Origin of the sequence: Janthinobacterium violaceinigrum, assembly GCF_009208555.1 — a bacterium.
GTDB lineage: Bacteria > Pseudomonadota > Gammaproteobacteria > Burkholderiales > Burkholderiaceae_D > Janthinobacterium > Janthinobacterium violaceinigrum.
Genome location: NZ_WFLI01000029.1, coordinates 1 through 57,671 on the forward strand (window position 1 = coordinate 1; position 57,671 = coordinate 57,671).

General features: G+C 62.9%; 46 protein-coding genes (1 of these 46 running past the window's edge). 20 read left to right on the forward strand and 26 right to left on the reverse strand.

The features are described from left to right. The 6 genes from GCN75_RS20945 to GCN75_RS20970 form a co-directional block, all read left to right on the forward strand. Positions 1–462 (forward strand): HAMP domain-containing protein (locus GCN75_RS20945; RefSeq protein ID WP_152284133.1); only part of this gene is annotated, 462 nt, incomplete at its 5' end. Beyond that, a complete protein-coding gene (locus GCN75_RS20950) occupies positions 463–2,409 on the forward strand; it encodes a putative bifunctional diguanylate cyclase/phosphodiesterase (protein WP_152284134.1) in 1,947 nt (648 codons plus the stop codon). It abuts the gene before it with no gap. Positions 2,410–2,624: 215 nt separating this feature from the next. Beyond that, complete coding sequence (locus tag GCN75_RS20955) at positions 2,625–5,306, forward strand: TonB-dependent receptor (protein WP_152284135.1); 2,682 nt, start codon at positions 2,625–2,627, stop codon at positions 5,304–5,306. Positions 5,307–5,590: 284 nt separating this feature from the next. Beyond that, positions 5,591–5,875, forward strand: a complete 285-nt coding sequence (locus GCN75_RS20960; RefSeq protein ID WP_152258356.1) for a hypothetical protein — start codon at positions 5,591–5,593, stop codon at positions 5,873–5,875. Between the two features lie 44 nt (positions 5,876–5,919). Continuing rightward, positions 5,920–6,807, forward strand: coding sequence for a MurR/RpiR family transcriptional regulator (locus tag GCN75_RS20965; protein WP_152284136.1), 888 nt, complete (start codon positions 5,920–5,922; stop codon positions 6,805–6,807). Positions 6,808–6,888: 81 nt separating this feature from the next. Next, entirely contained in the window at positions 6,889–8,211 is a 1,323-nt protein-coding gene (locus tag GCN75_RS20970) for an aspartate aminotransferase family protein (protein WP_152284137.1), read from the forward strand. Here the strand turns inward: GCN75_RS20970 and GCN75_RS20975 are convergent. From GCN75_RS20975 to tssF, 7 genes are all read right to left on the reverse strand, one after another. Beyond that, the gene (locus GCN75_RS20975) at positions 8,208–8,471 is read right to left on the reverse strand and encodes a PAAR domain-containing protein (RefSeq protein ID WP_152284138.1); all 264 of its coding nucleotides are present in this window, start codon (positions 8,469–8,471) and stop codon (positions 8,208–8,210) included. The two genes, GCN75_RS20970 and GCN75_RS20975, sit on opposite strands and share 4 nt — an antisense overlap. A 28-nt stretch (positions 8,472–8,499) precedes the next feature. Next, the gene (locus GCN75_RS20980) at positions 8,500–9,798 is read right to left on the reverse strand and encodes a hypothetical protein (RefSeq protein WP_226941501.1); all 1,299 of its coding nucleotides are present in this window, start codon (positions 9,796–9,798) and stop codon (positions 8,500–8,502) included. Then, positions 9,795–10,517: a hypothetical protein gene (locus GCN75_RS20985; protein WP_226941502.1), complete on the reverse strand. Its 723-nt coding sequence runs from the start codon at positions 10,515–10,517 to the stop codon at positions 9,795–9,797. Before GCN75_RS20985 ends, GCN75_RS20980 begins: the two co-directional genes overlap by 4 nt. Positions 10,518–11,222: 705 nt before the next feature. Further along, on the reverse strand, positions 11,223–13,469 hold the full coding sequence (locus GCN75_RS20990; RefSeq protein WP_152284139.1) for a T6SS effector phospholipase Tle3 domain-containing protein: 2,247 nt from the start codon (positions 13,467–13,469) through the stop codon (positions 11,223–11,225). A gap of 23 nt (positions 13,470–13,492) precedes the next feature. Beyond that, positions 13,493–16,237: a type VI secretion system Vgr family protein gene (locus GCN75_RS20995; RefSeq protein ID WP_152284140.1), complete on the reverse strand. Its 2,745-nt coding sequence runs from the start codon at positions 16,235–16,237 to the stop codon at positions 13,493–13,495. Between the two features lie 47 nt (positions 16,238–16,284). Continuing rightward, positions 16,285–17,262 (reverse strand): type VI secretion system baseplate subunit TssG, encoded by a 978-nt coding sequence (tssG, locus tag GCN75_RS21000; RefSeq protein ID WP_152284141.1) that lies wholly within the window; start codon positions 17,260–17,262, stop codon positions 16,285–16,287. Between the two features lie 11 nt (positions 17,263–17,273). Further along, positions 17,274–19,106: a type VI secretion system baseplate subunit TssF gene (gene tssF, locus GCN75_RS21005; RefSeq protein ID WP_152284142.1), complete on the reverse strand. Its 1,833-nt coding sequence runs from the start codon at positions 19,104–19,106 to the stop codon at positions 17,274–17,276. Between the two features lie 297 nt (positions 19,107–19,403). On the opposite strand from tssF, the gene GCN75_RS21010 reads away from it, so the two are divergent. From GCN75_RS21010 to GCN75_RS21025, 4 genes are all read left to right on the forward strand, one after another. Next, positions 19,404–21,644 carry a serine/threonine-protein kinase gene (locus GCN75_RS21010; protein WP_152284143.1) on the forward strand — a complete coding sequence of 747 codons (2,241 nt, stop codon included), beginning with the start codon at positions 19,404–19,406 and terminating at the stop codon, positions 21,642–21,644. Continuing rightward, positions 21,641–22,201 carry a hypothetical protein gene (locus GCN75_RS21015; protein WP_152284144.1) on the forward strand — a complete coding sequence of 187 codons (561 nt, stop codon included), beginning with the start codon at positions 21,641–21,643 and terminating at the stop codon, positions 22,199–22,201. The genes GCN75_RS21010 and GCN75_RS21015 overlap by 4 nt, the downstream gene beginning before the upstream one ends. Before the next feature lie 245 nt (positions 22,202–22,446). Then, positions 22,447–25,149, forward strand: coding sequence for a DNA mismatch repair protein MutS (gene mutS, locus GCN75_RS21020; RefSeq protein WP_152284145.1), 2,703 nt, complete (start codon positions 22,447–22,449; stop codon positions 25,147–25,149). After that, positions 25,146–26,183 carry a hypothetical protein gene (locus GCN75_RS21025; protein WP_152284146.1) on the forward strand — a complete coding sequence of 346 codons (1,038 nt, stop codon included), beginning with the start codon at positions 25,146–25,148 and terminating at the stop codon, positions 26,181–26,183. The genes mutS and GCN75_RS21025 overlap by 4 nt, the downstream gene beginning before the upstream one ends. A 190-nt stretch (positions 26,184–26,373) precedes the next feature. Here the strand turns inward: GCN75_RS21025 and GCN75_RS21030 are convergent, their stop codons facing one another. Then, positions 26,374–26,919, reverse strand: coding sequence for an FKBP-type peptidyl-prolyl cis-trans isomerase (locus GCN75_RS21030; RefSeq protein ID WP_152284147.1), 546 nt, complete (start codon positions 26,917–26,919; stop codon positions 26,374–26,376). Between the two features lie 93 nt (positions 26,920–27,012). Between GCN75_RS21030 and GCN75_RS21035 the strand changes: the two genes are divergently transcribed. Both GCN75_RS21035 and GCN75_RS21040 read left to right on the forward strand, forming a co-directional pair. Continuing rightward, entirely contained in the window at positions 27,013–28,134 is a 1,122-nt protein-coding gene (locus tag GCN75_RS21035; RefSeq protein ID WP_152284148.1) for a cupin domain-containing protein, read from the forward strand. 353 nt (positions 28,135–28,487) lie between these two features. Then, a complete protein-coding gene (locus GCN75_RS21040) occupies positions 28,488–28,742 on the forward strand; it encodes a flagellar basal body L-ring protein FlgH (protein WP_043462404.1) in 255 nt (84 codons plus the stop codon). Between the two features lie 171 nt (positions 28,743–28,913). Here GCN75_RS21040 and bamC read toward each other — a convergent pair whose 3' ends face one another. The 8 genes from bamC to GCN75_RS21080 all read right to left on the reverse strand — a co-directional run bounded on the left by bamC (position 28,914) and on the right by GCN75_RS21080 (position 36,180). Further along, positions 28,914–30,107 (reverse strand): outer membrane protein assembly factor BamC, encoded by a 1,194-nt coding sequence (gene bamC, locus GCN75_RS21045; RefSeq protein WP_152284149.1) that lies wholly within the window; start codon positions 30,105–30,107, stop codon positions 28,914–28,916. A gap of 81 nt (positions 30,108–30,188) precedes the next feature. Further along, a complete protein-coding gene (gene dapA, locus GCN75_RS21050) occupies positions 30,189–31,067 on the reverse strand; it encodes a 4-hydroxy-tetrahydrodipicolinate synthase (RefSeq protein WP_152284150.1) in 879 nt (292 codons plus the stop codon). Positions 31,068–31,151: 84 nt separating this feature from the next. Next, positions 31,152–31,724 (reverse strand): class I SAM-dependent methyltransferase, encoded by a 573-nt coding sequence (locus GCN75_RS21055; protein WP_152258340.1) that lies wholly within the window; start codon positions 31,722–31,724, stop codon positions 31,152–31,154. Positions 31,725–31,766: 42 nt separating this feature from the next. Then, on the reverse strand, positions 31,767–32,444 hold the full coding sequence (locus GCN75_RS21060) for a site-2 protease family protein (protein WP_152258339.1): 678 nt from the start codon (positions 32,442–32,444) through the stop codon (positions 31,767–31,769). 196 nt (positions 32,445–32,640) lie between these two features. Then, a complete protein-coding gene (locus GCN75_RS21065) occupies positions 32,641–33,264 on the reverse strand; it encodes an L-threonylcarbamoyladenylate synthase (RefSeq protein ID WP_077407642.1) in 624 nt (207 codons plus the stop codon). 38 nt (positions 33,265–33,302) lie between these two features. Then, the gene (gene htpX / locus GCN75_RS21070) at positions 33,303–34,187 is read right to left on the reverse strand and encodes a protease HtpX (protein ID WP_152284151.1); all 885 of its coding nucleotides are present in this window, start codon (positions 34,185–34,187) and stop codon (positions 33,303–33,305) included. Positions 34,188–34,366: 179 nt separating this feature from the next. Continuing rightward, the gene (locus GCN75_RS21075; protein ID WP_152284152.1) at positions 34,367–35,200 is read right to left on the reverse strand and encodes a 3',5'-nucleoside bisphosphate phosphatase; all 834 of its coding nucleotides are present in this window, start codon (positions 35,198–35,200) and stop codon (positions 34,367–34,369) included. A gap of 101 nt (positions 35,201–35,301) precedes the next feature. Then, positions 35,302–36,180 (reverse strand): alpha/beta fold hydrolase, encoded by an 879-nt coding sequence (locus GCN75_RS21080; protein WP_152284153.1) that lies wholly within the window; start codon positions 36,178–36,180, stop codon positions 35,302–35,304. 218 nt (positions 36,181–36,398) lie between these two features. On the opposite strand from GCN75_RS21080, the gene GCN75_RS21085 reads away from it, so the two are divergent. The 5 genes from GCN75_RS21085 (at position 36,399) to GCN75_RS21105 (ending at position 42,032) form a co-directional block, all read left to right on the forward strand. Next, entirely contained in the window at positions 36,399–36,923 is a 525-nt protein-coding gene (locus GCN75_RS21085; RefSeq protein WP_152284154.1) for a gamma carbonic anhydrase family protein, read from the forward strand. Between the two features lie 4 nt (positions 36,924–36,927). Beyond that, positions 36,928–37,908, forward strand: a complete 981-nt coding sequence (gene hslO, locus GCN75_RS21090) for an Hsp33 family molecular chaperone HslO (protein WP_152284155.1) — start codon at positions 36,928–36,930, stop codon at positions 37,906–37,908. 151 nt (positions 37,909–38,059) lie between these two features. Beyond that, on the forward strand, positions 38,060–40,471 hold the full coding sequence (locus tag GCN75_RS21095) for a TonB-dependent receptor (RefSeq protein ID WP_226941503.1): 2,412 nt from the start codon (positions 38,060–38,062) through the stop codon (positions 40,469–40,471). Beyond that, the gene (locus GCN75_RS21100; RefSeq protein ID WP_152284156.1) at positions 40,471–41,601 is read left to right on the forward strand and encodes a glycerophosphodiester phosphodiesterase; all 1,131 of its coding nucleotides are present in this window, start codon (positions 40,471–40,473) and stop codon (positions 41,599–41,601) included. Before GCN75_RS21095 ends, GCN75_RS21100 begins: the two co-directional genes overlap by 1 nt. 152 nt (positions 41,602–41,753) lie before the next feature. Further along, positions 41,754–42,032: a hypothetical protein gene (locus GCN75_RS21105; protein WP_152258331.1), complete on the forward strand. Its 279-nt coding sequence runs from the start codon at positions 41,754–41,756 to the stop codon at positions 42,030–42,032. Between the two features lie 348 nt (positions 42,033–42,380). Here GCN75_RS21105 and ftsB read toward each other — a convergent pair whose 3' ends face one another. The 3 genes from ftsB to GCN75_RS21120 form a co-directional block, all read right to left on the reverse strand. Continuing rightward, positions 42,381–42,704, reverse strand: coding sequence for a cell division protein FtsB (ftsB, locus tag GCN75_RS21110; RefSeq protein ID WP_035821182.1), 324 nt, complete (start codon positions 42,702–42,704; stop codon positions 42,381–42,383). A 62-nt stretch (positions 42,705–42,766) separates the two neighbouring features. Continuing rightward, positions 42,767–44,050, reverse strand: coding sequence for a phosphopyruvate hydratase (eno, locus tag GCN75_RS21115; RefSeq protein WP_070260371.1), 1,284 nt, complete (start codon positions 44,048–44,050; stop codon positions 42,767–42,769). Positions 44,051–44,191: 141 nt separating this feature from the next. Next, positions 44,192–45,844 carry a CTP synthase gene (locus GCN75_RS21120; protein ID WP_152258329.1) on the reverse strand — a complete coding sequence of 551 codons (1,653 nt, stop codon included), beginning with the start codon at positions 45,842–45,844 and terminating at the stop codon, positions 44,192–44,194. A gap of 247 nt (positions 45,845–46,091) precedes the next feature. Here GCN75_RS21120 and GCN75_RS21125 point away from each other — a divergent pair, with 247 nt between their 5' ends. Next, on the forward strand, positions 46,092–46,493 hold the full coding sequence (locus GCN75_RS21125; RefSeq protein WP_152284157.1) for a PRC-barrel domain-containing protein: 402 nt from the start codon (positions 46,092–46,094) through the stop codon (positions 46,491–46,493). 138 nt (positions 46,494–46,631) lie between these two features. Here the strand turns inward: GCN75_RS21125 and GCN75_RS21130 are convergent, their stop codons facing one another. The 5 genes from GCN75_RS21130 to GCN75_RS21150 all read right to left on the reverse strand — a co-directional run bounded on the left by GCN75_RS21130 (position 46,632) and on the right by GCN75_RS21150 (position 51,990). Next, the gene (locus tag GCN75_RS21130) at positions 46,632–48,893 is read right to left on the reverse strand and encodes a TonB-dependent receptor domain-containing protein (RefSeq protein ID WP_152284158.1); all 2,262 of its coding nucleotides are present in this window, start codon (positions 48,891–48,893) and stop codon (positions 46,632–46,634) included. A gap of 53 nt (positions 48,894–48,946) precedes the next feature. Beyond that, positions 48,947–49,741, reverse strand: a complete 795-nt coding sequence (locus tag GCN75_RS21135; RefSeq protein ID WP_152284159.1) for an energy transducer TonB family protein — start codon at positions 49,739–49,741, stop codon at positions 48,947–48,949. After that, on the reverse strand, positions 49,738–50,163 hold the full coding sequence (exbD, locus tag GCN75_RS21140) for a TonB system transport protein ExbD (protein WP_152284160.1): 426 nt from the start codon (positions 50,161–50,163) through the stop codon (positions 49,738–49,740). Before exbD ends, GCN75_RS21135 begins: the two co-directional genes overlap by 4 nt. Positions 50,164–50,166: 3 nt before the next feature. After that, a complete protein-coding gene (gene exbB / locus GCN75_RS21145; protein WP_152284161.1) occupies positions 50,167–50,928 on the reverse strand; it encodes a tonB-system energizer ExbB in 762 nt (253 codons plus the stop codon). Between the two features lie 141 nt (positions 50,929–51,069). Next, positions 51,070–51,990 carry a ChaN family lipoprotein gene (locus GCN75_RS21150; RefSeq protein ID WP_152284162.1) on the reverse strand — a complete coding sequence of 307 codons (921 nt, stop codon included), beginning with the start codon at positions 51,988–51,990 and terminating at the stop codon, positions 51,070–51,072. 188 nt (positions 51,991–52,178) lie between these two features. Between GCN75_RS21150 and GCN75_RS21155 the strand changes: the two genes are divergently transcribed. Beyond that, on the forward strand, positions 52,179–53,588 hold the full coding sequence (locus tag GCN75_RS21155; RefSeq protein WP_405002832.1) for an FAD-binding oxidoreductase: 1,410 nt from the start codon (positions 52,179–52,181) through the stop codon (positions 53,586–53,588). Between the two features lie 79 nt (positions 53,589–53,667). Here the strand turns inward: GCN75_RS21155 and GCN75_RS21160 are convergent, their stop codons facing one another. Together GCN75_RS21160 and GCN75_RS21165 are read right to left on the reverse strand one after the other, a co-directional pair. After that, a complete protein-coding gene (locus GCN75_RS21160) occupies positions 53,668–54,141 on the reverse strand; it encodes a GNAT family N-acetyltransferase (protein ID WP_226941504.1) in 474 nt (157 codons plus the stop codon). 39 nt (positions 54,142–54,180) lie between these two features. Next, entirely contained in the window at positions 54,181–57,321 is a 3,141-nt protein-coding gene (locus GCN75_RS21165; protein ID WP_152284163.1) for an error-prone DNA polymerase, read from the reverse strand. Between the two features lie 97 nt (positions 57,322–57,418). On the opposite strand from GCN75_RS21165, the gene GCN75_RS21170 reads away from it, so the two are divergent. Further along, positions 57,419–57,671, forward strand: the start of a protein-coding gene (locus GCN75_RS21170) for a PhzF family phenazine biosynthesis protein (protein ID WP_152284164.1). Its footprint extends 533 nt past the window's final position; only the first 253 of its 786 coding nucleotides appear in the window; it begins with the start codon at positions 57,419–57,421; its stop codon lies beyond the right edge, outside the window.

Here is a 57,671-nt window from a genome sequence, read left to right on the forward strand (position 1 = left end):
GACGCCGGCGCGGCGCTGGCCAGGCACGACGCGGCGGCCGTCGCGGCCCTGCAGCGCGCGTGGGGCGCGGCGGAAGGCGAATTGCACCGCCTGATCCAGCTGCGCGTGGACGGCTTTTTCACGCGCATGTGGCTGCACCTGGGCACGGCCGTGCTGCTGCTGGCGATGATACTGGGCCTGGTGTTTTTCGTCGCGCGGCAGATCGCCCTGCCCATCCGCCGCCTGGCGCGCGTGGCACAGGAGGTGCGTGCAACGGGCGACCATAGCCTGCGCGCCATCTGGGACAGCGAGGACGAGACGGGACGCCTGGTCAGCGCCTTCAACACCATGCTGCAGCAGCTCGACTTCCAGCGCATGGCGCAGCAGGAGCTGGTGGCGCGCGCCAGCGCGGCCGACGCGCAGCGCCAGCTGGTCGACGCCATTCCCATCCCGCTGATGGTCACCTCGATCCCCCGCCACTAGGTGCTGCACGCGAACCAGGCCGCGCATGCGTGGCAGGGCAGCCTGGAACGCGACCCGTGGGTGGGCGGCATGAGTCCGCAGGCCCGCTCGCGCTTCTTCCAGCGCTTGAGCGACCTGGGGGCCGTCGACGAATTCGAAGTGTGCTGGAGCGGTGGCGGCACGCCCACCTGGGCCTTGATTTCCGCGCGCCTGATCGACTACCAGGGCCAGCGCGCCGTGCTGTCGACCTTCACGCCGATCAACAAGATGAAGCTGATGGAGTCGCGCCTGGAACTGTGGGCCAAGGTCTTCGAGGCATCGGCCGAAAGCCTGATCGTGATGGATGCCGACATGCGCATCATCACCGTCAACCAGGCTTTCCGCCGCCATTCGCTGTACGACCTGGTGGAGCTGGTCGGCAAGCGCCCGGGCTTCCTGCTGGCGCCGGACAACAGCCCCGAGCAGCTCGACAGCCTGCGCCGGACGCTGGCGCGGCGCGGCTACTGGCAGGGCGAAATCTCGGTGCAGCGCAAGTCGATGGAAAGCTATCCCGCCTGGCTGGTGATGAACGCCGTGCGCGACCTCGATGGCGTGACCACGCATTTCATCGCCAGCTCGCTCGACATCAGCGAACGCAAGGCCAGCGAGCGGCAGATCGAGCACATGGCCCACCACGATGCGCTGACGGGCCTGGCGAACCGCCACGTGTCGAAGCTGCGCCTGGCGGCCGCCATTGCGCAGGCGCGCCGCAGCGGCGAAAAGGTGGGCGTGCTGTTCGTCGACCTGGACCGCTTCAAGCACGTCAACGATGCGCTGGGCCACCATGTGGGCGACGCGCTGCTGCAATCGGTCTCAAAGCGCCTGCTGCAGCTGGTGCGCGAAGGCGATACCGTCAGCCGCCTGGGCGGCGACGAATTCGTCGTCATCCTCAACGGCATCGGCGACGCGCAAGCCATCGCCGCGCTGCTCGACGCGCGCCTGATACCGGCCATGCGCGAGCCGCACCAGGTGGAAGGCAACGAACTGTATGTCTCGTGCAGCGTGGGCGTGGCCGTCTACCCGGACCACGGCGACGACATGGATACCCTGATGCGCCACGCCGATGCGGCCATGTACCAGGCCAAGAGCGGCGGGCGTGATCACGCGCGCATGTTCACGCCGCAGATGCAGGAACAGCAATTGCAGCAGCTGCACCTGGAAAGCGATCTGCGCCACGCCGCCGAGCGGCAGGAACTGGTGCTGTATTACCAGCCGCGCATCGATGCCAGGAGCGGCTGCCTGAATGGCGTGGAAAGCCTGATCCGCTGGCAGCATCCGCAGCACGGCCTGATCGCGCCCGACAGCTTCATACCCGCCGCCGAGGAATCGGGCCTGATCGTCTCCATCGGCGCATGGGTCATCCGCGAAGCGTGCCGCCAGCAGGTGGCCTGGCGCGAGGCGGGCATGGGCGACATCGCCGTGTCGATCAACCTGTCGGCCATTCAGCTGAAAAGCGGCGGCCTTGCGGCCACCTTGCGCGAGGTGCTGCGCGAGTTTGCCGTCACGCCGGGACAGGTCGAATTCGAACTGACCGAATCGATCCTGATGGACAATGTGGACGACACCATCGCCACCCTGCACGCCATCAAGGCGCTGGGCTTTGCGCTGTCGATCGACGATTTCGGCACCGGCTATTCGAGCCTGAACTACCTGTGCCGCTTCCCGCTCGACAAGCTGAAAATCGACATGAGCTTCGTGCAGGACATCCACGGTTCGCCGCAGAATCTGGCCGTGACGAAAACCATCGTCGGCCTGGGCCACACCCTGGGCTTGAGCGTCACCGCCGAGGGCGTGGAAAGCGCGGCCGATGCCGACGTGCTGCGCCACGCCGGCTGCGACGAATTGCAGGGCTACTATTTTGCCCGCCCCATGCCGCAGGCGCAGTTCATCGTATGGCTGGCGCAAAGCGCCGCGCCGCGCGCCGCCTGACACCTCTCCTGCAGCACGCGCGGCCCGCCGAAAACGCGCGGTACGCCGCCAGGGCGCATGGATGCAGCAGGGATACCGGAATTGATATGGACATCGCAAAAGAAGTCATTTGTGGGGCAAAGTCATTCCCCCTACCATGCTTCCTGAGCAAGTTTCAGCTCTGGCGGCGACTGCCGCAGCGTTCTCAACATAACTAAAATACAGGTGGAGACAAGATGAAGCAATTGATGGCAACGGGCACCCGCACGTCCCGGCAAAACACGCGGCCGACCTTGAAGGCCACGGTGGCCGCGCTGGCCGGCGCGGGCTTGCTGAGCAGCGCTTCCGTCTGGGCGCAACAGGCGCCCGTCATGGCGCCCCCGGCGGACGAAACGGCACCGGCAGCGGCAGCGGCAGCAGCGCCGGAAGCCGCCGCCGACAATGCGGGCATCGCCGTGGTGGCCGTCACGGGCGTGCGCCGCGCCGCGCAGAGCGCGCAGACGATCAAGAAAAACAACGACCAGGTGGTCGACTCCATCGTCGCCGATGAAATCGGCAAATTCCCCGACAAGAACGTGGCCGAAATCCTCGGCCGCGTAACGGGCGTGCAGATCCGCCGCGAAGGCGGCGAGGCGGGCTCCGTCATCATCCGCGGCCTGCCCGGCGTGGTGACCCTGCTCAATGGCCGCGAAATGTTCACTTCCGTGGGCCGCAGCCTGTACCTGGCCGACATCCCGACGGCCATGCTGCAGCGCGTGGACGTGTATAAATCGCAGGGCGCCGACATGGTCGAAGGCGGCACGGCCGGCGTGGTCGACGTGCGCACCAACCGCCCGTTCGACTTCAAGGGTTTCACGGCATCGGGCAACGTGCGCGCCGAGCACCGCGACAAGTCCGGCTCGACGGACCCGAACGTCAGCGGCATGGTGTCGAACCGCTGGAAGACGCCGTACGGCGAGTTCGGCGCCCTGCTCGGCCTGTCCTACCAGCGCAGCAAATACTATGACGAGACGATCTGGAACGCCGAACCCGTCAAGCGCCCCGAAGCGGGCAATATCACAGGTCCCGATTCCGTCGGCATGATCCCCACCGTGGGCGACCGCAAGCGCTACGCGGCGAATGCGGCCTTCCAGTGGCGCCCGAACTCGCAGGTGGAAGTATATGCGGAAGGCATGTCGACCCTGATCAAGCACGCGTTCGACAGCCAGTTCTTCGTCGGCTCGCTGCCCTGGGGCCAGAACCCGGACATCACCCTGATCCCCGGCACCAATCAGGCGGCCACGGTGGGCAAGATCGACGGCCCCTGGTCGCCGTTCACGCTCGGTTCGACCCAGGCGCGGCGCGACCGCTCGATCGGTTCGCAGGGCGCCATCGGCGCGCGCTGGGACATCACGCCGCAGCTGCGCGCCACCACGGAACTGGCGCGCACGGTCAGCAACTTCGAGCGTGAATTTCCCATCCTCGACTTCCTCGCCCATCCGACCAGCGTGATCGGCAGCACGAACGTCAACGGCGGCGCGCAGATCAGCTACCCCGGCTACAACATGCTGGACCCGAAGAACTACACCCTGCTGGGCTTCTACGACAACCACAGCCACGACGAAGGCAGCTCCACCGACTGGCGCGGCGACCTCACGTACGACATGGACAGCACGGGCTTCTTCCGCGAATTTTCGGGCGGCGTGCGCATCGCCAAGCGCAAGGCCGAATCGATCCGCGAAAAAAATGGCCAGGGCGGACTGACGTCGATCATGACTGCGGACGCGATTCCCGGCCTGGCATGCGCCTCGCACGGCAACACGGGCAACTTCGGCCTGCAAAGCTGGCTCACGCCCTGCCGCGACTTCATGCTCAACAACACGGCCGTGCTGCGCCAGCTGTTTACGGGCAGCAGCGAACGCAGCGCGGACGATCCTATGACCCACTACAAGGACGTGGAAAAAACCAATGCCGTCTACGGCAAGGCGCGCATCGGCTTCGACGTGGCGCAGGTGCCCGTCGATGGCACTGTCGGCGTGCGTGTCGTGCAGACCAAGCAGGACCTGCAGGGCAACTCCGCGCAAAACGGCATCATCACGCCGGTGCGGGTGCAAACGTCGGATACGGACGTGCTGCCCAGCATGACCCTGAAAGCCATGCTGCGCCAGGACCTGATCGCCCGCATGACGGCCGGCAAGGCCGTGCAGCGCCCCAACTTCGCCGACTTCAACCCCGGCGTGAGCCTGGGCCAGAGCCTGGAGATGGTGCGCCCGACGGGCGGCGGCGGCAATCCCGACCTGAAACCCGTGGAAGGCAAGAATCTCGACGTGGCGCTGGAATGGTATTTCGCGCAGACGGGCTCCGTCACGGCCACCGTGTTCCGCCATAACTTCAAGAATTACATCCTGTCCGGTTCGGCCAAGGAAACGTATGGCGGCATCGAGTACGACATCACGCGTCCCCGCAACACCTCGAAAGGCCATCTGCAAGGCGTGGAAATGGCCTACCAGCAGTTCTACGACAAGCTGCCCGGCTGGATGAGCGGCCTAGGCCTGCAGGCCAACGCCACCTACATGACGGGCGAACTGGAAGAACTCGATGGCGGCGTGCATCCGTTCACAGGCATGTCGAAGTGGTCGGCCAATATCGTCGGCCTGTACGAACAGGGACCGTGGTCGGCGCGCCTGGCCTACAGCTGGCGCGACAAGTACGTCGACGACTACAACTACCGCGGCAAGGGCATCCACCTGACAGTGGCGCCAACCAAGACCCTGGACGCGTCGGTGTCGTACAAGCTCAACCCGAATACGACGGTGACCCTGGACGCGAACAACCTGCTCGACTCGACCTACCGCGACTACCACGACACGCCGGACTATGTGCGCGATGTGCGGCGCTATGACAAGGTTGTCGGCCTGTCGGTACGCTGGAGCTACTAACAACACCCAGGGCGTTATTGCCGCGCCTCGCCCTGGACGTTTTCAGCATTGGCAGTAACACCTGACCAACCCGGCTGCGCGGCAGTGATGCTTTTGCCAGGCGTCGAAACGTCGTTGATATTCATAGTTTTTCTTCCTTCGAGGGTTTTCAGCGCCAGCCGGCAACGGTTGGCGTTTTTTTGCCTTGTGGAATCTATCCGACATCGGAATTGATTTGGCGCAAAGTGCCGCCGCCGGCGCGCTTTTATGCTGTCAGCTTGACTAGCGAACCCGGCGGGGACAGCATGCACAATGCACGGCACGTCGATGCACAGTTATTTCAACCCGATATCCCGGTACGACTCGACATGCGCACGGCGGCGCTGGTCGAGCATGCGCTGGCCTTGCAGGAAATGGCCGGCACGGGCGCCGCCGCCCTGTTCCTGCATTGCCACGACGTGCCGCTGCCCACCGCCTTGCGCGTGCTGACGACGGGCCCGCGCCGCAAACCGGCCGGACCGCACCTGTTTGCCCGCCTGCGCCCGCGCACGGCCGCCCGGACGCAAGGTTTGCCGCTACCGGCGCGCTGACGAATCCTGTACCATCGCCGCAACCCATTAGACGAGGCACGGCGATGCAGGCAGCGACACCCAACGACCCCTATGCGGCCTTGATGGCCCTGATCAAGGCGCGCCATGCGGAACTGAGCCCGCAATTCCAGGCCGGCGCCCGCTACCTGGCCGACCATCCGGACGAGGTGGCCGTGTCGTCGATGCGCAGCATTGCCGCGCGCGCCCAGGTGCAGTCGGCCGCCCTCGTGCGCCTGGCGCAGCAGCTGGGCTTTGCCGGCTGGCCGGAGCTCAAAGCCATCTTCGTGGAACGCCTGCGCGCGGGCCCGGCCGGCTACGCGGCCAAGGCCGATGCGCTCGCCGGCAAGGAGGGGGACCTGGTCACCGAGGTATTCACGGTGCAGCAGCGCAACCTGGCCGCCACGGAAAGCGCCAACCACGCCGCCCTGGACGGGGCCGCCAAGCTGCTGCAGGCGGCGCCCCGCGTGCACGTGGCGGGCTTTCGCGCCGCCCACCCCATCGCCTATACCCTGCACTACCTGTACCGGCTGCTGCGCCCCAGCGTGCAGCTGCTGAGCGGCCAGGGCGGCACCCTGGAAATGGACTTGCGCGCCCTGCAGGCGGGCGAAGCCGTCGTCGTCGTCAGCTTCGCGCCGTATTCGAGCGAAGCGCTGCTGGTGGCGCAGGCGGCGCGCCAGGCCGGCTGCCGACTTATCGCCATCAGCGACAGCGCCATGTCGCCGCTGGCCCTGCAAGCCGACGCCAGCATCGTCATTGCCGTCGACAGCCCCTCGTTCTTCCCCTCCATCGTGGCCGGCGTCGCGGCCGTGGAAAGCCTCGTGGAATTGCTGGTGGCGCGCGCGGGACCGGATGCCGTCACGGCCATCGGCGCGGCGGAAAACCAGCTGCGGGCGCTGGGCGCCTACGCAAAAACACCAAACGATGTAAATTAAAAATAAATACATCAAACGTTGCATAGCGGCGCAACGCATCCTATAATCGGTATTCCCCCTTGCCGATATGAAAGCGATGCCATGAGCCATGTCTTCCACCGCAGCTTGAGTACCAGCTATCCCGTCGCTGCGGGCGGCGACGGTCCCTACCTGATCGATGCCGACGGCAAGCGCTACCTGGACGCCTGCGGCGGCGCGGCCGTCTCCTGCCTGGGCCATGCGGATGCGGCCGTGATCGCCGCCGTGCAGCAGCAGGTGGCCACGATGGCCTACGCGCACAGCTCGTTCTTCACCAGCGAGCCGATGGAGCAGCTGGCCGATTTCCTCGTCGCCCGGGCGCCAGCGGGCATCGACAGCGTGTATTTCGTCTCGGGCGGCTCGGAAGCGGTGGAAAGCGCGCTGAAAATGGCGCGCCAGTATTTCGTGGAACGGGGCCAGCCGCAGCGCCGCCACGTCATCGCGCGCCGCCAGAGCTACCACGGCAACACCCTGGGCGCGCTGGCCACGGGCGGCAATGCCTGGCGCCGGCAGCAGTTCGAGCCCTTGCTGATCGGCGTCACCCATGTGTCGCCCTGCTACGCCTGGCGCGACCAGGCAGCCCATGAAACGGATGGAGACTACGTGACACGCCTGGGCCAGGAGCTGGAAGACCATATCGCCGCACTGGGCGCGGACAAGGTCATGGCCTTCATCGCCGAACCCGTCGTCGGCGCCACGGCCGGCGCCCTGCCCGCCGTCGCCGGCTACTTCCAGCGCATGCGCGAGATCTGCCAGCGCCACGGCATCCTCCTGATTCTCGACGAAGTCATGTGCGGCATGGGGCGCACGGGCAGCCTGTTTGCCTGCGAGCAGGAAGGCGTCACCGCCGACCTCATCTGCATCGCCAAGGGCCTGGGCGCCGGCTACCAGCCCATCGGCGCCGTGATGGTGTCGCAGGACATCCGCGACACGATTCGCGCCGGCACGGGCTTCTTCCAGCACGGCCACACCTACATCGGCCACGCCACGGCCTGCGCCGCCGCCCTGGCCGTGCAGCGGCAGATCGAGGAACGCGATTTATTGGCCAACGTGCGCGCCATGGGCGCCTTGCTGGAACAGCGGCTGCACCAGCGCTTCGACGACCATGCGCACGTGGGCGACATCCGCGGACGCGGCCTGCTCCTGGGTCTGGAACTGGTGCAGGACCGCACCAGCAAGCAGCCGTTCGACCCCGCCCGCCGCCTGCACGCGCGCATCAAGGCGCACGCCATGCAGGGCGGGCTGATGTGCTATCCCATGGGCGGCACCATCGACGGCCTGCACGGCGACCACATCCTGCTGGCGCCGCCCTACATCATCGACGCCAGCCATGTCGACGAGATCGTCGACAAGCTGGGCGCGGCCATCGACGCGAGCCTGGCCTAAGCGCGCCCGCTGTTGCCCACGGTGGACATCAGGCTGGCGCCGCAGCTGGTCTTGTGTCCCTCGAAGGCCACGGGCAGGCCATCGATCAGCACCCGCGGATCGCCCTCGGCGATCACGCAGCGCACATGGCCCTTGATCGGGCAGACGCAAGGATCGCCCTTGCGCGCCACGGCCACACCCAATACCGTGCTGTTCGGCGCCGCCCCCACCACCTTGCCGCCATGGCTGGTGGGGTCGTTCAGGCGGATCACGCCACGCATGCTCTTCTCCCTCGATGTATCAAACGTCTCATTGCGAAAACCCCTGGTAATACTCGGGCGCATCGTGGCGCAAGCCCCACCACGGCAAATAGGCATGGTTGCCGCCGCGCGCGCGGAACCATGGCTTGTCAGGCCGGATCGGTCGCGCGACGGCAGGCGGCGCCACCACCAGCGCCACGGGTGCCGACAGGTCGCTGGTGCCGGCCACCAGCACGGGCTTACCGAAATGATGCGCATAGGCGATGCCCAGCGCCACATTCGTCAGGGCCGTGCCCGCGCCCGTTTCGCCCAGCACGGCAGTCAGATTGAAGCTTTGCTTGAGTAAGTCGAATTCCGGCAATTGCACGGTAAGCGTCTGCGCCAGCGCACCCAGCCGTTCGGAAGAATCCTTGTGCGTATTGCCCGCATCGTGAATCAGATAGCCGATGTCGATATCTTGCCTGTTGGCCTTCGCCGCCGCCTCCTCGATGGCTGCCGTCCACGCCTGCACCAGCCGCGACGGTTCACCTTTTTTGGCATCAAAATCCGCCGCCTGTTTCGTGCTCGGATAGCCAAGCCACGCCAGCGGCGCCCGCTCCGTCTTGTAGTCCGGGCCGGCCAGCACCAGTAGCACCAGGTTCTCGTTGATCTGCCGGTCCAGGGGCCGGCTGGGCGCATCCCAGTTCATGGCCCAGACGGTTTCCTTCGGGTGGCTTTGCAGGTAGTCGAGCGCCGCGGACAAGGAGGTAAAGCCGGCGTTGGGGCCGCCCATGGTAATGCGGACATCGGGCGGGGTGGAGCGGGTCCAAAGGGTGGGAGAATGGACGTTGCCAATGCTAAAAGTATCGGCAACATATTCCCGGACGAAGTTGGCCGCTTCCACTGGATCGAGCTTGCCTTCGGGCAAAGCATATTCAATATGGATGCCGGCCAGCTCGCGCCAGCGTGACTTGTTTTCAGTTGAATGGACGTTGTAGAAATACTCTGGGTCGGAATAATACACATCATGAAAACGGTCGAACATATCTTCAATATATTTATGATGGTATCCAAGGAAGGTTTCAGAACCATTATTTCCTACTGCAATAGAGGCAATACTTTGCAGCTTGGTATATTTCTCGGGTTTTTCCCTGACCATCTCATCGTCCGGATTCGGCCGCACCAGTCCCATAGTCCACAGCAATTGCCACTGTGTCGAGTAATCCCGACGTTGCAGGGGATTCAGCCATTGCAGCCCCACCACCTGCGCCATCAACGGGCCGCTGCGTGCCACCGTCGCCTCCTGCAAGGGTGGCGTCGCGCACGCGCCAAGCAAAAGCGACATGAGAACACCGATCAGCGCCCTCATTGCGAAAACCCCTGGTAATACTCGGGCGCATCGTGGCGCAAGCCCCACCATGGCAAGTAGGCATGGTTGCCGCTGCGTGCGCGGAACCATGGCTTGTCAGGCCGGATCGGCCGCGCGACGGCAGGCGGCGCCACCACCAGCGCCACGGGGGCCGACAGGTCGCTGGTGCCGGCCACCAGCACGGGCTTGCCGAAATGATGTGCGTAGGCGATGCCCAGCGCCACGTTTGTCAGGGCCGTGCCCGCGCCCGTTTCGCCCAGCACAGCAGTCAGATTGAAGCTTTGCTTGAGGAAGTCGAATTCCGGCAATTGCAGGGTGAGCGTCTGCGCCAGTGCACCCAGCCGTGCGGAAGAATCCTTGTGCGTATTGCCCGCATCGTGGATCAGATAGCCGATGTCGGTATCTTGCCTGTTGGCCTTCGCCACCGCCTCCTCGATGGCTGCCGTCCACGCCTGCACCAACCGCGGCGGTTCGCCCTTTTTAGCTTCAAAATCCGCCGTCTGTTTCGTGCTTGGGTAGCCAAGCCACGCCAGCGGCGCCCGCTCCGTTTTAAAGTCGGGACCGGCCAGCACCAGCAGCACCAGATTTTCGTTGATCTGCCGGTCCAGGGGCCGGCTGGGCGCATCCCAGTTCATGGCCCAGACGGTTTCCTTCGGGTGGCTTTGCAGGTAGTCGAGCGCGGCGGCCAAGGAGGTAAAACCGGCGTTAGGGCCGCCCATGGTGACGCGAACGTCGGGTGGGGTGGAGCGGGTCCAAAGGGTGGGAGAGTGGACGTTGCCGATGCTAAAAGTTCTCGCTATGCGCCCACGAACAAATTCTGTCGCCTCAACTGGATCCAGTTTCCCTTCTGGCAAAGCATATTCGATATGGATGCCAGCCAGTTCACGCCAGCGTGATTTATCCTTGGTTGAATGAACGTTATAAAAATAGTCCGGATCTGAGTAATATACATCATGGAGTAAACTCATCAATTTACTGATATATTTTTCATGATAACCATTAATTGATTCTGATCCATCATTTCCCGCCGCGATAGATGCAATACTCTGGAGTCTAGAGTATTTGTCAGGTTTTTCTTTGACCATCTCGTCATTCGAATTCGGTTTAACCAACCCTAGCATCCAAAGCAGTTCCCACTGTGTTGGGTAATCCTTACGCTGCAAAGGATTTAGCCATTGCAAACCAACGACTTGGGCCATGAATGGCCGCGCAATTGGGGTAGGAGCATTTGGAGCTACAGATACCATGTTTGTGCTTGTAGACGTACGCAATCGTACACAGGCTGACAGAATCAAAACAATCAGAAACATACCTAGTCCATAAAAAAATATAGATCTAACCACGGCACAGCCTCCAATAAAATTAGAACGACTTTGACTTTGCAATACACTGAAAATAAAATTTCCCGCCATAAAGAATTGGTTTTAGCCAAATGCTCGTTCACCGGAATTGGGATGCGAATCAAGCGCAGGGTTTTCTCGCACATCAACTATCGATGCAGGAAGGCTCCCATCCCCACCGGTTAGCTGCGTCCATTCCATGATGGTCACCTGATAGAATTTCCCTTCAATAAAATATTCCTCAAATAATTTGGCTGACTCTTCTTTACTCAGCACCTCCAACAACCTCCAATCCGCCGCCACCCGCAACTTGCGCAACTGGTCGGCCTTGATACGGCACACGCCCACCGCCACGTCATACGCGAGCGCCCGCTCCGCGTGCATGGGATTGGTCAGGATGGAGGAATGGTCGGTGGCGTAGGCGCCCGCCTGGCTGGCCATCATTTCGCCGATGCGCGTGCTGCGCCATTGCTGGTAGCCGGCGTCTGGCGTGACGTTGGGCATTTCCTGCTGGACTTTCTGGCCAGCCGGACTTTTCCCTTCCCGCACCGCCTGGGCGCGTATCACCGCGCGCTGTTCGAACCGCAAACGCGCTTCGTCGTCGGCCGTGCCCCTGGCGCTGTCCATGCGCCTGGCCTCGTCTTTTCCCGCCTGCCCCTGCAAACCGCCAGGCGGGATGGCATGATCGGCAAGGTAATCGTCGCCGGCAGCGCGCTGCTTGCCCGCCTGGCGCGATTCGCCGGGCGGATCGTAGCCTTCGTCGAATTCCTCGCTGGTCTGGCCAAAGCGCAAGGACTGCGGCTTGAATGGCGAAACCAGGTCGGGGGCGCGCAGTTCGATTTTCCAATCCTTGTGGGGCGAGGCATTGCAGGGGCTGCGGGCCAGGCCCGTCATCACGATGAGCAGGGGCGCCAATCCCACCGTCAGGATGGTGGAAAAGGCGCCTTCGCTGGCCTCGACGCCCTGCTTGACGGAGTACGACGCATATTTCTGCGCCGGAAACCAGAAGTCCTTGCCGCCCGGCGCAGGCTTGCGCCAGTGATCGGTCCAGTAGTGATAGCTGCCTTGCTTGCCCACCTCGAAACCCTGGGCAAACACGCGCTGCACGCACACGCCTGCCGCCTCGGTGGCGGCCAGCTCGCCGCCGTCCTTGCTGTCCTTGTCCAGCGAGCCCGACAGGCCGCGCCAGCCGATGCCCTCGATGGCCACGGACGACACCACCACGTCGTGCGGATTGCAATAAATGGTCACCCTGCCATACGATGACTTCTTGCCGCCGCGCGCGGCACCCGCAATCCCGTATTGCTCACGGTCTTTGGCAGCGGAAAAACCATGCTGCAGGTTGGCCATGCAGCGGTCGATTTCCTCGTCTGTCTGCAGCTCGCCCAAGGTGGCGCGCTGGCGGATGATGGCAAAGAAGTTTTTCAAGGTGGCTATGCGCGCCTGCACCGTCACCCTTCCCATGCTGCCGTCCGCCGCGCGCAGATTGCTGGCCACCCAGTTCTCGGAGCTATTGCGTTTCGCCAGGCTGTACGGCGAATTGCAGATGACGTAGTTATCGGCCACGCAGGGAACGCCATCCACCTTGGGCAGGCCCGCGCCGAGAAAGGCGGCTGCCATCGCCACCATCGTGCCCTGGCTGTGGCACACGATGGTGACCGGCACGTCGGCCTGCTGCTGGCGGATGGCTTCCACCAGCCTGGCCAGGCGATAGGCGGCCAGCACGAAATACGGGCGCGGCGGGCAGCTGTACACTTGCCGTTCCGGGAAGGGATTCATGTGCTGGATCTTGTTCCACAAAAATAAATCCTCGCTCAGCCCCTCCTTCCACAGGTCGGCCAGCGCGCTGCAGCCATTGGCAAACGGGCCGCCGCCCCAGTAATCCTGTTCATTCAGGTAGATGCCCTTGCCGTATTTCTGCAGTTCTTCGCCGGACGCCTTGTAGCCCCAGCGAAAGCGGATCACGGGAGAAAACGTGCCGGCGTCGCGGATCAGGGTATCGGCCGACATCTCCGGATGGAGAAAGCCTTCGGCCGTGATCTCGGCGCCATAATTGACCGCCTTCAGTTCGCCGCCTTCCACGCCACGGTGCTGCATATGATGGCAGGAACGCTTGAGGCGCTCGTTGAGGCCGTTGCACAAGCCCTCTTCGGCCGCCGCGTACCACTCGCCGTCGGAATTGACGCCGTGCACGAAGATCATGATGCCGGGCAGCGGCAGTTGCTGCAGCGTGTCCCGGTCGCTGCTCTGGAAATTGGCGTTGCAGGAAAACTGGCCGAGGATATCGATTTGAGGGTCGTCGCACAGCGGCGGGTGGGGATCAAACTGCATGGCGCGGTCTCCAAGGTCGGATTTCAGGAACGGCGGCGGAAGAAGAATCCCTTCAGCCGCTGCAGATGGTCGGTTGCCAACTTCGGCCCGCGCCCATCGGCATCGCTGACGCCCGTCAACGGACTGTCGCCTTCGCGCTCGATGTGCACTTCCACGCCTTCGACGGGCAAGCCGTCGGTGGGGCGCAGCAAGCGCGGCACGCGGCCCAGCTCGCCTTCGCCGAAAGTGGGCAGCTCGCCTTTCATGCTGGCCGGACCATTCCAGTGGTGGCCATCGGTTTTGACCGTCAGCGCACCGGGACCGCCCAGTTCGACCGTGCCGCCGGACAGTTTCAGGTAGGCGCCGCCCGCCGTCATGAAGGTGATCTCGTCCTGTGCCACGCCGACCAGGCGCGTGCCTGCCGTCAGGCGGATGTCCTTGGCAGCGTCCGCCTGCAACAAATCATGCTGGCTTTGCAGCAGGAACTTGCCGAAATGGGCCACCTGCACGATGCCATCCTGGTGCGCGAACAGGGAAATACCCTTGCCCGCGTTGACGTTGCAGCGCTGGGCCGCGCTCAGTTGCAGATGCTGCTGGGCTACCAGGTCGATATTCGCACCCGCGTTGCCAGCGATGGTCCTGGGCGTGCTCAGCGCCACGCCCTCGGGCGCCGTGATGCTGATGGCGGGCTGGTCGGCGGTGATGGCGGCCCCCAGCGCCTTGCTGCCGGCCGCGTCCAGCGCCAGCGCCTGATGTTGGGCGGCAAACTCGCCCAAGGAGCTCAACAATTCCAGACATTCCTTCATCACGGCGGCATGCTCGCTGCCGTCAAGCTGCTTGCCGCTGGCGCCCAGCTGTTTCCAGGCCGAAATCAGCAGCGAGCGAGCCGTGCGCACGCTGCCGCTGGCGTCGCTGCGCAATTCAAAGCCGTCGCCGCGCTGCTGCCCTGCCCCATCGCTGCGCGGCTCGGTCAGGTAGCCGAGGTTCAACTGCGTGGCCGCCTGGTCGCTGGCCAACTGCGCGCTGATCTGCGATGGCGTATCGTCAAAGCACAGCTGGTTGCCGCGCCCGCCCCGCACTTCGCGGCTGCGCATGCCGGACAGGTAACGGTTGCCAGGCAAGGCGCCGCGCGCGCTCAGGCCCGGCGGCGCGCCCACGGCGTTGTACAGCTGGCCGACGATGATGGGCCGGTCCGGGTCGCCGCCGAGAAAATCGATCAGCACTTCCGCGCCGATGCGCGGCAAGGTCACGGTGCCGCATTGTGTGCCGCTGCCCGGGCCATTGCCGCTCCAGTTCGATGCCACGCGCACCCAGGCCGAATCGCGCTCCGTATCGGAGGCGCCTGTACCGTTGGCATGTGCGTGGTCCGGCGCGCGCGTGGCGCCAAAACGCACCTTGACCCTTCCCAGCGCATCGCAATGCACCTCTTCGCCGGCAGGCCCCACGACCAGCGCGCTTTGCAGGCGCACGACGGGGAATTCGCTGCGCGGATCAAAGGCAGGGACGATGGCGATGCCGCGCCGCACGCAGGTAAAACGGTTGCGGTAGCGCAAGGCCGCCTGGCCATCGGCGCCTGCCCTTTGCGCCAGATCAATATCCCACTGCCAGCCGCTCTGCGCAAACAGGCGCCCCACTCGCGCCTCTAACCCTGTCGGCAAGTTGTTGCTGGCCGCCACGCTCAAGGCCGTGAGGACGAAACTGCGCTCGGCGGCCGGGTGGCTGTCGATGTCGGCATGCCCTTCCAGGCTGAACCATTGGCCCGCGCAAAAGTCGCGCACGCAGCCTTCGCCCTGGAAGCACTTGCTGTCCATATCGTGGCGCGCCATCGCCAGCTGGCCCAGTTGCCGCAAGTCGTCATTGCTGCCGGCGGCCAGCGGCGGCTCCACGATATAGTCGTCAAGACTCGCTGCCAGGCGGTTGCCATTGCTGCCCTGATCCACGCTGCCGTGTGACTGCGTGGCCATGAACTGCGGGCTGTGCGGGTGGCCATCGTCCCAGCTGTAGCGTTCGGACTTTCCCGGTTGCAACCGGCGCACGGCGCTCCAGGCCGTCACGGCATCCCTTTCTTCGGAGGCATCATCGCGGTGATAACGCACCGTGCCGGCCGCGTTGTGCGCCAGGCGGCTGGCGTCGTCGAACAGCAGCAGGGTATGCACGGGCGTGGCAGCGGCGTTCGGGCCGGCCGGCGCTCCCGCCTGGAAGCACCAGGCGATACCGCGGCGCCGGAGCAAGCGGCGGATAAAGGCGGCATCGGATTCATTGTGCTGCATCGTGAATTCGCGCGCAGGCAGACTGCGTGCCGCCAGCGCCGCATCGATGGCAAGATCCAGGCTGGCGGCGAGCACGCTATTGCCCTGCCGCCATTCGTCAAACAGAAGTTGGACAATCTGCAATTCATGTTTGTTGCGAAACACGCGCGTGTTGATGCGTTTTTCCAGCAATGCCAGGCCATCGCGCAGCACCAGCTGATAGGTGGCCAGGCCGCCATCGCTTTGCCCGGCACACGCTTCGGCGACGATGCCGCAGACCCTGCGCAGCCGTCCCTGATCGGTAACGATCTGCAATTCGGCCGGCACGGCGATGAACTGTTTCAGCGGCAGCTGCGCCTCGGTGGCCACGCACAGGATGCGGTATTCCAGGCCGCCGCAGATGGCCTCGCTGCCGCTGATGCGCTGCGGCAGCAAGACATCGTCGTTAATGCCTTCCGGGTAAGCGAGGCGCAGCCGCAAGGCGCGGTTGCTTGCATTCAAATCCTTGTTCACGGCCAGCCATTGCGCGAAGTCTTCCATGGGTTTCTTCCTTCCAGCATTCATCGGAGTACGGCATACAGGCGGTCTCAGGCGGAACCCTCGAATCGCAGCTCGTAATGCATGTCGTCACGCTCACGGGCCGGCAATTTGTCGGCCAGGAAGGCATCCTCGGCCAGGCAGGCGCCCTTGCCCAGGACACATGTACGAACGTCTTCCCGGCGCAGCACCAGGCGTATTTCAAAGCTCATGCAGGGCAAGCCAAACAGCGCCAGCATCTGGCGCAGGGCCAGCGCACCGGGCCGGCCGGGCAAGAAGTCTTCGTAGGCGCGGCGTGCCAGCGGCCCCAGCACCAGGCGCACGCGCAAGTCGGCGCGCCGGCAGCGCTCGCCCAGCATGGCGCCGTGCCCCAGCCGGGCAGGCGCCGTGGCCAGCACAGCGCGCTCCTGCGGCGCGCGCCGGAACCAGCTGCCAACAAAACGCTGCAAACGCACGGGCACGCCGAAATACTCGGCCAGCACCGCCTGCAGCACGTCGGCCGCCACGGGCCGGTGGCGCAGCAAGGCCGCGTAATGGGCCAGCACATGCGCAGGCAAACCATCCGCCTGCCTGGCCACCTCGGCGGGCCAGGCGCCCGCCAGCGCCAGTTGCAAGGGCAGGAAATCGCCGCCGTCGGCGTCCTGCTGGCATTCGATGCGGTAGCGGGCCCAAGCCTGATAAAACAGGACCAGCGCCCGGTGCGACAAGGTATCGAGCCAGTCACGGGGACCACCATCGCCCGTCTGCCGCTCGTGGCGGGCCAGCGTTTCCGTGTAATGCAGCGGCATACTGCCATGCACGCCCAGGAAGCCGACCATGGCTGCGCGCACATGCACCTGCGTCTCGCCGTCCGCCTGCGATTCCAGCCACAGCTGTTCGATTTCTCCCGGCGCAAACGACAGCGACGCGCTGCCATGCAGGCGCAGGCAATCGCGAAACACTTGCTCCTCTGAAATGCCTTGCTGCATCATCCAGGCACACAACAAGCGCACCGCCTGAAAGAAACCGGTGCCGGACGGATCGGCCATCAGGCGCGCGATTACACCAGCGTCTGGCTTCCATTGCGGGGCAGACAACACAGCAACTCCTTTCCAGTCTTTTGCGACAGGACGATCAGGCGGGTAAACGAACCCAGGTGCACGTACAGCCCGAGAAAGCGCTCGATGACCTGGGCAAACGCATGCAAGCCGCTGCCGACAAAGGCGTCCTCGTCGACGGACAGCAGCACGTCGATGCCGAAGACCAGGCTGCCGCCCGCCTCGTCGTGCAGCCAGGTACTGGCGGTGCGCTGGCGCAATCCGCTCATGCCCGCGATCTGGCGCGCGGCACTGGCCGAACCGGGCAAGTTGTACAACTCGAGTATTTGCTTGAAGAGCGGCAAGCCCTGTTCATTCAGCGACTGATGATTGAGGGACAATTGCGCGATCAGCCGCCAGTGCGACGCCGCGCCCGCAGGGAAACGGCAAGGCGTGCCAGGCTTGCGCAGCAGGCGCACCGGCAAGGCGCTGGCGACGCCGTCATGATGCAGGTCGCCCGCGGCATTGCCGAACACCAGACGGCCCGGCAAGTCGCGGTTGCTGCAGGTCAGCATGATGGATACCGTTTGCGTCGCATCGTGCAGCGGCTGCATGGCGCCGTCGACAAAGGCGATACGCATGTCGTAGCCGGGATTGCTCAACGCCATGTCCTCGTCGCGCCGCGTCACCCAATAGCGCCCCTGGCGTCCGCCCGCCTCGCCATGGCGCATCGAATAAAACGGGTGGAATGCATCGACCGTGCTGCCCTGCGCCGCTTCACCTAGCACATGCACGCTGTCGACGCTGTGGATATCGTAGCAATGCGCCTGCCTGACCGATGGCAGCAGCACATGGTCGGCGCTCGCGTGCGTCAGGCGGATGGGATTGGCCGCCTGGCGGAACAGGTTGACGACAGGCGTGCATCCCGGCACCAGATGCCTTGCGGACAAGGGGCGCAAGATGCGCGCGACATCCGCATCGGCCTGCACGTCGGCCAGCAGCAAGTGCACGGTGCAACGCCGGCAGGCCAACGGCAACAATGGGCGCAGCGCGGCCAGGTCCAGGTCGACGAAATGGAATTTTTCCGGAAAGGCAAACCATTCGCCCAGCAGGCGGTAAGCGGGATGCGAGGCGGCCCGGGCCGGTATCAATGCATCCTCGTCGGCAAAACCAACCGGGTGCAAGGGCACCGCGTCCAGCGCCTGCCAGACGCCATCGGCTTCCACATAAGCGCTACGGGTGCGCAGGAACAGGCTGTCGCGCAGCGTGGCGCAAAACGCAGGCTCGCCGTCGAGGAACAGGCGCAGCATCGGCAGCGGTAACTCCGTCAGCGAGGTTGTGGCGCCCGTCGCTTCAAGCGTGATGCTGATTGCCGCCCCCAGATCCGGCGCCAGGCGCACTGCGGGCGGCGCCCCCACGATGGACTGGAAGCGCACGTCGGACAGGCGCAGCGGCGCCACGACGACATCGTACGCAGTGGTGAATTTGCAGGTGACGCCCTGATGCTCCGCAGCATGCATGACCGTTCCGCGCGCAATGGTGGCCAGTTCGGTCACCGTTCCAAGGTCATTATCGATGCGCGCAATGGCGCAGGCAGGAAACGGGCGCAAATAATGAGGAAAGTTCACCTCCAACAAGGTTTCGCTGAAAGTGCCGAAGCCATCGGCCAGCCGCTTGGCCGTGCGCGCGTTGAACATGGCAAACGCTTGCAGCATGCGCGCCAGGTGCGGGTCGCCCATGTCGCCGCCCAGGAGACCCAGTGCGCCGGCGATGGCAGGATAACGCCGGGCAAACACCTGGTTGTGCGCATGCAAGGTGCCCAGTTCGCGCTCGTAATACTGCAGCAACTCGTCCATGCCCGCTCCCATCGCCTGATCGGCACATGCCGGTACAGCCCCGTCTGCATTATCAAGGAAGCGGGAACGATGAAAATTGAGTTTGAACAAGATTGCGCGCAGACGTCAGCAAGGAATGCCTTCCCGGCGCAGGCAAAGCAACTTTTGTTCACTCCTTGTCAATATTAATTGACTTATTCGAAACAATCGTTTTAAATCAGGAAGTTACTCAAAATCAATCATCTTGAGCATGCCGACATCGAATTGTTCCTTTTCGATGCTGGATGTCCACGTTGATGCACTCTGAAGCCAAGGTATATGGAACTGCTCGACTCCCTGCGTCAGACCCCGCCGCAAGACGACACGATCAGCGGGCACTACGAAGTGCGCCGCTTGCTGGGTGAAGGCGGTTTCGGCCATGTATTCGAAGCCTGGGATGCCAAGCTGTGCCGTAGCGTGGCGCTGAAACGGCTGAAACCGCAAGCCGACGTGCTGCATCCGGAAAAACTCATCAATGAAGCGCGCCTGGCCGCCTCGCTCAAGCATGCGGCCTTCGTGCGCATTTTCGCCATCGAGGGCCAGGGCACGAGCCAGTCCATCGTCATGGAACTGGTCGAAGGCCAGACCCTAGGCCAGTTCATGCACAGCGGCAAGGCTGACTTGCAGGGGGCGCTCGACATCGCCTACCAGATCGCCGACGCCATGGACGAGGCGCACGCCATGGACCTCGTCCATGGCGACCTGAAACCGTCGAACCTGATGCTGGAGGCAAGCGGCAAAGTGCGTATCCTCGACTTTGGCCTGGCCCGCCACATCGACCCGCAAGCGACGCAAACGACCACCCTGTGCGACTTGCAGGGCACCATCGCCTACATGGCGCCCGAGCGCCTGATGGGCCGCCTGCCCGACACGCGCGGCGACGTGTATGCCTTGGGCGCCATGCTGTACGAAATGCTGGCCGGCCAGCGCCACTTCGCCCACCTGAACGGCCTGGCCCTGGCCGCCGCCCACATGCAGGCGACGGAACCGTGGCCCGACCTGCTCGACTCCGTCCCGCCCGCCATCAACGCCCTCGTGCGCGCGATGACGGCGCACGACCCGGCCGAACGGCCACGCACGATGCGCGATGTACGCGAGGCGATAGGCGCGCAACGCGGGGAGCCGCTCACCTTGGCCATGCCCGTTGCCGACGAGCCGCCTGCAAAGGAAGAACCACCCACCACCGTCTCCATCCACCTGCCCCTGCCCCGCAAGCGCACCCTGAAATGGGGCGCGGGCGTGGCGCTGCTGGCCGTACTGGCGGGATGGCAACTGCCCAATATCATTCCTGCCGTCAAATCGTTCGTCACGGGTGAAAAAGCGCCCGCGCCGTATTCGGAAATGGCCAGCATGGCGGCGGGGATGGAGGCGTTGCGGGTGTTTGACCGCGATACGAGCCAGGCGCAGGCGATCGAGCAGTTTTCCACTGTACTGAAACATAATCCCAGCAGTGCAGCAGCGACAGCCGGACTATCCATCGCCTACAGCCAACGTTATGTTGGTAACGGCCGCGACGAGACATGGCTGCAGCGTGCTGACGCCAGTGCACAGCAGGCGTTATCTTTGGACAACCAGTTGGCGCTGACACATGTAGCACAAGCCTGGGTGCATGAACTGAAGGGTCGCCCTGACGCAGCACTGAGCGCCAGCGCCAGCGCACTCAACCTCGATCCACAAAACTTGCTGGCGCTCGTAGGCAAGGCACGGGTATTGATGGCCACAAAACAATTTAATCTGTCACAATCGACCATTGATAGTGCGCAACATCTATATCCACAAGAGCGCCTATTCCAGTTACTTCAGGGGATGGTGCATTACCGTCAAGGTAATTATAAGGATGCCGAAAATGCCTTCCGCAAGGCAATTGAGCTCGATCCACAATCATCGAACGCCTATGCTTATCTAAATGCCGTCCTGCTGCGTCTAGACCGCAACGATGAAGCATTGCGAGTCCTGCAGCAAGGTTTGCAGATCCAGCCGCACTGGGAGCTGTATAACAATCTTGGCACATCGTTGTTTGCCAAAGCCGATTATCTCGGCGCCGTGGAAGCGTTCAAGAACGCCGTATCTTCCAGCAAAGGCAGTCCAAATACCTATCTGCTATGGGCCAACTTAGCCGACGCACAACGGTGGATTCCAGCGCAAGCCGCAATGTCGAAAGATTCCTATCGGCGTGCCATCTCCCTACTAACTCCCGTACTGCAACGGAGGCAGGATAATGCAACCTTTCACTCCCAGATGGCACTGTACCGCGCCTATATCGGCGAGACTCAGGAAGCGTTGGCAAGACTAAAACACGCCTTAGAAATATCCGGCGACGTGGCAGACGTGCAGTTCCGTGCTGCACTGACCCATGAACTGATCGGCAACCATGGCGAAGCTCTGGCAGCGCTACAGCAGGCGGCCAAGCTTGGTTATCCCCTCAATCTGATCGAAACGGCACCTGATCTATTGAACCTCAGGCGAGATGCTCGCTACCAGCAGTTTATTATTAACCTGAAAAGAGATCGTAAAACATGACGCATGTAAGCCCCTGGATGAAATTATCCGTACATTTTGATGCAGACCAGACCAGCAGCGAGTTGGACTACAAATTTACCTCCTGCGACGGCACGGCAGATCCCCGCCACGGCGAATATATGGGAGGCGTACACTTCCAGCAAGGACAGCACGTCTATATCGATATCAATTGCTGCGGCTCCAAGAAAAGCGGCTTCACCTCGTTTCAGATCATCGATTGCAGCATTGTTACCATTCCACAACTGACGCAAATCGGTCCGAATGTGCCGACCGTTTACGCGGCACCGTCGCCATTCCTGCAAGCTGTCGGCGCCGTCTATCCGCTGCAGCTGGATTTCGAATCCCAATTGCTGCCGCAGGACCCTGAACTGCCCGACCTGCGCCGTATTCGCCAGGAATGGAAACATTCACTCGACGTGGGGCACACGAAAGGCCGCTGGGAACTGTCTTTCGTCCTGACCGTCCGCATACTACGTGGAGACAACGTACAGCCTGAACTGCGCGTCTTTGCCTTCGACCCTGAAAGCTCGGTAGGCGGTTCGCTGGACATGGGCTAAGCCTGCTCTGGCAGGCAACGCGACCCCGCAGCTATAGCGCTGCCACCGAAACAGCCCCTAGCCGCGCCCCCACCGGCGCGGCTTTTTCACATCCGCACGCAATACGCCGCCCCGCCCGCCGAAAGCGGTAAAATGACGGCCTTGAACCCAAGCTCCGCCCTCTGGCGCGGCCTGGCACGCACACAGCACCACACACAGCCCGGCAGGCATGCGTTTCCCGCCGCCGGACCAACGACAAAGAACACATGACCACCGTCCCAAAAGAAATCAACGCCGCCGCGGCAAAGAAAAATTCGGCTGAAAAGCTTACTCCCATGATGCAGCAATATTTAGGCATCAAGGAAAACCACCCGACGATGCTGGTGTTCTACCGCATGGGCGATTTCTACGAGCTGTTTTTCGAGGATGCGGAAAAAGCCTCGCGCCTGCTGGGCATTACCCTGACGGCGCGCGGCGTGGCCAGCGGCAACCCCATCAAGATGTGCGGCGTGCCGTTTCATTCGCTGGACGGTTACCTGGCCAAGCTGGTCAAGCTGGGCGAGTCGGTGGCCATTTGCGAACAGATCGGCGACCCGGCCACCAGCAAGGGCCCCGTCGAGCGCAAGGTCATGCGCGTCGTCACGCCGGGCACCCTGACCGATGCGGACTTGCTGCCAGAAAAGGCCGAGCGCCCGCTGCTGGCCATGTGCAGCATCACGCAGCGCAAGACGGTGACAACGGGCCTGGCCTGGCTGTCGCTGGCCAGCGGCGCCTTGAAACTGATGGAGTTTTCCGGCGACAGCGCCACCGTGGCAGTGCGATTGCAGCAGGAGCTGGAACGCATCGTGCCCGCCGAAATCCTGAGCGGCGACAATGGCAGCCTGTTCGACGACTACGCGGGCACGCACATCAACCGCGTGCCGGACTGGCATTTCGACGTGGTGGGCGGCCACAAGGCCCTGCTCGACCAGCTGGGCGTGGCGACCTTGACGGGCTTTGGCGCCGATGGCCTCGGCGCCGCGTTCGGCGCGGCCGGCGCCCTGCTGCGCTATGCGCAATCGACGCAGGGCCGCGGCTTGCAGCACGTGCGCTCCTTGACGACGGAAACGGAAAGCGAATTCATCGGCCTGGATGCGGCCACGCGGCGCAACCTGGAGCTGACGGAAACCATCCGCGGCCAGGAATCGCCCACCTTGTTCTCGCTGCTCGATCATTGCCGCACGGCCATGGGTTCGCGCATGCTGCGCCACTGGCTGCACCATGCGCGGCGCGACCAGAACGTGGCCCGCGCGCGCCATGAAGCGATCGCAGCGCTGGCGCAAAGCGAAGCGGCGGGGCCCCTGGCCGCCACCCTGGCGCAAGTGCCCGACATCGAACGCATCACCACGCGCATCGCGCTGCTGTCGGCCCGTCCGCGCGACCTGGCCGCCCTGCGCGACGGCCTGCTGCAGCTGCCGGCCCTGCGCGGCGACGTGGTGCGCTGCTACAGGGGTGAACAAGGCGGCCAGGGCGGCGAATCCGGCTTGCTGGCCGCCATCCACGGAGCGCTGGCCACGCCGACCGCCTGCCTGGACTTGCTGGTGCGCGCCGTGGCGCAGGAACCGGCCGCCATGGTGCGCGACGGCGGCGTCTTTGCCACCGGCTTCGACGCGGAACTCGATGAATTGCGCGCGCTGTCGGAAAACGCGGGCCAGTTCCTGCTCGACCTGGAAACGCGCGAACGCGCGCGCACGGGCATCGCCAACCTGCGCGTCGAATACAACAAGGTGCATGGCTTCTACATCGAAGTCACGCACGGCCAGACGGACAAGGTGCCGGACGACTACCGTCGCCGCCAGACCCTGAAAAACGCGGAACGCTACATCACGCCCGAACTCAAAGTGTTCGAGGACAAGGCCCTGTCGGCGCAAGACAAGGCCCTGGTGCGCGAAAAACTGCTGTACGACCTGCTGCTGGCCGAGCTGGCGCCGCACATCGGCACCTTGCAGACCATCTCGCAAGGCCTGGCCCAGCTCGACACCCTGAACGCGCTGACGGAACACGCGCAGCAGCACAACTGGGCCGCGCCGCAGCTGGTCGACGAGCCGTGCATCAACATCGTCGAAGGCCGCCACCCCGTGGTGGAAAAGCAGATCGAGCGCTTCATCGCCAACGATTGCCGCTTCGTCAACGACCGCCGGCTGCTGCTGATCACCGGTCCGAACATGGGCGGTAAATCGACGTTCATGCGGCAAGTGGCCTTGATCACCCTGCTGGCCTACGTGGGCAGCTACGTGCCGGCCGCTTCCGCCACCATCGGCCCCATCGACCGCATCTTCACGCGCATCGGCGCCACCGACGACCTGGCGGGCGGACGCTCGACCTTCATGGTGGAAATGACGGAGTCGGCGGCCATTCTGAACGGCGCCACCGAGCATTCGCTGGTGCTGATGGATGAAGTGGGCCGCGGCACCTCGACCTTCGACGGCCTGGCGCTGGCGTGGGCCATCGCGCGCCATCTGATCGATACCAGCCGTAGTTTCACCCTGTTTGCCACGCACTACTTTGAGCTGACGCAACTGCCGGACAGTCACCCGAGCGCCGCCAACGTGCACCTGTCCGCCGTCGAGCACAAGGACAGCATCGTCTTCCTGCACGCCGTGCAAGCCGGTCCCGCCTCGCAAAGCTATGGCTTGCAGGTGGCGCAGCTGGCTGGCGTGCCGCAGCCCGTGATCAAGGCGGCGCGCAAGCACCTGGCGCGCCTGGAAGCGCAGGCGCTCGACGCCACGCCGCAGCGCGACCTGTTCGCGCTGCCCTCCGCAGATCCGTATGCGCAAGAGGAAGAAGAGGAAGCGGCAGCGCCGCTGGCCGCGCTGAACGCGGCGCAGCAAGCCCTGCTCGACGCCATCGCCGACCTCGATCCCGATGCGCTCACGCCGCGCGATGCGCTGGAACAGCTGTACCAGTTGAAACGGCTGGCCGCCGCATGACCACGCGGCACGGCACCTGGCGCTTGCTGGCCGCCGGCTTGCTGGCTGCCAGCCTGCCATGGCAGGCGGCGCTGGCCGGTCCGGGCGACCAGGCCGGCTTCGAGTTTGCCGTGCTGGGCCATTCCTTCAACGCGGGGCCGGACGACGGCCCCCTGAAAAAAGCCATCGCCGAGACCAGCGCCTTCAATGCCTCGTTTGTCGTGGCCACCGGCATCAAGGCCGCCAGCGAATCGTGCAGCGACAAGCTGTACAGCCAGCGCAAGGAAGTGCTGGACGCCAGCGGCCCGCCCCTGATCGTCTCGCTGTCGGCCAGCGACTGGGCCAACTGCCGCAATTCGCGCGGCAGGGTCAACGCCATCGAGCGCCTGAACCGCTTGCGCGACGTGTATTTTGCCGATGACCAGAGCCTGGGCCAGCGCAAGCTGACCCTGTCGCGGCTATCCTCGACGGCCAAGTTCCGCAGCTATGCGGAAAATGCCCATTGGGAATACGGCGGCGTGCTGTTTGCCACCATCAACCTGCCCGCGAATAACAACCATTTCCTGCCAGAAGCGGGACGCAACAGCGAGTTCGAAGACCGCCTGGTCGCCAACCGCTCTTGGCTGCAGCGCTTGTTCGCCATGGCGCAGCGCAAGCAGCTCGACGGCATCGTGCTGTTTTCCGACGGCGAGGTGGGCGTGCTGGACGAGGACGACAGTTCGCTGCTGCCCAGCTTCAGCTCGAAACAGGATGGCTTTGCCGGACCGCGCAAGCAGATCCGCACCCTGGCAAAGAAATTCAGCGGCAAGGTCTTGCTGGTCGATACGCAGCGCACTGGCGATGCGGATGGCAAGGAAGGAAAGAATAAAAAGGCCGCGGCCAGGACAGGCGGGCCGAAAATCAGCTGGAAAGGCAACCTGGGCCACGTCAGCATCGACAACGACTGGTCCGCCATCGCCGTACGGCCCGGCAAGACCCCATTCTTTGAGGTGCGTCAACGCGCTACCCGCCCATCGGCGCAGGCGCGCGCCAGGGCATCGACTGTGCGCCGTTAGCGCATAAGCAAACAGGCCGGCATGTAGCCGGCCTGTTTTCATTCAAGCAGCGTCACGCCCAACAGACGTCACGACGCCTGACAGAACCGTAGCGAGCGGCAGTGATTTGTGGCCGAGAAGCGCAACCGTACTCCAGTACGGTGAGCATCGCCGGCCGCGCCCCGCTGCGCGCAGCAGGTTTGCTCAGGTGTTAGTGAATAGGGTGGGTGCGGAAGTGATCGCCCTCTTCGCCGTCATCTTCGTCATCGCCATGGTCATGGCCGTGTGCGCCATGCACGTGGCCATGGGCGATTTCTTCTTCGGTGGCTTCGCGCACGTCAGCGACGGTCAGCGAGAAGCGCAGCGCGATGCCGGCCAGTGGATGGTTACCATCCAGCACGACCTTGTCGTCGGCGATATCGGTGACCGTGAAGATCATCGCCTCTTCGTCCGGCGAATCGCTTTCCGGCATGCCTTCGAACTGCATGCCCACTTCCAGCGGCTCAGGCAGGCGATTGCGTGGCTCGACCTTGACCAGGGCTGGATCGTATTCACCGAAAGCATCATCCGGTTCGATCTGGATCGTGTTGGAATAGCCAACTTCCTTGCCGTCGAGCTCTTCTTCGATCTTCGGCAGGGTGTTTTCATAATCACCGTGCAGGTAGACCATCGGCTGACGGCCGTCTTCGATCAGATTGTCTTGCGCGTCTGACAGTTTGTAGTTGACAGTCACGACCGTATTTTTGGCAATCTTCATTATGCTTCCTTTCATTGTATAAGCTGGCAAATTATACCTTCACGCCGCCAACGGCAGGCGCATTCCTGCATTTCCGGTTGTTATAATGGGCGCATGAAAAAATTAACTCTCCTCGGCGATATCACGCCGGCGCAATTCCTGCGCGACTACTGGCATAAAAAACCCTTGTTGATCCGTCAAGCCGTGCCTGGCTTCAAGGCGCTGTTCGATTTCAAGGCCCTGGCCGAACTGGCCACCCTGGACCACGTCGAATCGCGCCTGGTCAGCCATGCGGATGGCCACTGGAACATGCAGCAAGGTCCGCTGACCAGCCTGCCATCGCTGAAACAGAAGGAATGGACCCTGCTGGTGCAGGGCGCCAACCTGCACAGCGCCAAGGCCGACGCCCTGCTGCGCCAGTTCCGTTTCCTGCCCGATGCGCGCCTGGACGACCTGATGGTCAGCTTCGCCACCGACGGCGGCGGCGTGGGCCCGCATTTCGATTCCTACGACGTGTTCCTGCTGCAAGGCCAGGGCAAGCGCCACTGGCGCATCGGCGCGCAGAAAGACCTGAGCCTGATCGACGGCTTGCCGCTGAAAATCCTCAGCAACTTCACGCCCGACGAAGAATTCACCCTGGAACCGGGCGACATGCTGTACCTGCCGCCCCACTACGCGCACGACGGCGTGGCCATCGGCGACTGCCAGACGTATTCGATCGGCTTCCGCTCGCCATCGTTCCAGGAACTGGGCGAAGCCTTCCTGCAATTCATGGCCGACTCGATCGACTTGCCCGGCATTTACAGCGATCCCGACCTGAAAGCGTCAGGCAAGCCGGCGGAAATTCCCCGCGAGATGCTCAGCACCATCACGGAAGAAATGAACAAGGTGCGCTTCACGGAAGAAGACGTGACCATCTTCCTGGGCGAACACCTGTCTGAACCGAAGCACAATGTGTTTTTCACGCCGCTGTCCAAGCCGCTGACGGTGGGCCGCTTCGCGGACGCCGCACAGAAAAAGGGTGTCGTGTTGTCGCGCAAGACCTTGATGCTGTATCGTGGCAAGAACGTCTTCATCAATGGCGAATCGTTTGCTATTGGCAAGGCCGACAAAACGACACTGGAAACCCTGGCCAACGAACGCGCCCTCGATGGTGCCGCCGTGGCCCAGGCTTCCGATGACGTGATGGATGCGTTATATACCTGGTATCAGGATGGCTGGATCGAACTGGCCTGAATGCCCGTTGCGTAGCAAAGTGGTATTACAGTAGATGAAATAACAGCATCTGCGCTAGCGCAATGAAACATATTATTTTTATATCGTTTTGTCGCGCTTTCGCAAATCGCTTACACTTGCTTGCAATTTGCTTCGGCAAATATTGCGATATCACAAAATAGTTGCGAATTTGCCTCTTGCTCCTATTGCGACGCACCAAAAATCGCTATAATATTCGGTTAGGAAGTTTCCGTTGTCTGGCAGGCACCACCTGGTACGAAAAGCCTTCGAAGACGACCTAACGAGCGATAATTACCGGTAATTATTCATCGCAACAATATTGGTTTATTTTTTGAAATAATTAAGGAAAACAAATGAAAAAATCCCTGCTGATCGCCTCCCTGATGGTTGTTGCTCTGGCTGCTTGCAGCAAAAAAGAAGAAGCTCCTGCACCAGCACCAGTAGTTGAAACCCCAGCACCAGCACCAGTAGTTGAAGCTGCTCCAGCTGCTGCTGCTGACGCTGCTGCTTCGGCCGCTACCGACGCTGCTGCTGCTGCTTCGGCTGCCGCTTCGGCCGCTACCGACGCTGCTTCGGCTGCTTCGGCTGCTGCATCGGCTGCTAAGTAATTTAGCACCCTGCACTAAAGAAAGCCGGCCTTTGGGCCGGCTTTTTTGCGTCCCCTGTTTTATCCCCGAGATAAAAGCCAGGACTCGGCAATAAAAAAGGCTGACCCGGTTTCCCGGGCCAGCCTTTTTTATTGCCGAGGCAGGTTGTGACGCCTGCCGCGTATATCGCGCTTACTTCAGCTGGTCATTCAGCAGGCCCAGGATCTTCTCGGCCACTGGCGAGATATCGGGCTGGCCTTCATTGCTGAGGATGCTGACCAGGCTGGTCGAGCCATTGCCGGCCTTGACCAGGACGCGGTAGCGCTGCGCTTCCTTATCCTTGTCGGACGACGAGCCCCAGCTGAACAGTTTCGAGAAGAAACCATCTTTCTTGACTGCATCCGGATCGACGTAACGCACGAAATACGTGCCTTGCGTGCGGTCGCGGTCTTCCACGGTGAAGCCGACACGGTCCAGCGCCAGGCCCACACGGCGCCAGGCGCGGTCGAAACCTTCATCGACTTCGATGGCGCGCGCCGGCGTGGCGGCATCGCCCACCAGCTTGGCGTGCTGCGGCTGCACGATGGCGGCGTCCACGGCCGTCTTCGCTTGAGCATCGTCGCTGGCCGCGCCCAGGCGCGTCATCAGCTTGGCCAGGAATTGCGCTTCCAGGCCCGGATCGTTCGGGCGCGCCGTCCAGGTGGTGGTTTCCTTGTCGCGGCCCGTTACGACCTCTTCCACGCCGCGGTGGCTGATGTAGATTTCGGTCGAACCGTCGGCCAGGCGCTCCACGCGGGTACGGAACTTGTCTTTTTCACCCGTCGAGTACAGCGAATCGAAGGCCTTGCCGATGGTGCTGCGAATAAAGTCCTGCGGCACCTTGGCGCGGTTTTCGTTCCACTCGGTTTCCATGATGCCAGCCGTCGGCTGGTCGATGGCGATGGTAAAGCCCGAATCTTCCCAGAACTGCTTGAGTTGCGGCCACAGCACTTCAGGCGACTGCTTGACGACCAGCCAGCGCTGGTTGCCCGCGCGCTCGACCTTGACGCCGCCGGCCGTGACGGGCACGACGCCCACCGTGCCGTCCGCGCCCACGACGACGGGCGTGCCCGCCGTGGCGTTGCGCTGCGCGTTGTAGCCGGAAGCCGTGGCCACGCCGTTTTTCGCATCCGGCAGGGAGTAGCGGTTGTCCTGCTGCAATTGCGTCAGGTCAGGCGGCACGTCCAGGGTGCCGGCTTTCTTGACCGACTTGTAGTCGACCTTGTCGCCGCCGACTACCGAACTGATCATGCCGCAGCCCGCGAGGCTGGCTGCGACGGCGCCGATGACGATGCCGCGGACGGCGATGGTGGCAGGCGCCGGTTTGGTTTTCTTGCAATTAGTCATGTCGTAACTGGATAAGAAGCTAAGTAGCAGCTGGAATCAGGGAAGGTCCGGACTGGTCAAGCCCGGGCTTAAAGGTTCGGCTTAAGGCAGGATACCGGCGTCGCGCAAGGCATCGCGCACGGTGGCATGGCAATTCTCAGCCAATGGCACCAGTGGCAAGCGTATGCCGGCCGGCATCAGGCCCATTTCGGCCAGCGCCCATTTGACGGGCACCGGGTTGGGCTCGACAAACAATTTCTGGTGCAAAGGGAAAACTTTGTTATTGATGGCAATGGCCGTGGCACGTTCGCCCGCCATGGCTGCCACGCACAGTTCGTGCATGGCGCGCGGCGCAACGTTGGCCGTCACGGAAATGTTGCCGTGGCCGCCGCAGAACATCAGCGCCATGGCCGTCGGATCGTCGCCCGAGTACACGGCGAAGTCCGCTGGAACCAGGCGCAGCAGGTCGATGCCGCGGCCGATATTGCCGGTCGCATCTTTCACGCCGACGATATTCGGGATGGCGGACAGGCGCACGATGGTCTCGTTGCTCATGTCGGCAACGGTACGGCCTGGCACGTTGTACAGGATGACGGGAATGTCGACGGCTTCGGCGATGGCCTTGAAGTGCTGGTACATGCCTTCCTGGGTAGGACGGTTGTAGTACGGCACAACTTGCAAGACAGCATCGGCGCCCGCTTCTTTCGCGTAGCGCGTCAGTTTGATGGCCTCGGCCGTGGAGTTGCCACCGGCGCCGGCGATGATAGGAATGCGTCCCTTGGCATGTTCGACGGTCAACTGGATCAGTTCGCAGTGTTCTTCCACGCTGACCGTTGCCGATTCGCCCGTCGTGCCAACGATGACGATGCCGTCCGTACCCTCGGCGATATGCCAGTCGATCAGCTTGCGCAGACCTGGAAAGTCCAGACTGCCGTCTGCGTACATCGGGGTGACGATTGCTACAATGCTGCCCTTGATCATAGTAAGTTTATAGCGCCGATAAATAAAACAACGATTGTAGCGGATAGCCCGCGCCTGTGGTGCATTCTGACATAGTATGGCCGCTCAAAACGTTGGCAGCAGGGCTGCCAACCGTGGAAAATCCGGCCGGACGGCACAAATTCGTTGCACCAGAGCAGCTTTTGGCTGTTCCACGCGTCCATCCTCATACGCTACCACACGCAAGCCCTGCTGCACCGCCCAGGCCAGCATTTCGCCTTCCTTCAGCAGGAATTTCGGATTCGACGGCTTGCCGAACTGCTCATTGCCTTCAGCAAAGGTTTCATACAGCAGCACGCCATCGGGCGCCAGGCTGGCCACCATGGCTTCCAGCAGGGGCCGGTGCAGATAATTGGTGACGACGATGCCGGCAAAGCGGCCCGCAGCGAACGGCCACACGGCGCCCGGCGCTTCCAGGTCCACCAGCGAGGTGGTGATGCCCGTGCCGGCCGCTTTTTCCAGCATTTCCGGATCGTGGTCGAGCGCGATCACGGGGTGGCCCAGGGTCACCAGGTGGCGCGCATGGCGGCCTGCGCCGCAGGCCAGGTCCAGCACTTCGCCGCCCGGGATCAATGGCGCCCAGCGGCGCAGCCAGCCGGAAATCGCTTCGGTTTCTATTGTTGGTTCAGTTACTTGCATCGCTACTTCCATCAATTATTTGCATACATCCAGTTGCGGGCATCAAGTCAACAGGGCCGTCAGGGGCGTGACCAGGGTGACAAAAATGCCGATGACAAATTCGATTGCCGCCAGCAGGGCGCGGTTCAGAATGCCCGTGTACATCAGCAGCACCAGGGCGCCGAACACGTACAGGCCGTAGCGCTCGATGCTGGCGTAGGGACGCGCCAGCTGCATCGGCAGCAAGCCCGTCATGATGCGCCCGCCATCGAGCGGCGGCACGGGTATCAGGTTAAACACGAACATGGCCGCATTCACGCTGACGCCGGCGCCGGCCATCTTGCGGAAAAACATGCCCATTTCCGTCGGCGGCAGCACGCTGAGCACGACGAAGGCGATCATCCAGCCCAGGCCCATGACGAAATTGGCGCCAGGGCCGGCAAACGCCACCCAGGCCATCTGCTTCTTCGGATTGCGCAGGCGGCTGAAATCGACGGGCACGGGCTTGGCATAGCCGAACGGCACCTGGATCGTGAAATACAGTATCAAGGGCAGCAGGATCGTGCCGAAAGGATCGATATGCCGGATGGGATTGAGGCTCAGCCTGCCCTCGTTCGACGCCGTGGGATCGCCGAAATAGCGGGCGGCGTAGCCGTGCGCCGCCTCATGCAGGGAAATGGCAAACAGCACCGGCACCAGGTACACCGCAACGGTCTGGACTATCGTATTGAAATCGCTCATGACCGCGATTCTACCAGAGGCATCCCAGCCCCTTTCTTATGTTGCCATTAAGAACACCTGCCAAAACCTACTGCGCGTCGCGATTTGCGGCCTGCGATGCTCACTGTGCCAAAGCACAGTTGCGCTTCTTAGCCACAACTCGCTACCGCTCGCTACAGTTTTGTCAGGCGTTGTAAAGATAGGTAAATGCAATCTCCTACAGACCCAGCACGGCCGGGTCGCCACGCCCCACGCGCACCACTTCCGGCTCCGGCCCCGTCAGATCGATCACGGTGCTGGGGCCATGCGCGCAGACGCCGCCGTCGACGATCAGGTCGACCAGTTTTTCCAGGCGCTCGCGGATGGTGTCGGCGTCCGTCAGGCTGTCTTCGTCGCCGGGCAAGGTCAATGTGGCGCCCAGCAGCGGCTGGCCCAACTCTTCCAGCAGGCATTGCACGATGCGGTGCTGCGGCACGCGCAGGCCGATGGTCTTGCGCGAAGGATGGCTGAGGCGGCGCGGCACTTCCTTGGTCGCTTCCAGGATGAAGGTGTAGGCGCCCGGCGTGGCCGCCTTGAGCAGGCGGAACTGACGGTTGTCGACCCGGGCATACACGCCCAGCTCGCTCAAGTCGCGGCACAGCAAGGTTAAATGGTGCTTTTCATCCACGCCGCGGATGCGGCGCAGGCGCTCGACGGCGCCCTTGTCGTCGAGCTGGCACACCAGCGCGTAGCAGGAATCCGTGGGCAAGGCCACGACGCCGCCGGACTGGATGATCTGCGCCGCCTGCTTGATCAGGCGCAATTGCGGATTGTCAGGGTGAATATGGAAGAATTGACTCATGTGTAAGCGTTCTGGCGAACCAGCTTGTTAAGTTAGCATTATTGTACGCCGCGCAGCGCGGCAATACGTTGCTCGATAGGCGGATGGGTGGCAAACAGCGCGCCCCAGCCGCCATTGCCGCCGCTGATGCCCAGCGCCTGCATCGATTGGGGCAATTCGCCCGGCTGCACGCCGCCCAGGCGGGCCAGCGCATGCATCATCGGCGTGGGGCTGCCCAGCAGCTTGGCGGAACCGGCGTCGGCGCGGAATTCGCGCTGGCGCGAGAACCAGGCCACGATGATGGACGCGAGCAAGCCGAAGATCACTTCGCACACCATCACGGTGACGAAATAGCCGATGCCGCGTCCGCCGCCTTCGCGGTTGTTATTTTTCAGCAGCACATTGTCGACAAAGAAACCCACCACGCGGGCCATGAAGACGACGAAAGTATTCACCACGCCCTGGATCAGGGTCAGGGTCACCATGTCGCCATTGGCCACGTGGGCGATCTCGTGGCCCAGCACGGCTTCGACTTCATCGCGGTTCATGCTTTGCAGCAAGCCGGTGGACACGGCCACCAGCGCCGAATTCTTGAAGGCGCCCGTGGCAAACGCATTCGCGTCGCCTTCGTACACGGCCACTTCCGGCATGCCGATGCCGGCCCGCTCGGACAGCGCGCGCACGGTGTTGACCAGCCACAATTCCGTCGACGAGGTCGGGTTGTCGATCACGCGCGCACCCGTGCTCCACTTGGCCATGGGTTTACTGATCAGCAGCGAAAAGATCGACCCCGTAAAGCCCACCACCAGCGAAAACACGAGCAGGCTGCCCAGGTTCAGGGTACTGCCGCGCGCCGGATTGCCCACGCCCAGCAAGCTGAGGACGAGCGACAGCACCAGCATCACGGCCAGGTTGGTTGCAATAAAAAGGACGATACGTTTCATGGGCGATGGCTCCGGAAAACAAGAATAACTAAAAGATAAGTGTGCTGTCGCGACTTTTCAAGCCCGAGCACATCCTGCAATGAATGCCTAAGAAAATCGTCGCGAGCGGCAGTGATTTGTGGCCGAGAAGCGCAGCTGTACTTGAGTACAGCGCGCCGCGCAGCAGATTTTCAACGGCATTAGAACCAGTCGTGCCAGATGGGCGTCACGTTGGCTGGCAATGGCGGCAGCATGGCAAAATCCACGCGCGACTCGCCTGGCGCATGGAAGTCCGTGCCGCGCGAGGCGAGGAAGCCGTAGGCATTGGCCAGTTGCGCGTATTCCGGATACTGGTCCGGACTGTGGCTGCCCGTGACGACTTCGATGGCAACGCCGCCCAGCTGCTTGAACTCGTCGAAGAGCACACCTTGCGCCATGTCGCTGAAGCGGTAGCGGCCCGGATGGGCAATGACGGCCACGCCGCCCGCGCCGCGTATCCAGCCCACGGCTTCGGCCAGGGTGGCCCAGCGGTGCTCGACATAGCCAGGCTTGCCTTCCGACAGGTATTTCTTGAACACGTCGGGAATATTCGCGCATTTCCCCGTTTCCACGATGTAGCGGGCAAAGTGCGTGCGCGACATCAGGTCCGGGTTGCCGACAAATTTCAAGGCCCCTTCATACGCGTCCGGGATGCCGGCCAGGTCCAGCTGGCGGGCGATCTCGCGGCCGCGCGCGTCGCGCCCGGAACGCGTGCGGTGCAAGCCCTGCACGAGACCCGGATTGTTTTCATCGACTTGCAGGCCCACGACGTGCACGGTTTCGCCGGCCCACGTAATGGAAATTTCCACACCGGCCACGAAGCGCATGCCCAGGTCCAGCGCGGCCGTGCGCGCAGCGGCGACACCGGACACTTCATCGTGGTCCGTCAGCGCCCACACGTCGACGCCCGCCTTGCGGGCGTGGGCAGCCACGGCGGCCGGTGACAGCACGCCGTCGGAAATATTCGAATGACAATGCAGGTCGACTTTAAGCATGTGAAAACAATACCCTGCACGGGCTCAGCATGGAAGAAGGTTTCATTGTACGCTGCTTGCCCGATAAGGAAGTCGCGTTAGCGACACAGTTGCCCCGTGGCTTACTGCGCCAGGAAGGTTTCCACCAGGCGCGCCAGCGCTTGCGGCTGATCATGATGCAGCATATGGCCCGCATCCGCCATCATCTCGCAGCGCACATCCTTGATGCAGGCCAAACGCCGGTCGATCTCGATGCGCGCCTCGTCCTTTGGCCCCATCCATTGCCACATATTGGTATCGTCGGCCTCCACCCACAGCACGGGCGCCGTAATGCGGCGCCAGCACGCCATCACTTCGTCCACCTGGTACAGGATGGGATTGACCCGCTTGTGCTGCGGGTCACCCATGATGTCCCACTCGCCCGCCTCGTTCTGCGCCGACCAATGCTCGGCCAGGAAGGCCGCGCGCGCGTCCGGCAGGCGCGGATTGGTCTTTTGCAGGCGCTCGGCCACGGCCTTTTGCGTGGGATAGCTGCGCATGGCGGGCGGCTCGCGCAACTCGTCCAGCCACTTGGCGTAGCGGCCCGGCGCCTGCTCCGGCTTCGTCGCCATCATGCCGAAGCCTTCCAGGTTGATGAAACGGCTGATGCGTTCGGGCCGCACGCCCGCGTACAGGCCCGCCACATTGGCGCCCATGCTGTGGCCCAGCAGGTTGACGGGCGCATCGGGCGAGTAATGCAGCAGCATGGCGTCCAGGTCGGCCAGGTAGTCGGGGAACCAGTAGGTATCGGACTGCGTGTAGTCGCTGAGGCCAAAGCCGCGCCAGTCGGGCGCGATCACGTGCCAGTCGCCCGCCAGTGCGTCGACGACGAACTGGAACGAGGCAGCCACGTCCATCCAGCCGTGCACCATGAACAGGATGGGCGCGCCGTCGCGGCCCCAATGGCGCACATGCGTGCGGGCGCCGCGGATGTTGATGAATTCGGAACGGGAAAGTTTCATGGGTTTCATCTCATTGCCTGCCTTGAAAGTGGCGCGGATGGCGCCACATGCTGTGTCTGTAGATAATGCGGGCATAAAAGTACGACCGTTCGATAATTATAGCGGATCGGCGCCGGCCTTGGGCGCGGCCGTCAAGACTTGTCACGCAACAGCGTAAAATAGCGTACATTCCAGCGTCCGGCCATGCCCGGCGCTTCCACTACCGCCACAGGCTAACGATGACACTCTACCAATTGGGCGCCGATGCGCCGCAGATTGACGCTTCCGCTTTTGTTGCCGACACGGCCAATGTGATCGGCAAGGTGACCCTGGAAGCGAATACGTCCGTATGGTTCGGCGCCACGATCCGCGGCGACAACGAACGCATCACGGTGGGCGCCAACAGCAATGTGCAGGAAGGCGCCGTGCTGCACACGGACCCGGGCTACCCGCTGGACATCGGCCGGAACGTGACCATCGGCCACCAGGCGATGTTGCATGGATGCACGATCGGCGATGGCGCCCTGGTCGGCATCCAGGCCGTGATCCTGAACGGCGCCAAGATCGGCAAAGGGTGCCTGGTCGGCGCAGGCGCCCTGGTCACGGAAGGCAAGGAATTTCCCGACAATATGCTGATCATCGGCTCGCCGGCGAAAGCCGTGCGGGCCCTGACGGCAGACGATATCACCAGGCTACAAGGCAACGCCGTGAACTATGTGCAGCGCGGCCAGCTATTTAATACGCAACTCAAGAAGATTGGATAAAAGAATGACGACTGAAACCACAGGCGCTGTCAGCGCAGCCCTTCCGGGCCAGGATACCCTGCAGAAATTTATTTTCGACAACGCCGCCGTGCGCGGCCAGTTCATCGACGTCTCCCACACGTGGCAGGAAGTGGTGTCGCGCCACGCCTACCCCACGGCCGTGAAAAAAGTGCTGGGCGAAATGGTGGCCGCCGCCGCCCTGCTGTCGGCCAACCTGAAATTCAACGGCTCCATCATCATGCAAATCCATGGTGACGGTCCCGTGCGCCTGATGGTCGTCGAGTGCGATTCCGACCTGCGCCTGCGCGCCACGGCCAAGCTGGACCCGGACGCCGCCATCGCCGATGGCGCCACCGTGCCGCAATTGCTCAACGCCACGGGCAAGGGCCGCTTCATCATCACCCTGGACCCGGCCGACAAGGTGCCGGGCCAGCAGCCGTACCAGGGCATCGTGCCGCTGGACGGCGACGACATGGCCACCGTGATCGAAAACTACATGTTGCGTTCGGAACAGCTCGACACGCGCCTGTGGCTGGCCACGGACGACACCGTCTCGCGCGGCCTGCTGCTGCAAAAGCTGCCCCACCATGGCGGCAAGGCCGAAGCGACGCCCGTCTCGGAAGAAGACGCGCTGGATACATGGAACCGCGCCGTGATGCTGGCTTCGACCCTGAAAGAGGCGGAAATCCTGTCGACGGACATCGACACCCTGATGCAGCGCTTGTTCTGGGAAGAAACCATCCGCGTGTTCGACCCGCTGCACCCGAGCTTCCATTGCAGCTGCACGCGCGAAAAAGTGGGCAATATGCTCAAGATGCTGGGCGAGGAAGAAGTCAACAGCACCCTGGAAGAAATCGGCCACGTGGGCGTGAACTGCGATTTCTGCGGCCAGCACTATGATTTCGACAAGGTCGATTGCGCGCAGCTGTTCGTCACGGATGCGCCGGCCGAGGTTCTCATCCCGCCAGCCGCCAGCATCAACTGATCATTACACTTTCGCAATGAATCTGCCGCGCCGCCCCTGAGGCGGCGCAATTGTTTCTGCTGTCATCTTCTCGTCATCAGTTCGTCATCAGCCCGTCACGCGCCGCCGTTACGCTGCGCAGCTTGTATTACTTCCCACTTTCCACAGGCTGATGATGACACCCCACTTGACGCTGGCCCTGCGCCGCCATTCCTTCCATGTTTTGCTGGGCGCTTGCGCCGCGGGCCTCTCCTTGCCGGCCCTGGCGCAAACGGCCGTGGCCGCCGCCGTGGCGTCCGCCGCCACCGAGATGGCCGCTGCGGCCCCCGCTGCCGACGACAGTGCCCCGATGGCCACCGTGGAGATTTCCTCGCGCAAGACGCGCTCCTCGGTCGCCCTGAGCAAGAATGAAATCCAGAAAATCCTGCCCGGCACGAATCCCCTGAAAGCCCTGCAAACCTTGCCCGGCGTCAGCTTCCAGACGGCCGATCCATGGGGCAACAACGAGCAAAACCTGTCGCTGTTCGTGCACGGCTTTTCCGGTCAGCAACTCGGCTACACCATGGATGGCGTGCCGCTGGGCGACCAGCAATACGGCAACTACAACGGCCTGTCGCCGCAGCGCGCCGTGATCAGCGAAAACGTGCGCAGCGTCGTGCTGTCGTCGGGCGCGGGCGACCTGGCCACGGCCTCCACCAGCAACCTGGGCGGTACCATCGAAACCTATTCCAGCGATCCGCTGGCCACGCAGGGCGCCAGCGTGCAGCAAACGGTGGGCAGCCACCGCACCTCGCGCACGTTTGCCCGCTACGACACGGGCGCCTTTGGCGACGGCAGCAGCGCCTATTTCTCCATCCTGCACCACGAAGCGCGCGCCTGGGACTTCGATGCGCGCCAGGGCGGCGACCAGTTCAACGCAAAATATGTCAACCGCAGCGAGGCGGGCAAGCTGACCCTGTTCTTCAATTACTCGGACAAGATCGAGCCGAACGAAGACAGCACCGTGCACGTGGCGGGCGAAACGAGCGCGCCCTACACGCGCCCCTTCCTGTATCCGGACTTCAAGGCGGCCCTGAATTATTTGTCGCCCACGGGCGCCACGCCGGCCGCCGACGGCAACAACTACCGCAATTACTACAGCGATGCGCAGCGCACCGACTACCTGGCCTACGCCAAGTTCGACGCCAACCTGGGCGAAGGCACGACATGGGCCAACCAGGTGTACTACCACAAGGATGACGGCGCGGGCGTGGTGGCCGGCCCCATCGGCGTGGCCGGCTTGCCGGGCCTGTTCAGCGTGTATTACCCGAACCAGAACCTGAAACAGGTGTTCGGCAACTCGGGCTATGCCGTGCGCACGACGGAATACGACATCAAGCGGGGCGGCTTCATTTCCACCCTGCGCAAGGAAATCGGCGAGCACCAGCTGGAAGCGGGCCTGTGGCTGGAACAGAACCGCTCGTCCGCCTACCGCCGCTGGTATGCACTGGACGTCAACAACCCGACTTCGCCGTACGACCGCCCCAGCAATCCCTTGATCACGCAGTACGGCAGCGAGATCGACAACAAGGTGGTGCAGCTGCACTTGCAGGGTGAGTGGCGCATCCGTCCCGATATCGCCCTGCAGGCCGGCTTCAAGTCCAGCCTGCAGTTTGCCGATGGCCAGTTCCCCGTGCAGCCGGCCAAGGGCGCCATTGCCGGCGGCTCGACGGCCTTGCCGGTCGGCACCATCAACACGAAGAAATGGTTCCTGCCGCAAGTGGGCGCGCGCTGGGACTTCACGCCGCAAGACCAGCTGTACTTCAATATCCAGAAAAACATGCGCCAGTTCGTCACCTACGGCGGCGGCGGCGCCTCGCCGTGGAGCTTGTCGAGCCAGGCCGCCTTCGACCTGTTCAAGCGCGACGCCAAGCCGGAAACGGCCCTCACCTATGAAGTGGGCGTGCGCGGCAGCCACCCGCTGAACCTGGGTGCCATCACGGCCATCGATGGCCAGGTCAACGTCTATCACGTCGATTTCAGCAACCGTTTGCTGCAGATCAGCCCGACGCCCGTGATTTCCTCCATCATTGGCGGCAACCCCGTGCTGGCCAACGTGGGCAGCGTGCGCACGGACGGCATCGATATCGCCGGCACCATACACTTTGGCAACAATTTTTCGTTCTACAATGCCCTGTCGTACAACCGCTCGCAATACGCGGACAACTACAACAATGGCGCCGCACTGGTGCTGACGGCCGGCAAGAACGTGCCGGGCTCGCCCGAGTGGCTGAACAAGTTCGTGGCATCGGCCACCTTGGGCGATATCGAAGTGCAGCTGACGGGAGACTATGTGGGCAAGCGCTACGCGACGTACACCAACGACTTGTCCGTGCCCAGCTATTTCCTGATGGGCCTGGGCGTGTCGGGCAAGCTGCCCGCCATGGCCGGCTGGCTGAAAAACCCGCGCTGGCGTGTCAACGTCAGCAACCTGGCCAACCGCGAAGGCTCCTTGAACGTGGTGGTGGGCGCGGCCGACAAGACGTACAACACCTTCCCCATCGCCCCGCGCCAGGGCTTCCTGACCTTGACGGCGGATTTCTGATGCGTACGCCTATCCTTCCGCAACGGCACTTCTCGCGCCGCAGCTTCGTCCAGGCGGCCGCCGGCGGCCTGGCCCTGGCCGCCGCGCCCGGCTTTGCCGCGGGCCTGCTGGCCATGCCACCGTCGCGGCCGCTGGTCTTCGCCCACCGGGGCGCCAGCGCCCTGCGCCCCGAACACACCCTGGCCTCGTACGCCAAGGCCATCCTCGACGGCGCCGACTACGTGGAACCGGACCTGGTGGCCACGCGCGACGGCATCTTGGTCGCGCGCCACGAAAGCAATCTGATCGACACCACCGACGTGGCGCGCCGTCCCGAGTTTGCCAGCCGGCGCGGCAAGAAGATGGTCGACGGCGAATGGCACGAAGGCTGGTTCGTCGACGACTTCACCCTGGCGGAACTGAAAACCCTGCGCGCCATCGAGCGGCTGCCGAAAGTACGCACCGGCAACACCTTGTACGATGGACAATTCCAGATTCCGACGTGGGAAGAAATCATCGATTTTGTTGCAGCGCAATCAGCCGCCAGCGGACGCGTCATCGGCCTCGTGCCGGAGCTGAAAAGCTCCACGTACTTCCGCGATGCGGGCCTGGCGCTGGAAGACCGTTTCCTGTCGACCATGCTGGCGCACGAGTACACGCGCCGCGCGCCCATCGAAATCCAGTCCTTCGAAGTGGCCAATCTGAAGTACCTGCGCGAGAAGCTGGGACGGCGCGCCAACGTGCGGCTGATGCAGCTGGTGGTGGGCGGCGATGTGCGCCCCATGGACGTGGCCAAGGCGGGCGGCAAGCTGACATTCGGGCAAATGACGACGCCGGCCGGCCTGCGCGACATCGCCGCCTACGCGGACGTGGTGGCGCCGCCCACGCGGGGCGTCATCCCGCTGGGCGCCGACCAGCGCCTGGCCAAGCCCACGTCCATCGTCGACGATGCGCACCAGGCAGGCTTGCTGCTGCACACGTGGACCTTCCGCCCGGAAAACCGTTTCCTGGCGGCCGATTTCCGCGACGGCAACGGCGAAAATGCGCGCAACGAAGCGGGCTCCGTGGCGGAAATGCGCCGCTACATCGAGACGGGACTGGACGGTTTTTTCAGCGACGATCCGGGTCTGGGACGCATCGCCGCAGGATAAACATTTCGTAACAAATTCATTTCCAGGGCGTGGCCGGCGGCTACGCCCTTATTATTCGTTTCTTGAATTACTGAAATTGGAATTTGGAATTAGACATATACCGTGAACTCCATTATTGTGCAATGCAACAACAGACCATTCATGGAGGGCATATGTCCACTTTTACCAACACTTACAGCAACAACGACAACTATTTCAGCAACCTGGGCCGCGCCACGCGCGCCTTCCTGGGCGCCCTGCTCGCTTCCAAGCCATACAGCGAACTGGCCCAGAAGGAAGTCATTGCAGCGGGCACCGCCAGCGCCGATGCGGAACGCCATGTGCGTCCCAGCCAGCGCGATTTCGCCCTGCTGAACTCGGAAGCGAACCGCTACGAAAAGCTGATGCCGAATCTGGCAGCCGAGCTCCGCTTCCTGGCTTCCCGCGGTTAAAAAAAACGTCCAGGGCGGCGTTGCCTGCGCCTTGCCGTACTTGCGTACTGTCTTCGGCTGGGCGCCTGGCCCTGGACGTTTTTTTAGGCTAACACTATATAAACAATTTACTCAACTTACTGGAATTTTTATGATGTTTCTCGAAACCGTACTGGTCGCCGTCGCCGTCGTGGTCACCGGCATCCATTTTTACCTGATCTCGACCGGCAAAGCCCGTTTCTGATCAGCAAGCAGCAAGGCAGCAGCACGCCGCGCCATGCGGCCAGTCGTGTGCAGCAGTACAAGGAAGTAAAGTGATAGGTCAGCCTGGCAATCGGTCCAGGCTGGCAAGTGGGAAGTAGTACTATCTTAATGTGGCGCCGCGGCGTCCACCGGCGTTTCCAGCAGTGGCGGGGTCTGTCCCTTGCGCACGATCTGCACGAAAATCTCATTCTGCTTGACCATGCCCAGCTCATAGCGGGCACGCTCTTCGACGGCGCCCGTACCATCTTTCAGGTCGCGCACTTCGGATTCGAGCTTGGCGTTGCGCGCCTTCAATTCCATGTTTTTCTTGTTGGCCACCGCCACCTGGGCTTCCATGTCGGCAACACGCAGCCAGCCGCCTTTACCCAGCCAGAGGGGAAATTGGATCAACAGCAGCAGGGCTGCGAGGGCGAGCGTAATGAGGCGCATGGGGCATTCAGTTAAAAAACCGGCCGGAACATCTCCGGCCGGCCAGTGGGTTTTACAGCAGCTTACTTCAGATTATAGAACGCATCGCGTCCTGGATAGCTGGCGATGTCGCCCAGGTCTTCTTCGATACGCAGCAGCTGGTTGTACTTGGCCATGCGGTCCGAACGCGACATCGAGCCCGTCTTGATCTGCAGGGCGTTCGTGGCAACGGCGATATCGGCGATGGTCGAGTCTTCCGTTTCGCCCGAGCGGTGCGAAATGACGGCCGTGTAGCCGGCGCGCTTGGCCATTTCGATGGCCGCGAACGTTTCCGTCAGCGTGCCGATCTGGTTGATCTTGATCAGAATCGAGTTGGCGATGCCTTTCGAGATGCCTTCTTTCAGGATCTTGGTGTTGGTGACATACAGGTCATCGCCGACCAGTTGCACTTTCTTGCCCAGTTCCTTGGTGAGGATCGCCCAGCCGTCCCAGTCGCCTTCGTGCATCGCGTCTTCGATCGAGATGATCGGGTACTTGTCGCACCAGGTCGCCAGCAGGTTGGTGAACTCGGTGGCCGTCAGGCTCAGGCCTTCGCCTTCCATTTCGTACTTGCCGTTCTTGTAGAACTCGGATGCGGCGCAATCGAGGCCGATGGCGATCTGCGTGCCTGGCTCGTAGCCCGCTTCTTCGATGGCCTGGATGATCAGCTTGATGGCTTCTTCATGGTTGGCCAGCGATGGCGCGAAACCGCCTTCGTCGCCCACGTTGGTGTTCAGGCCCTTCTTGTGCAGGATCTTTTTCAGCGTGTGGAATACTTCCGCGCCGTAGCGGACGGCTTCCTTGAACGACGGGGCGCCCACGGGAATGATCATGAATTCCTGGATGTCCAGGTTGTTGTCGGCGTGCGCGCCGCCGTTGATGACGTTCATCATCGGCACTGGCATCTGCATGGCGCCCGAACCGCCGAAATAGCGGTACAGCGGCAAGCCCGCTTCTTCGGCGGCTGCCTTGGCCACGGCCATGGAGACGGCCAGGATGGCGTTGGCGCCCAGGCGCGATTTGTTTTCCGTGCCGTCCAGGTCGATCAGGGTACGGTCCAGGAAAGCCTGTTCATTGGCGTCCAGGCCCATGATGGCTTCGGAGATTTCGGTGTTGATGTTTTCGCATGCTTGCAGCACGCCCTTGCCGAAGTAGCGCTTGGCATCGCCATCGCGCAATTCCACGGCTTCGCGCGAACCGGTCGAGGCACCCGACGGCACGGCCGCACGGCCCATCACGCCCGATTCCAGCAACACATCGCATTCGACGGTCGGATTGCCGCGCGAGTCCAGGATCTCGCGACCGATAATATCAACAATAGCACTCATGTCATTCTCCAAAGTTAAGCGTAACAGGGGCTGCACACTGCGTTCTGATGCGCAATTGCACAAAGTGGGCAAAGAAACTCCCGGCGCAGACTGGCAGGCCGGGAGCTGTCTTACGGGTAATACTGTCGCAATCGACCCGCGTTATTCCGCGGCGGCGTTGGCTTCCTTGTGCGCCAGCGCTGCCTTGATGAACGAGGTGAACAGCGGATGGCCGGTGCGTGGCGTCGATTTGAACTCAGGATGGTATTGCACGCCCATATACCATGGGTGGGCATTTTCACCCGTGCGTGGCAATTCCATGATTTCGCACAAATCTTCGCTCGGCGTGCGGGCCGACACGATCAGGCCAGCCGCTTCGACACGGGCCAGGTAATGATTATTGGCTTCGTAGCGATGGCGGTGACGCTCGGTCACCACGCTGCCGTAGATCTCGGCAGCGAGGGTACCCGGATTGACGGCGCAGGTCTGCGCGCCCAGGCGCATGGTACCGCCCAGGTCCGAGTTTTCATCGCGCAACTCGACTTTACCATCGTGGTTTTGCCACTCATTGATCAGCGCAACGACAGGTTGATCCGTATCAAGGTCGAACTCGGTCGAATTCGCGTTCGGCATGCCTGCCTTGTTGCGCGCGTATTCGATCAGGGCCACTTGCATGCCCAGGCAGATGCCCAGGTAAGGGATCTTGTTTTCACGGGCGAACTGGGCGGCCTTGATCTTGCCTTCCACGCCGCGCTTGCCGAAGCCGCCCGGTACAAGGATGGCATCGTACTTGGCCAGGTTGTCGCAACCCGTCGTTTCGATTTCTTCCGAATCGATGTACTCGATGTTGACGCGGCTTTCCGTATGGATGCCGGCGTGGCGCAGCGCTTCGATCAGCGACTTGTACGACTCGGTCAGTTCGACATACTTGCCGACCATGCCGACGGTCACTTCCGCCTTCGGGTGTTCCATCGTGTAGATCAGCTTGCTCCAGATCGACAGGTCGGCCGGTGCGGGATCGAGGTCCAGCGCGTCGCAGATGATCTTGTCGAGGCCCTGGTCGTGCAGCATCTGCGGCACTTTGTAGATGGTGTCGACATCCCACACGGAAATGACGGCGTCTTCCTCGATGTTCGAGAACAGCGAGATTTTCGCGCGCTCGTCTTCCGGGATGGCGCGGTCGGCGCGGCACAGCAACGCGTTCGGCAAGATGCCGATTTCGCGCAGCTTCTGCACCGAGTGCTGGGTCGGCTTGGTTTTCAGTTCACCGGCCGAGGCGATGTAAGGCACCAGGGTCAGGTGGACGAACGCCGTGTTCTTGCGGCCGGCGCGCAGGCTCAGCTGGCGTGCCGCTTCCAGGAATGGCAAGGATTCGATATCGCCGACGGTGCCGCCGATTTCGCACAGGGCCACGTCGTAGCCTTCGGCGCCACGGCGGATGTAATCCTGGATTTCATTGGTGATATGCGGAATCACCTGCACGGTCTTGCCCAGATATTCGCCCCGGCGTTCCTTGCGGATCACCGATTCATAGATCTGGCCAGTGGTGAAGTTATTCACCTTTTTCATGCGGGTGGAAATGAAGCGCTCGTAGTGGCCGAGGTCGAGGTCGGTTTCGGCCCCGTCGTCGGTAACGAATACTTCACCGTGTTGCATAGGGCTCATCGTGCCAGGATCGACGTTGATATACGGGTCGAGCTTGAGCATGGTGACTTTAAGGCCGCGCGATTCGAGGATCGCGGCGAGGGAGGCGGCGGCAATCCCTTTACCAAGGGAAGACACAACGCCACCAGTGACGAAGACAAATTTGGTCATTGCAGATGGTGCCGAACGGCACGTGCGGGAAATTGAAATTATACACTAAAGCCCGCCTGCGTCGCCCCCCGCGCGTGGAAATTTGCGCCAAATGCCGACTATCCCTCCCCCTCCTGCGGTCTACGCACAACAAAATTGCGCACTGGCAATAATTGTAATATTTCCAATTCCATACTTTGTGTGGGAGACCGAACAGACCCTGCCGCGCCCCGGCCGCAGACTGGGATTTTTCAACAGGAGGTCCATCATGAGCTACGAAGAACGCGACGCCTACGGCATGTATGTCAACCGCGGCCACAAAGGCCCCGGCCCTGAACTGATGGGTGCCGATACCCTGATCGGCGACCATGTGCACAACGCCAAGGATGAGCACCTGGGCGAAATCAAGGAAATCATGATCGACATGCGCAGCGGCAAGATCGCCTATGCCGTCATGTCGCACGGCGGCGTCTTCACCATCGGCGAAAAGCTGTTCGCCGTGCCGTGGGAAGCGCTGCTGCTCGACACCGTCAACAAGCGCTTCACCTTGAACGTCGACAAGGAACGCATCGAAAACGCGCCCGGCTTCGACACGGATAACTGGCCGAACATGGCCGATACCACGTGGGTCAATACCATCCACAGCTACTACGGCACCACGCCGCGTTGATAACACCTGACAAAACTTACTGCGCGGTGCGCTTTGCGGCCGGCGATGCTCACTGTGCCATAGCACAGCTGCGCTTCTCGGCCACAAATCACATCCGCTCGCTACAGTTTTGTCAGGCGTCGCAGCTTTGCTAAAAAACTAGAAGCGGTACTCCAGCCCTGCCACATACGTCCTGCCCCGCGCCGTGCTCAGCGGCGTGTTGTCCTGCGACTGCGACGGCATCGAGTTCAAGCGGTTCAACGCTTCCGAGAAATCCTTGTTCATGGCGTTCTGCACGGACAGGCGCAGGAACAGGTTCTTGCTGACCCGGTAGCTGGCGTACAGGTCGATCACGGCCGGAATCTTCGGATTGTCCACCTTCGTCACTTCGCCCGTCGCCTCGTCCGCTTCATTATCCGGCGACAAGCGGCGGTTCGAACCCGTGTGCTTGAGGATGGCACCCACTTCCAGTTTGTTGTCCAGCAAGCGCGTGCCCACGTCGAGGTTGTAGTAGGTGCTGGGCAGCTCGCTGATGTCGGCCGCGCCAAACCACGCGCTGGCGATCGAGGTGGGCTGGCTGGTCTTTTCGCGCGTGTACGACAGGCGCGCAAAAGCCGGGCCCAGCTGGTACTGCGCTTCCAGCTCCCAGCCGCGCGAATGCACAGGCGTGGCCGAGTTGATGTAGATATACATATTGGTCACATAGTCATCCACATTCTGCCAGTCCTTGGCGATCACTTCCGCGATATTGCACTTGCGCCCGCTGTCGCATACGAGGAAGGATTGGCTGGTGATATAGCCGTCGATCTTGCTCTTGAAATACAGGGCCTTGAAGTTCAGCGCGTCATTGGCGCTCAGCAAGCCATGCAGGCTGGAATTAAAGCCCAGCTGGTAAGTGCTGGCCCGCTCGCCCTTCAGGAACGGATTCATCGACGCCCCGCCGTCATTCGAGAAAAATACTTCCTGCGGATTCGGCCCGCGCATGGTGCGCTCGGCGCTGGCAAACGGCTGGAACCACGGCGTCACTTGGGCGGAAACGAGCAGCGAGGGATTGATGCCATGCTCCTTGAGCGCAATATTGCTTGCCCCTTGCGGGAAGCACTGCACGCGCAAGTCGCAGGCAGGCTTGTAGCCCGTCAGGTTGAAGTGCGTGTAATTGAGGCCCGCATTGACTTGGTAGATGCCGCGGTTGTATTGCAGGCCCGCATACAGGCTGTTGATCTTTTGCACACCCTCGGGACCAAACGTATTGTTTTCGATCGATTGCTGGTTGGCATCCGGATTATCGGGATCGTCGACCAGGCTTTCCACGTGCTTGCTGTACTTGTTGCGCATCAGTTTGCCGCCGATGGTCACCAGCGCATCGCCGCCCGCCAGCTTGAAGCTGCTGGTGTTGTTGACGTCGAGAGCATCCGCGCGGTTGGCCGCGTTGGTATTGATGAAGTTGGTCAGCGCCTCGGGCATGTATTTCTGGTTGCCGCGGCTGCTGCTGGCCACCACATTGAGGTCGATCAATTCCGAAAACGGCGTGTAATGGTATTTGACGTAGTAGTCATCGCTCTGGATATCGCGGCGCGTAAACGTGCTGCGGTAATCTCGCGCCGACAGTTCCAGGGAGTGGAAGTCGCTCAATTTGAGGTCCAGCTTGAGCAGCTGCGACTTGGGCTTCTGCTTGTAATAGCGGTTGTAGCCGAAACCGAATTCCTCGCTGTTGACGCCCTTGGCATTCTTGTAGTTGTTGCCGATCACGCTCGCACTGGTGGCGGCCATGAAGCCCACGCTGCCGCCGTCGAAGGCGGGATTTTTCATGGCCACGGCCAGCATGGCGCTGCGTCCCACGCCGTTATTGCCGGTGGACATCTTCGTGCGCGCCCCCAGCTTTTCACCGACAAACACCACGTCATCGACGCCGATGGTACGGAAATTGGCGCTGCCGGCCAGCGCATTGACGCCGTCGCCGCCGACGACATTACCGCGCGACACGTCCACGCCGATGATGAAGTTGGGGTCGATCAGGGCGCCGAACTGGCTGCTGGGCACGCCGCCATGCGACACGGACGACGGCGCGCTGCCATAGTAATTCTGGCTCACGCCATCGACCATCATGTTGACGCGCCCCAGGCCCGACAGGCCGCGGATGTTGACGCTGACGGCGCCCTGCGCCGGATCGATCTGCGTGAACGTGCCCGGCATGCTGCGCACGATCTGGTCGACGCTCTGCAAGCGCGTATCGGCCCCGCGCGCGCTGACGGCGCCCGGTTTTTCCAGCGCCTGCCGTTCCGCCGGCACGGCCTCGCCCGACACATTCAGCGGAGAAAATTCCACCTTGCCACTTTCCTGCGACTGCGACTGCGCCCCAGCCTGCTGCGCCAGCAACGCCATGCAGACGCCCACGGCTTGCGCCATCTTCTTGATATGCATACACCCTCGATTTGTTATGGATAGATTTTTTTAATGAAAAGCAATCGGCATCCTCATGCCTGGTCTTGTCCCGGTTCCAGCTTGAACGAGACGGGCAAGGTGACGGTCACCGCGCCCTGGTGCAGGACGTTGTCGGGCGGCGCCGGCAACGGTTGCGCGCGCTGCAGCACTTGCAGCGCTTCGCGGTCGAGCAGCACCGTGCCCGACGACGTGACCAGTTCGCTGGCCAGCAGCTTGCCGTCACGGTCCACCTGGAAGCGCACCCAGGCGGCGCCGGCCCGCTTGCGCTGGCGCGCGTCGCCCGGATAGCGCTTGAAACGGGCCAGATGGCTGAGCACGCGGCTTTGCCAGCTGGCGGGCGCCGCGCTGCTTGACGGCGTGTCGCTGTCGAACGGCGCCGCCTGCGGCCCGCGCACGGCGGCGGGCGCCGGCGTGGCGCTGCTGCTGGCTTGCGCCGGTACGGACGATGTTTCCCTGGTGGTCTCCTTGGCCGGCTCCGGCGACGGACTGGCTGCCGCCTGCGCTGCCTTTTCCGCCGCGACGATGTCCGGTGCGGCGGCGCGCGCCAGCACGGGCAGCGCCTCTTGCCGGGCCGTGCTCTTTGCCGGCCGGGCCTCGCTGGACGCGGCCGACTGGCGCGCGCCCACGGCTTGCGCGACCTGCGTTTCCGGCGACATCGCCTGCGCGGCAAACACCACCATCACGCTGGCGGCCGGATGGGCAGGCGCCACGGCTACGGGCTGCCAGCTTGCCCACAGCAGCAATGCCAGCGCCGTGGCAACCACCAGCGCCGTGGCGATGCCCCAGCTCAATAGGGGCCGCGGCGCCAGCGTGGACGGCGCACTCACCCGCCCTCCCGGCCGACCAGGCCCACTTTCAGATAACCGGCCTGGCGCAGCGCATCCATCACGCCCAGCACGTCTTCATACGCAGCCTGCTTGTCGGCCTGGAAAAACAAGGTGCGCTGGCGGTCGCCGCCCGTCTCGGCATCGAGCAAACGGCCCAGCTGCTCGCGCGCCACGGGCGACTCGCCCAGGTACAGACTGCGGTCTGCCTTCAGCGACACGAACAGCGGTTTTTCGGGACGGGGCTCGGGCTTGGCCGTGGCGGCCGGCAAGTCGATTTTCAGGTCGACGGTGGCCAGTGGCGAGACCACCATGAAAATGATCAGCAGCACCAGCATCACGTCGATGAAGGGCGTGACATTGATCTCGCAGAGCTCCGGCATGTCGGCCGCGTCGTCATCCGGCGCAGGAAAAAGGGATGCCATGGCTCAGGCCTGCTTGCGCGTGTCGAGGTCGCGGCTCAGCATCAGCAGCACTTGCGCGGAGGCGGCCCGCAGCTGCGCCTTGTACTGGTTGATGCCGCGGCTCAAGACGTTATAGATGACGACGGCGGGAATCGCCGCCACCAGGCCCAGCGCGGTGGCCAGCAAGGCTTCCGCGATGCCGGGCGCCACTGTCGCCAGGTTCGTACTCTGGCTGACGGCAATGCCGATGAAACTGTTCATGATGCCCCACACGGTGCCGAACAGGCCGACAAACGGCGCCACGGCGCCTATGCTGGCCAGCAAGCCTATGCCCTGCGTCATGGCGCGCACCTGCTGCGCGATCCACTGTTCCTGGCGAAAGCCGGCCCGCTCCTTCAGGGCCGCCGCCGGCGCATGCGCGTGCGACAGGCTCAGCTCCTGCTGCACGTCATCAAGCAACTGCTGCGCCAGCGAGCGTTTGCCGGCGCCCTCCACTTTCGCGGCAGCGTCCGGCAGCGAACTGGCCGTCTTCAGCACGGCGACGGCTTGCGCCGCTTCGCGCCCCGCTGTCAGCAAGCTGGCGCCCCTTACCAGCAAGACCACCCAGGTGGCCAGCGCGGCAAGCAATAAACCGATGAGCACGCTTTTGACGACCTGGTCGGCAGCAAAGAACATGCCCAGCGGCGACATGTCGTGCGGCAAGGCGGACGCTTGCGCCGTGGCATGGAACAAGGAAAGAAACACGCCACCAACGGCGGTGTTGATATGGAACAAAGGGATACGCATGAAAGCTTCAGTAGTTAACAGGCATGGCTGCGCCAACGGCGCGCACGCGCATGCAAAAAAATCGGACGGACTACCTGGCTGCTGCGGGGGAGCTTGCTGGGGAAGAGTGCCGGGCTGAACGCCCGGCGGAGGTGAAACGGCTTACTTGGCGCTGGCGACGGCTGCAGTTGCTGCAACTGGCGGCGTGAACCACACGAAGTCCGCCTGCGGCGCCTGCACGGCGGCACCCTGCTGCGCCAGCACCAGCACCAGCGGCGCGGGGCCGCCCGTCAAGTCCTGTACGTGCAGCGGCACGCCCAAGTCCTTGTGCGCATGGTAGGCGCCGGCGATCAGCACGGCCGGCGCGGGCGCAGCCAGCAGACGCTCGGCCATGCGGCGGTCGCGCTGCTGCTGCACCGACAGCATGGCGGCCAGGCGCGGCTCGTCGATCTGGTTGTCATGCATGACGCGGATGATGTCCTTCAGTTTGTCATGCACCTTGCCATCGTTGGCCAGGTTCGAATGCTTGCCCTGCACGGCCGGCTTGTCGATAAACAGTTGCTTGATTTCGCTGCGGTCCAGGTTGGCCGACCAGACGGGATACGGCGCGCGCATCACGGTCATCACCAGGTCGCCATATTGCTCCCACTTCCAGCTGGGCTGCCAGGCCAGCAGCTCGGCCACGTGCTCGGGGCGCACGACGGGGTCCGTCTGCAGCCACGGCTTGACCTTGTCCACCTTGGCTTGCTGGTCCGGGTTCAGCATTTCCAGCAGTACGCTGCCTTGCGGGCGCTGGCCCTGCAATTGCTGCAGCAGCCATTGCTCGATCTTGTGATGGCTGAGCTGGTCATGCTGCTCGCCGACGATGACCCGGGGCGCGGCGGCCAGCTGGGCCAGCAATTGCTCGGCGCTCAGGCGCTGGCCGCTGCGCAGGTCGACGATTTCGCCCAGCTGGCGCACGTCTTGCGTGGCGGCGGAAGCGGCACCGGCGGCAGCGTCAGTCGCTGGAGCCACGCTGCTGCAGGCGCTCAGGGCCAGCACGCAGGCGGGCAGGACGGCGAAGAAGGACAGGGGGAATTTCATGGCATGGCCTTTCGGGTTGAAGCACGCATTGCAAAATAACTACTGGCGGGCATTCTAATGGAAATGATTCTCATTTACAACCAAGACACGACGAACCATGCAGATTTTTTTACAACTGGCAAAAATCAATATGGTGCTTCGGTGAAATATCCGGGCGCGGAGTAGAATAAAAAAAACGGAGGACTTGCGTGAATCAAACTGACCAGTTGGCGGTACTGAAAAAACCGCTGCCCGTATCCCTTGCTGCCGTACTTTCCCTGATCTTTGCCGACCGCTTTTCCATGACGCAAGCCATGCGCGCCCACCATGGCCGCGACGAGTCGAGCTATCCTCCCATGCTGCCGGACGCCGTCATCTTCGCCCATTCCACCGAGGAAGTGGCGGCTGCCGTCAAACTGTGCAGCGCGCACGACGTGCCCGTCATCGCCTATGGCAGCGGCACCTCGCTGGAAGGCCACGTGCTGGCCCTGCATGGCGGCGTGACGATTGATCTGTCGCAAATGAACCAGATGGTAGCCGTGCATGGTGAAGACTTGACGGCCACCGTGCAGGCGGGCGTGACGCGCAAGCAACTGAACGAGGAGCTGCGCGACACGGGCCTGTTCTTCCCCATCGACCCGGGCGCCAATGCATCCTTGGGCGGCATGGCCGCCACGCGCGCCTCGGGCACGAACGCCGTGCGCTACGGTACCATGCGCGAAAACGTGCTGGCCCTGACGGTGGTGACGGCCGACGGCCGCATCATCAAGACGGGGACCAGGGCGAAAAAATCGTCGGCCGGCTACGACCTGACGCGCTTGTTCGTCGGCAGCGAAGGCACCCTGGGCATCATCACGGAAGTGACGGTGAAACTGTATCCGCTGCCGGAAGCGATCTCGGCGGCCGTGTGTTCGTTCCCCGGCACGGGCGGGGCCGTCAGCGCCGTGATCCAGACCATCCAGATGGGTATTCCTGTGGCCAGGGTCGAGTTTCTCGATGAAAATGGCGTCAAGGCCATCAATGCCTACGACAAGATGGCCTTGCCGCAAAAGCCGCTGCTGCTGTTTGAATTCCACGGCACGCCGGCCAGCGTGGCTGAGCAGGCGCAGCTGGTGCAAGCCATCACGGCGGAGCACGGCGCCAGCGATTTCGAATGGGCCAGCCGTCCCGAAGACCGCTCGCGCCTGTGGGCCGCGCGCCACAACGCATACTTTGCCCTGCTGCAGATGCGTCCCGGCAGCCGCGCCATTTCCACCGATTGCTGCGTGCCCATTTCGCGCCTGGCCGAATGCATCCTCGCCACCCAGGCCGATTGCGAAGCGCAAGGCCTCGTCTACGCCATCATCGGCCACGTGGGCGACGGCAATTTCCACGTGCAGATGCTGGTCGACCCGGACGATCCAAACGACATCGCCCGCGCAGAAAAGGTCAACAGCGACATGGTCACGCGCGCCATCGGCATGGACGGCACGTGCACGGGCGAGCATGGCGTGGGCATGCACAAGATGGCCTTCCTCGTGGAAGAGCATGGCGAAGGCGCCATCGACACCATGCGTGCCCTCAAGCATGCGCTGGACCCGAAGAACATCATGAATCCGGGCAAGATCGTGCGCTGGTAAATAAGCGCCATAAGCCTGCAAGCAAAAACTGGGGTCAGACCCGCCGGGTCTGACCCCGGCCCTTGCCGTCGGGTTATTTTTACAATTCCATGCGCATCGGCACGAAAGCGATGCCGCCCGTCTCCACCTTGGGTCCCGTGGCAACAAAGCCCAGGCTTTGGTACAGGGGCAAGGCGTAGGCCGAGGAATTGACGGTAAACGCCGTCACACCGCCCCTGGCCAGCGAGGCATCGCGGGCGGCCTGCCACAGGCGGCGCGCCATGCCGCGCCGGTGCAGCGCGCGCGGCACGAACATGTGGAACAGATGCGTGTGGTCGCGCATGGCCACCACGCCGGCCAGCTCGCCGTCGATATGCGCGAGCTGGTAGGCATAGCGCAGATCGGACAGATAGCCTTCGATGGCTGGCTGGCGGCAATGTTCGATGAACTTGTCCGCCCCCGCGCCGTCCGGGTGCAGGGTCAAAAAGGGCATCAGGTCGTCGATCAGGGCGACGATGGCGGGCGCGTCGGCGACCAGGGCGGGACGCATGATCGGTTCGGGTAATGTTGTCATCTGCAAATAATGCCATGCCCTCCGCCCCACCGGCAACTCTCAACAGAAATCGCGGCTGCTGGTTCTCAAGCGTCCCAGCAGGTGCGACATGTCGACCAGGCGCTTGGCCACCAGGTTGCGCACGATGCCCTCGCGCTGCCACACGCCATACACGCCCAGCAGCGGCGCGCTCAGCACTTCGCGCCGCTGGCTTTCCGCCAGGTCGGGCCAGACGATGACGTTGACGGTGCCCGTTTCGTCTTCCAGGGTCATGAAGATCACGCCCTTGGCCGTGCCCGGGCGCTGGCGCACGGTGACGATGCCGCAGGCGCGCGCCAACTGGCCATCCGTGTAGCTGGCCAGCGCGGACGCGGGCATGAAACGCTGTTCCAGCAATTGCCTGCGCAGCAGCGCCAGCGGATGGCGGCCCAGAGTCAGGCCTTGCGCGCGGTAATCGCTGACGATACTTTCCCCTTCCGTGGGCGCGGCCAGCACGGGCAAGTCTTCCTCGTGCGTGGTGACGCGCAGCAAATCCCTGTCGGGCACGGCGCCGGCCGCCTGCCATAGCGCCGCGCGCCGGTGGCCGGCCAGCGCGTGCAGGGCGTTGCCGGCCGCCAGCACCTGCAAGTCATGGCGGTCCAGGCCGCCACGCCGCGCCAGGTCGGCCACGTCGACGAAGGCGGCGATGGCGCGCGCATCCTCGATGCGCCGGGCGGCCTCCACGCGCATGCCGAACAAGCTGTTCAAGCCCAGGCGCACGGCGGGCGCGGCACCCTGCCCGTCTTCCAATGCCGCTTCCCAGCCGCTGACGGCCACATCGACAGGCAGCACTTGCACGCCATGCCGGCGCGCATCCTGCACCAGTTGCGAGGGGCTGTAAAAACCCATGGGCTGGCTGTTGAGCAAGGCGCACAGGAAGGCGGCCGGTTCGTGGCATTTCAGCCAGGAACTGGCGTACGTGAGCAGCGCGAAACTGGCCGCGTGCGACTCGGGAAAACCGTATTCGCCAAAGCCTTCGATCTGGCTGAAGATGGCCTCGGCAAACTCCTTGTCGTAACCATTCTTCACCATGGCATTGACGATGCGGTCATGGTAATTGTTCATGCCGCCCTTGCGTTTCCAGGCTGCCATGGCGCGCCGCAACTGGTCCGCTTCGCCGGGCGTGAAACCGGCCGCGATGATGGCCACCTGCATCACTTGCTCCTGGAAGATGGGAATGCCCAGGGTGCGCCCCAGCGCCTTTTCCAGGCCCTTCGGATAGTCGACCGCTTCCTTCTGCTGGCGCCGCTGCAGATACGGATGCACCATGCCGCCCTGGATGGGGCCGGGACGCACGAGCGCCACCTCGATGACAAGGTCGTAGAATTCGCGGGGACGCAGCCGGGGCAGCATGCTCATCTGCGCGCGCGACTCGATCTGGAATACGCCGATGGTATCGGCCTCGCACATCATGTCGTAGGTGGTGGGGTCTTCGGCAGGAATATCCTGCAGGCGGAGTGGCTCGCCGCGCCGCGCACCGACCAGTTCCAGGGCGCGGCGCAGGGCCGACAGCATGCCCAGCGCCAGTACGTCGACCTTCATCAAGCCCAGTTCCTCGAGGTCGTTCTTGTCCCACTCGATGACGCTGCGCTCGGCCATGGCCGCGTTTTCAATCGGCACCAGGCGCGACAACTTGCCTTGCGCGATGACAAAGCCGCCCGGATGCTGCGACAAATGGCGGGGAAAGCCCAGCAACTGCTGCGCCAGGCCGGCCCACTGCTGCGACAATGCCGCTTCCGGGTCCAGCCCGCATTCGGCCAGGCGCTCCAGCAGATCGCGCTTGCCGTCGAACCAGCGGTGCGCCTTGGCCACTTTTTCCACGATGGCCAGGTCGATCCCCAGCGCCCGGCCGCTGTCGCGCAAGGCGCTTTTGGGCCGGTAGCTGATCACTACGGCCGCCAGCGCGGCCCGCTCGCGCCCATACTTGCCGTAGATATATTGAATCACTTCTTCGCGCCGCTGGTGCTCGAAGTCGACGTCGATGTCGGGCGGCTCGTTGCGCTCGCGCGACATGAAGCGCCCGACCAGGGAATTGCCGCGCGCCGGGTCCACTTCCGTGATGTGCAGGCAATAACAGACGGCCGAATTGGCGGCCGACCCCCTGCCCTGGCACAGGATGTTTTGCGAACGGGCAAAGCGCACGATGTCGTACACGGTCAAAAAGTAGGCTTCATACGACAGCTCCGCGATCAGTTCCAGCTCCTGTTCGACCTGCTGCTGCACGTTGGCCGGGATGCCCAGCGGAAAGCGGAGCCGCGCGCCCGCGTACGTTTCCTCGCGCAAATACGTCGCCGGCGTATGGCCGTCGGGCACCAGTTCGTCGGGATAGTCATAGCGCAAGCTGTCGAGGGAAAATGTGCACAGGTCCGCGATGCGCAGGGTTTCCGCCAGCGCCTGCGGCGGATACACATTGGCCAGGCGCAAGCGCGCGCGCAGATGCTGCTCCGCGTTTTGCGCCAGCGCATAGCCGCACTCGCCCACGGGTTTGCCCACGCGTATCGCACACAAGGTGTCGAGCAAGGGCTTGCGCGAACGCACATGCATGCACACATGGCCGACGGCCACCACGGGCAAGCCCAGCGCCTGTGCCGCGTCCTGCACGGCAAGGCGGTGCGCGTCATCCTGCGCCCGCTGCAGCAGGTTCAGGCCTATCCAGCTGCGCTCGCTCCCAAAGGTCGACAGCATCCACTCTCCCTGCGCGCGCAGCATCCCCGGCTGGGCCGGATAGCTGGGCAACAAGATCATCAGACAGCCCGGCAATCCCCGCAAATGGGCACCCTCCTCCGACGGCGCGGCGAAATCACCGGGCGTCAGCAAATAGCGGCCCTTGGCCGCCCGCGTGCGCGCCATGGTGATCAGTTCCGACAAGTTGCCGTAGCCATCGCGGTCCCGCACCAGCGCCAGCAGGGACGGAGCCGGACTGCCGTCGCCCTGCGTCAAGTGAAAGTGCGCGCCGATAATCAAGGGGAAACCAGCCCGCTTGGCTGTCGCATGGGCGCGCACGACGCCGGCCAGCGAGCACTCGTCGGTAATCGCCAGCGCCCGGTAAGCAAGCTGGACAGCGCGCGCCACCAGCTCTTCCGCATGCGAGGCCCCATGCAGGAAGCTGAAATTGCTCAGGCAGTACAACTCAGCATACTCGGGTAGGACTGCACTCCCCATGATCTACCTCAATACTGTATATAAACACAGTATATTATACTCATCTGAAAACGGCCATCTCAGTTATGCTGGGGTTTTACCTTGCACAGTGCCCGCCATGATCGTCCACTCATTAAAATGTTTCGGCGCCGCCCCCGGTGGCGGCAATGCGGCGCTGGTCGTGGAAAACGACCACGGCACGCAAGCGCAGCGCCAGGCCTTTGCCCGCGCACGCCAGGTCAGCGCCTGTGTCTTCCTCGACCGCCAGGCGGACGGCAGCATCGTGCTCGACTATTTTTATCCGCACACGCGCAGCCCCCTGTGCCTGCACGCCACCCTGGCCGCCGCGCATGTGTTGCTGGCGGCGCCCG

What these genes read in the sequence shown, in the direction of transcription:
- GCN75_RS21095 (WP_226941503.1), top strand. Translation starts at nt 38,060, where the DNA reads ATGATGACACCCCACTTGACGCTGGCCCTGCGCCGCCATTCCTTCCAT.
- eno (WP_070260371.1), bottom strand. Translation starts at nt 44,050, where the DNA reads ATGAGTGCTATTGTTGATATTATCGGTCGCGAGATCCTGGACTCGCGC.
- GCN75_RS21165 (WP_152284163.1), bottom strand. Translation starts at nt 57,321, where the DNA reads ATGGGGAGTGCAGTCCTACCCGAGTATGCTGAGTTGTACTGCCTGAGC.
- GCN75_RS21015 (WP_152284144.1), top strand. Translation starts at nt 21,641, where the DNA reads ATGACGCATGTAAGCCCCTGGATGAAATTATCCGTACATTTTGATGCA.
- GCN75_RS21055 (WP_152258340.1), bottom strand. Translation starts at nt 31,724, where the DNA reads ATGCAAGTAACTGAACCAACAATAGAAACCGAAGCGATTTCCGGCTGG.
- GCN75_RS21150 (WP_152284162.1), bottom strand. Translation starts at nt 51,990, where the DNA reads ATGAAATTCCCCCTGTCCTTCTTCGCCGTCCTGCCCGCCTGCGTGCTG.
- GCN75_RS20955 (WP_152284135.1), top strand. Translation starts at nt 2,625, where the DNA reads ATGAAGCAATTGATGGCAACGGGCACCCGCACGTCCCGGCAAAACACG.
- GCN75_RS21075 (WP_152284152.1), bottom strand. Translation starts at nt 35,200, where the DNA reads ATGCTTAAAGTCGACCTGCATTGTCATTCGAATATTTCCGACGGCGTG.
- GCN75_RS21160 (WP_226941504.1), bottom strand. Translation starts at nt 54,141, where the DNA reads ATGACAACATTACCCGAACCGATCATGCGTCCCGCCCTGGTCGCCGAC.
- exbD (WP_152284160.1), bottom strand. Translation starts at nt 50,163, where the DNA reads ATGGCATCCCTTTTTCCTGCGCCGGATGACGACGCGGCCGACATGCCG.
- GCN75_RS21125 (WP_152284157.1), top strand. Translation starts at nt 46,092, where the DNA reads ATGAGCTACGAAGAACGCGACGCCTACGGCATGTATGTCAACCGCGGC.
- tssF (WP_152284142.1), bottom strand. Translation starts at nt 19,106, where the DNA reads ATGGACGAGTTGCTGCAGTATTACGAGCGCGAACTGGGCACCTTGCAT.
- GCN75_RS21130 (WP_152284158.1), bottom strand. Translation starts at nt 48,893, where the DNA reads ATGCATATCAAGAAGATGGCGCAAGCCGTGGGCGTCTGCATGGCGTTG.
- GCN75_RS20995 (WP_152284140.1), bottom strand. Translation starts at nt 16,237, where the DNA reads ATGGAAGACTTCGCGCAATGGCTGGCCGTGAACAAGGATTTGAATGCA.
- GCN75_RS20965 (WP_152284136.1), top strand. Translation starts at nt 5,920, where the DNA reads ATGCAGGCAGCGACACCCAACGACCCCTATGCGGCCTTGATGGCCCTG.
- GCN75_RS20970 (WP_152284137.1), top strand. Translation starts at nt 6,889, where the DNA reads ATGAGCCATGTCTTCCACCGCAGCTTGAGTACCAGCTATCCCGTCGCT.
- GCN75_RS21100 (WP_152284156.1), top strand. Translation starts at nt 40,471, where the DNA reads ATGCGTACGCCTATCCTTCCGCAACGGCACTTCTCGCGCCGCAGCTTC.
- GCN75_RS20985 (WP_226941502.1), bottom strand. Translation starts at nt 10,517, where the DNA reads ATGGGCGGCCCTAACGCCGGTTTTACCTCCTTGGCCGCCGCGCTCGAC.
- GCN75_RS21065 (WP_077407642.1), bottom strand. Translation starts at nt 33,264, where the DNA reads ATGAGTCAATTCTTCCATATTCACCCTGACAATCCGCAATTGCGCCTG.
- GCN75_RS21035 (WP_152284148.1), top strand. Translation starts at nt 27,013, where the DNA reads ATGAAAAAATTAACTCTCCTCGGCGATATCACGCCGGCGCAATTCCTG.
- hslO (WP_152284155.1), top strand. Translation starts at nt 36,928, where the DNA reads ATGACGACTGAAACCACAGGCGCTGTCAGCGCAGCCCTTCCGGGCCAG.
- ftsB (WP_035821182.1), bottom strand. Translation starts at nt 42,704, where the DNA reads ATGCGCCTCATTACGCTCGCCCTCGCAGCCCTGCTGCTGTTGATCCAA.
- tssG (WP_152284141.1), bottom strand. Translation starts at nt 17,262, where the DNA reads ATGGCCGATCCGTCCGGCACCGGTTTCTTTCAGGCGGTGCGCTTGTTG.
- GCN75_RS21010 (WP_152284143.1), top strand. Translation starts at nt 19,404, where the DNA reads ATGGAACTGCTCGACTCCCTGCGTCAGACCCCGCCGCAAGACGACACG.
- GCN75_RS21025 (WP_152284146.1), top strand. Translation starts at nt 25,146, where the DNA reads ATGACCACGCGGCACGGCACCTGGCGCTTGCTGGCCGCCGGCTTGCTG.
- dapA (WP_152284150.1), bottom strand. Translation starts at nt 31,067, where the DNA reads ATGATCAAGGGCAGCATTGTAGCAATCGTCACCCCGATGTACGCAGAC.
- GCN75_RS20980 (WP_226941501.1), bottom strand. Translation starts at nt 9,798, where the DNA reads ATGAGGGCGCTGATCGGTGTTCTCATGTCGCTTTTGCTTGGCGCGTGC.
- htpX (WP_152284151.1), bottom strand. Translation starts at nt 34,187, where the DNA reads ATGAAACGTATCGTCCTTTTTATTGCAACCAACCTGGCCGTGATGCTG.
- bamC (WP_152284149.1), bottom strand. Translation starts at nt 30,107, where the DNA reads ATGACTAATTGCAAGAAAACCAAACCGGCGCCTGCCACCATCGCCGTC.
- GCN75_RS20990 (WP_152284139.1), bottom strand. Translation starts at nt 13,469, where the DNA reads ATGCAGTTTGATCCCCACCCGCCGCTGTGCGACGACCCTCAAATCGAT.
- GCN75_RS20960 (WP_152258356.1), top strand. Translation starts at nt 5,591, where the DNA reads ATGCACAATGCACGGCACGTCGATGCACAGTTATTTCAACCCGATATC.
- exbB (WP_152284161.1), bottom strand. Translation starts at nt 50,928, where the DNA reads ATGCGTATCCCTTTGTTCCATATCAACACCGCCGTTGGTGGCGTGTTT.
- GCN75_RS21120 (WP_152258329.1), bottom strand. Translation starts at nt 45,844, where the DNA reads ATGACCAAATTTGTCTTCGTCACTGGTGGCGTTGTGTCTTCCCTTGGT.
- GCN75_RS21060 (WP_152258339.1), bottom strand. Translation starts at nt 32,444, where the DNA reads ATGAGCGATTTCAATACGATAGTCCAGACCGTTGCGGTGTACCTGGTG.
- GCN75_RS21105 (WP_152258331.1), top strand. Translation starts at nt 41,754, where the DNA reads ATGTCCACTTTTACCAACACTTACAGCAACAACGACAACTATTTCAGC.
- GCN75_RS20975 (WP_152284138.1), bottom strand. Translation starts at nt 8,471, where the DNA reads ATGCGTGGCGTGATCCGCCTGAACGACCCCACCAGCCATGGCGGCAAG.
- GCN75_RS21080 (WP_152284153.1), bottom strand. Translation starts at nt 36,180, where the DNA reads ATGAAACTTTCCCGTTCCGAATTCATCAACATCCGCGGCGCCCGCACG.
- GCN75_RS21085 (WP_152284154.1), top strand. Translation starts at nt 36,399, where the DNA reads ATGACACTCTACCAATTGGGCGCCGATGCGCCGCAGATTGACGCTTCC.
- GCN75_RS21030 (WP_152284147.1), bottom strand. Translation starts at nt 26,919, where the DNA reads ATGAAGATTGCCAAAAATACGGTCGTGACTGTCAACTACAAACTGTCA.
- mutS (WP_152284145.1), top strand. Translation starts at nt 22,447, where the DNA reads ATGACCACCGTCCCAAAAGAAATCAACGCCGCCGCGGCAAAGAAAAAT.
- GCN75_RS21040 (WP_043462404.1), top strand. Translation starts at nt 28,488, where the DNA reads ATGAAAAAATCCCTGCTGATCGCCTCCCTGATGGTTGTTGCTCTGGCT.